The sequence below is a fragment of the Paenibacillus sp. JT22N15 genome (assembly GCF_059383755.1).
The window spans coordinates 57,672-104,975 of the sequence record NZ_JBXENV010000021.1; the positions used below are offsets into that span (position 1 = coordinate 57,672).

The following is a 47,304-nucleotide window of genomic DNA, read 5'->3' on the forward strand; positions in this document are numbered from 1 at the left end:
TGCCGATGCAGGCTGCTCGCTTGCAGCAGCTTCCGGCGCATTGACAGTAAAGCTGTAGTCGCCCTCAATCGCATGGCTGTCGGCGCCAATAATCGCCCATTTTACCGTGTATATCCCGTTCTCCAGCGCCGTTGGAACGGCACCGCTCATCGTTTTTCCATCTACAACGACTTCATCGGTGACGATTTGCTCGCCAGCCGCGTTCAAAAGCTTGAATGTGCTCAGCTTCTCAATGTCGGTATTAAACGAGAGGGAAATTTGAGCAGGTGACGCGGTTACCGTTTCGTCTACGGCAGGTGTAGATTGCTCGATTTTGGAATGGGCGAAAGCTGCACCCGGAATTAGCCAAATAACAGCCAGCATAATTAGAATGATTCGTTTCATGTTGTTCCTCCTTGTAAGCCAAAGCTTAATATGTTGTAGCAAGCTGTTAGCATTATATCAGATATAGGGGGGTGACATACGGCCTACCTTGCCGCAAATTATAGGCGACTTTATGAACTTTTGCAAAAAAACGCTAGGTCTATGCTGAATAATGTACGGACTACGACGAATACACATAATTACCGTCACTGAAAACGGCGAGAGATGGACGAGGGGGTGCGCCTACCGTCACCGGAGTATTTTCTGGGGCAGGGCAGGCGAAGCCGCATTGGGTGAAACGATTCAGGTTGTGCTGTTTGCAGGGTTATTGCTGGCTAACGGTTTTTTCGCCGCGGCGGAGGCAGCTATGCTGCGTTTACGTTCCGATCAGCTGCACAAGCTGCATGCCGGGCGCCGTTTATCAAGAAGAGCTGCTGTTTCTGCCGCCATGCTGCGCGAGCCTCGTATTTATTTAAATGCCTGCCAGCTTGGCCTAACCGTCGCATCGCTTGGAATGGGCTGGCTGGGTATTCCTGCATTCCGCCTGCTCTTTGGTTCATGGCTTGCTGGAGTGAATGGGCGAGTCCCAATCGCTCCAGCCGTAGTGGAAGCGGGCGCTGTAGCAGCCGCTTTGCTGCTGGCTGCTGTGCTGCACAGCGTCTGCGGCGGACTCGTTCCGAAGGCGCTGGCAGGACTTCGCGCAGAGCAGGTCGTTGCGGCTGCAGCCGCACCTTTATTTTATTTTCATAAAATGGTGTATCCGATGGCGCGGCTGCTGGACGTATTGTCCAGTTGGCTAGTTAAGGATGGCGATGTCCGGATGGGAGTCGGCTCCGTCCATGCGTACTCCAGTCAGGACATTCGGCTGCTGCTCAAGGAAAGCAAGCGTTGCGGACTCATTCATCATACGGAGCTGCTGCTTGTTGATAATATTTTCAAATTTACAGAAACGCATGCGAGAGAAATTATGATTCCCCGCCGGGAGGTCATCTGCTTGTATGCCCAGCTATCGCTTGAAGAAAATAAACAGATGGCGCTTGCCGAAATGCATACGCGGTATCCCGTCTGTGAAAGCGACAAGGACGATATTATCGGCTTTGTCCATATTAAAGATTTATGGAAGGATGCGCAGCATACGCTGACCGACATCCGTCAGATTTTACGCCCGATTATGACGGTGCCGGAGTCGATATTCATTCGGGAGCTGCTGGGCCAAATGCAGGAGAGCAAATCGCAAATTGCGATTTTAATAGATGAATATGGCGGGACTTCAGGCATCGTGACGCTGGAAGACATTATGGAGGAAATCGTCGGTGAAATTCAGGATGAGTTTGACGAGGAGCGGGCGATGATTGAGCCGCTTGGCGAAGGGAGCCACTCGATTAGCGGAATGATGCAAATTGAGGAGGTAAACAGCTGCCTCGGGACGAATATTAGCTTTGACAACTTTGATACGATTGGCGGCTGGATGTATTCCCAGTTGGAAAACCTGCCCCGCAAAGGCAACCGTGTAAAAGTAGCCGACCATTTCGAGCTCGTCATCGAGGAGACGGATCATTACCGCATTTCCCGTATTCGCGTGAGCCGGCTCGCTGCTTCCCCTTCAGACAAGGAAAATGAGGGGGTAAAGGGTGGCACTGGAAACGTTGATGGCAAAGGAAAGGGGACAGGAACTGGAACCTAAGGGCGCTGTACGTATAAAAAAAAGGAACCTCCTCCTCCGGGCGATGCCCATCGGTGGAAAGGTTCCTTGCCGTAGCTTATTGTCTTAATCTGAGTTTATTGCGTCGTGCTAATGTTGTTATGTCATATGCACCTAGCATCTAGCCATGCAAGCTGGAAATACTTAACGAGCGGCGAGGAATGCCGCTTCGTCGACTTCAATCTTCTCTACGATATCGATGGTTCCGCCTGCTAGGCAAACATCGCCATCATAGAGTACGACGGCTTGGCCAGGCGTAATTGCCTTTTGCGGCTGGTCAAACGCAATATGTGCCGTTCCGTCAGCGCCAGGTGTCACGGTAACGCCTTGGTCTGCTTGGCGATAGCGGAACTTGGCTGTGCAGCGAAAAGGACCTTCCGGCTGCTCTGGCGCAATCCAGTTCATGCCGCTGGCAATTAGCCCAGTCGAATACATGCTCGGATGCTGCTCGCCTTGCACCACATACAAAATGTTGCGCTCAAGGTCTTTGTCCGCAACAAACCATGGCTCGCCATTGCCGGAGCCGCCAATGCCAAGGCCTTGGCGCTGTCCAAGCGTATAATACATCAGGCCGTCATGCTTGCCTTTGACTTCACCGCTGCGAATGTCGACCATGTCGCCCCTCTGCGCTGGCAAATAGCCGCTCAGAAATTCCTTGAAGTTGCGCTCGCCGATGAAGCAGACGCCCGTGCTGTCTTTTTTCTTCGCGGTGTACAAGCCTGCCTCTTCAGCAAGCCGTCTTACCTCTGGCTTCGGGAGATGCCCAATCGGGAACATTGCCTTCGCGAGCTGCTTCTGGTTCAGCGCGCTGAGGAAATAAGTTTGGTCCTTGTTGCTGTCCACGCCGCGCAGCAGCTTCGTCTCGCCATCCGGCGTACGTTCTACGCGCGCGTAATGGCCTGTCGCCAAGTAGTCGGCGCCCAGCTCATTTGCTTTTTTGAGAAAATCGCCGAACTTGATTTCCCGGTTGCACATGACGTCGGGATTCGGCGTACGGCCGCGCTTGTATTCATCGAGAAAATAAGTGAATACTTTATCGAAATATTGCTTCTCAAAATTAACCGTATAATACGGAATGCCGATCTGGTCGCATACGCGGCGAACGTCTTCCGCGTCTTCCTCTGCTGTGCAGTGACCAAATTCATCGGTATCATCCCAGTTTTTCATGAAAATGCCGACAACATCATAACCTTCCTGCTTCAGCAGCAGTGCGGTTACAGAAGAGTCTACGCCACCGGACATGCCGACAACGACTCTAGTTTCTTGTTTGGATTTTGCCATTTGCTTACACCGCCTTGTATTCAAACTCTAAAACGAGTATCTCTCATTGTAGCATACATTTATCGCTGCACAAAAAACTTTTTTACGAAGAATGACAAGCTTTTCTCGCATGTTCCTTGTACTATATGCTAACATATAAGCTATATGGGAATACCATGATTTAAACTCGGTCATGGCTGCTTAAGGCAACACAACTAATGAAAACGAGGTGCCCTTTTATGAAAATATCAACCAAAGGCCGTTACGGCCTCACGATAATGATGGAGCTTGCAGGAAAATTTGGCGAAGGACCGATCTCTTTGAAAAGCATAGCGGAACGCAATAGCTTGTCCGAGCATTATTTGGAGCAGCTCGTTGCCCCGCTTCGCAACGCCGGACTTGTGAAAAGCATTCGCGGCGCCTATGGCGGCTACATTTTGTCCAAGGAGCCTGAGCATATTACAGCTGGAGATGTCATTCGCGTACTGGAAGGCCCGATTTCCCCAGTCGATTTCACCGAAGAGGATGACCCGGCGAAGCGTGATCTGTGGCTGCGTATTCGCGACAGCATCGCCTCCGTACTAGACTCGACTACGCTTAAGGACATGGTCAGCTTCCAGGATCCAGGCAAAGCAGACAGCTACATGTTCTACATTTAAATAGAAGGAGCTAGACAAGCTATGCACTATTTCGATCATGCCGCAACGACGCCAATGCATCCAGATGTCGCGCGCGCGATGCTGGAAGTGATGCAGGGTCCGGGAGGCAATGCATCGAGCATGCATGCCTTCGGACGCGCGGCGCGGCAGCATATTAACCGCTCTCGCGACCAGATCGCTGCCGCTATCGGCTGCAAGCCTGCTGAGCTAGTATTTACGTCCGGCGGCACGGAGAGCAACAATATGGCGATTAAAGGTGTTGTCCGCGCGCTGGCGCTGCAAGGCAAAAACCACATCATTACATCAGAAGCTGAGCATCATGCGGTGCTGCATCCCTGCGAAGCGCTTGAGCGCGAAGGCTTCGAGCTGACGCTGCTGCCCGTTGACGAGCATGGACAAGTATCGCTTGCTGATGTGGCTGCGGCTATAAAGCCAAATACGGCGCTTATTAGCATTATGCACGGCAATAATGAGGTAGGAAGTTTGCAGCCGATTGAAGACATCGGGCGCCTGGCACATGAGCGAGGCGTTATTTTTCATGTCGATGCTGTGCAAGCTTTGGGGACTTCCCATTATGAGCTGAATGAGCTGCCGGTCGATTTGATGAGCTTTTCCGCCCACAAAATCAATGGCCCGCAAGGGGTTGGCGCGTTATATATCGCTGCCGGCACCCCATTTGAGGCGACCTCGCAGGGCGGATCACAAGAGCGCAAGCGCCGTGCGGGTACTGAAAATGTCGCCGGCATTGCCGGTTTCGCTAAAGCTGTTGAAATTTGTGTGAACGAAGCGCAAAACAAGCAACATTTTCTAAACGAGCTTCGTATGGAATGGGTAGAGCTGCTTAGGAAAAATGTGGATATAAATATCGTCATCAATGGCGCGGCGGAGCAGATGCTTCCGCATATCGTCAACATCAGCTTTATCGGTGTCGATACCGAGACGATGCTGATGAATCTCGATATGGCAGGCATTGCAGCGGCAAGCGGATCGGCCTGCACATCAGGGGCGCTGGAGCGTTCCCACGTTTTGCGGGCGATGAAGCTGCCGGAGGAAAGGCTGGCTTCCGCCGTAAGATTCAGCTTCGGATTGGGGAATACTAAGGAGGAACTGGGTGCCGCAGCGCAAAAAGTTGCAACGATTGTGCAGCGCATCCGTAATAACGCCTAGGAGGCTTCCCCGGCCGTGATTAAACTACAGCAATTGATCGGTCTGCCCGTGCTGGTCATTCATTCCGGCAAGCGCGAAGGTACGATCAAGGATGCGATTTTTGACTCCCACTGGAACGTTACAGGTCTCGTGCTCGAAAGCAACGGCTGGTTCGCTAATGTCGTCAAGACGGTGAGCTGGAATGCGGTGCTGACATGCGGCGTAGACGCGATTATTATTTCCGACGAAGCAGCTGTGCAGAAAACAAAGCTTGAGCAGCTGGGCAGAACGTTTTGCACCAGTAAAGTACAGCTCAAGGGTATGCCTATGGTGACCATACACGGCGTGATGCTTGGACAAGTATCGGACGTTTATTTTCATCCATTTATGGGTACACCAATAGTAGGCTTTGAGCTTACGGACGGTTTTATATCGGATCTGATGGAAGGGCGCAAGTGGCTCAGAGCTCCCGAGGATTCAGATGCCGTGCTGCTCGGGGAAGACGCGATTATCGTTCCTGCTGTCAGTGAAGCAGAATTGGAGCCTGTCGCAGCTTCCAATTCGGAGAATAGGGAGAAATGAAAGATGATGAGATGTCCCAACTGCAATTCGAAAGATATAGGAAAAATAGGTTCCCATCAATTTTATTGCTGGGGCTGCTTCATTGAACTGACCGTCAACGGAGAGAAGATGTCCGTGTACCAAGTGGAGGAAGACGGGACGCTTAGTTCACTTGATGATCTGTTTTTTGAAGATGAAATGCCACAAATCCATGCAACCTAGTGTTATGCATGGTTGCATACTGACATACAATTAGAAGGGAACAGTCATTTGACTGTTCTCTTTTTTAATGAAATTGGAAGGGCGAGGAGGTGTTAAAGTGGCCGAAATAAATGAGGTGCAGGCACAAATAGCGAAGCTCGCAAGCGAAAATCCGCTAGATGCGCTTGCAGCGATTCAGGCGCTGAAAAACGAGGGCGGAAAAATCGTGCCCGAGCTGCTTGTGCAGCTGCGGGCTGCAAAAGATCCTGTGCGCACGATGCTGGTTATTGTGCTCGGCGAGCTAGGCCCGCTGTCTGGAGCTGCGGCTGAACAGGTTGCGGCGCTGCTTGATGAAGACAATGAGAAGCTGCGTATGGCCGCCGCATTGACCTTGGTTCGAATAGGGAGCGAAAGCGTTAAACCGCTCCAGCAGATCTGGACAGATAAGCAAAATCAAGAGAAGCCGAGCTTCTGGGCAGCATGGGCGTTGTCGATTATTAGTCCGGCTTTAGTGGATGACTCTGTGCTTGAAAGACTGGAGCAAGCACAAAAAAAGCCGGATACCCCGGTAGAGGCTTCCGCAGCAAAGGAAGCACTAGACTGGATATCGGCTAATCGCGTGGAGCCAGAATAAAGGAAGGCCGCTGGGTTGAGCCGCTTATTACCCTAGCTCATGCCCAGTGGCGAATAAATAAAGCACAAGGAACAGGTTTAGCGCTGTAATAACGCCGACGCATAGCCAGGCCAGCACTTTGACCCAAGGCTTGTTGGCGAACACGCCCATTTTGGTGCGGCTGCTTGTGAACAGCACGAGCGGAATAATGGCGAAGGGAAGCTGCAAGCTGAGAACGACCTGGCTCCACAGCAGCAGCTCTCCCGTTCCGCGCGTGCCGAACAGCCAAGTGACGATGAGGGCTGGAATGACAGCTAGCAAACGTGTCACAATACGGCGCAGCCAAGAGGGGATCGTAAATTTAATAAAACCCTCCATCACGATTTGCCCCGTTAAAGTTCCCGTAATCGTTGAGCTTTGGCCTGAAGCGAGCAAGGCAACGGCAAATAAGGTGCTGGCAATGCTGACGCCAAGCGTTGGGCTAAGCAGCTGATAGGCGCCTTCGATTTCTGTTACATTGAGGCCAGTTCCATAAAAGGCTGCGGCCCCTAAAATCAAAATGCTGGAATTAATCAGAAAAGCAATCGTAAGCGAAACGCCGGAATCCCATTGGGAATATTTAATCGCCTCCCGGCGCCCCGTTTCCGTCCGTTCATATTTTCTCGTCTGAATGATGGAGGAATGCAAATACAGATTATGCGGCATAACCGTTGCGCCAAGGATGCCAAGGGATACGAAAAGCATAGCTGGGCTGCTCACGATTTCAAACTTAGGTACATACCCGGAAAGCACCGCTGATATATCCGGCCGCGAAATAATGACCTCGAACACAAATACCCCGAATATCGTAGCCATCAGTACAATGATGAGCGATTCAATAAGCCTGAAGCCTTTCTTCTGCAAGAGCAGCAGCAAAAAAACATCTAGCGTCGTAATGAGAATGCCGCCGATTAAGGGCAGGCCGAAGAGCAAATTCAGCGCGATGGCGGAGCCGATAACCTCGGCCAGATCGGTCGCGATAATGGCAAGCTCGGCGAGCAGCCATAGGATGACAGCGCCCTTGATGCCGACGGAGTCGCGGGTCGCTTGGGCAAGATCGCGGCCGGTCACAATGCCGAGCCTTGCCGACAGGTTTTGCAGCAAAATCGCAATTAAATTAGCGATAAGAATAACGGCAAGCAGCGTATAGCCGAACCGTGCGCCGCCCGCAATGGACGTTGCCCAGTTGCCGGGGTCAATATATCCGACGGCGACCAGCATGCCGGGGCCAGCGAAGGCGAGAAATTTGCGAAAGCCGCTTGCATTTTTCGGTATATGAATAGAGGAATTCACTTCTTCAAGGCTGACACTTCCACTCGCGCGGAGCCAGCCAGACTTTTTATCCAGTTGATCGGACTGTGTGCTCATAAAAACCCTTCTTTCGTTAACACTCAGATGTTGGAGCTGTCTCATTTGTTTGTGATATGAAACAATATTGCGCCTGGGAAACATTTTTGTCAATGGAAAAGTGCTCAGGCCTGTCCCTGCTCAAAGCCCAATATGTCAATGATAAGAAAATTTTGTATGATGAAAAAACGACCTCTATTTAGCTTGCTCCCCGCTTCCAAGTGAGATTCTACAATGACCATGGATGATTTTCCCCGCTTGTACATATACTGTAGCAGATTGGCCTAGGGGCCTTTTTTGAAATATAAGAATTTATAAGCTTCACACTTATAAATGGACTTATATTTCTCGGACTGAAACGCGCAGCCGCCGTCAAAGGACGGCGACAGCCGTTTCACCTTGGTAAGCGAGCGGGGGTGAGGGAAAGTGGAACGGTTCACAAAAAGCCGTCTGTTTGTGTGGTTGGTCTATGTAATTCTAGGCTTGCTGGCGCTGTATTTGCTCATATTGGTCAAGCCGATGTTTATGAATATTTATTTTTTCCTCAAGGCGATACTTGCGCCATTTATCGTTGCCATGATTATTTCATACGTGCTGAACCCGGTAGTGACGATGCTGCATGAACGTAAAGTTCCGCGAACGATGGCGGTGCTGCTCATCTATACGGTATTTTTCACAGCGCTGACCGTCTTGCTTGTCAATGTCATTCCAATGCTTGCGATGCAGGTGCAGGAGCTCAACGAGCGGGTGCCGGACCTGACGATTAAGGCGCAAAATCTGGTGACCGACATTAACAATACGTCGTTTTTGCCGGACAGCCTGCGCGATGGCATGAACCAGTCGCTGCTCCATATGGAGCGGAAGCTGTCGGAAACGCTGATCCATTTTATCAACAATATTGGGTCGGTGCTGAATACGGTGTTTATTGCCTTTATTGTGCCGTTTCTGGCGTTTTACATTTTGAAGGATTTTGAGGTGTTTGAGCGGACGATCATTACATATGTACCCAAATCGCATCGCCAAAACACCGTTCGGCTGATGAAGGATATCGACTCGGCGCTCGGCAGCTACATACGCGGGCAGTTTCTGGTCTGCCTGATCGTCGGCGTGCTCGCCTATATCGGCTACACGATCATTGGAATGGAATATGCGCTGCTGCTTGCCGGCATTGTCGCCATTACGAACATTATTCCCTACTTGGGCCCGTTTCTGGGGGCGATTCCGGCAATTCTGATGGCCTCGACCATATCGGTCAAAATGATGATTCTCGTCGCCGTAATCAATACGCTGTGCCAAATTTTAGAGGGCAATATCATTTCCCCACAGGTGGTGGGAAGGACGCTGCATATGCATCCGCTGGCGATTATTTTCGCCCTGCTGGTCGGAGGAGAGGTCGCGGGCGTTGCGGGGATGATTCTCGCCGTTCCGATTTTCGCAGCGCTTAAGGTCATCGTCCAGCATATGTTTGCTTATTATGTGCGGCGAAAGATTATTTGACAGCAGGCCTTGCTGCCGATATACTCATTTTTAGTACAACTCAAGCGTAAACGGCTTTCGCCGTCCTTTGGAGGCAGAGCTTCCGTTTCGCGATGAAATATAAGCCCATTTATAAAAGTGAAACTTATAAATTCTTATATTTAAAGCAAAAATGACTTCGTCGTCCTTCTGGGACGAGCGAAGAGCTTTGTCGGAGAAATATAAGCCTATGTATAAGTGCAAAACTTATAAATTCTTATATTTTAAATGGAAATCGTTGATGAAAAAGAAGTAAGCTATAGACCGCCAATCAGAGATGAAGCTTCTTCGCCGTTAATCGGCGTTGGCTGCAAGAGCTTTTATGGCGAAGGATGGCTGAAAGCTGCTTTCGGAGTGTGAATGAACTTCACCGGGAGGACCCGTTATCGTCCATACGAGGAGATTGCTGCTGCAAGGCTGTGCCGCTAGAAATAGGGCAAGGCTTATGCCAACGATAACCAGGGTGGTACCGCGAGTTTTCGTCCCTGTCATAACTGACAGGGACTTTTTGATGTTTTAAAGCAGGTTTGGCCGCAAAATGCAGGGGCAAATTAATGAAACTTATTGGAGGCGTATCAACTATGAAGGCTAGTGAAATTCGGGCAAAATGGCTCGCTTTTTTTGAAAGCAAAGGACATACGATCGAGCCGAGCGCATCGCTCGTGCCGCACAACGATCCATCGCTGCTATGGATTAACGCAGGCATGGCGCCGCTGAAAGCTTATTTTGACGGACGGGTCATTCCGGAAAACCCGCGGATTACGAATTCGCAGAAATGCATTCGTACCAACGATATTGAAAATGTCGGCAAAACGCGCCGCCACCATACTTTTTTTGAAATGCTCGGCAATTTCTCCATCGGCGATTATTTCAAGGAAGAAGCGATTACGTGGGCATGGGAGTTTCTAACGGGCAAGGAGTGGATCGGCTTCGATCCAGAACGCCTGTCGGTTACGGTTTACCCAGAGGATGAGGAAGCATACGCGTTCTGGAACAAAAAAATCGGCCTGCCAGAGGAGCGCATCTACAAGCTGGATGAAAACTTCTGGGATATCGGCGAAGGCCCATGCGGACCATGTACGGAAATTTTCTATGACCGCGGCGACAAATACGGTGATTTGAACGATCCAGAATGCTGGCCGGGCGGCGAAAACGAGCGTTTCTTGGAAGTATGGAACCTCGTATTCTCGCAATTCAACCATAACAAGGATGGCAGCTATACGCCGCTTCCAAACAAAAACATCGATACAGGCGCGGGCCTGGAGCGTTTCGCTTCGATTTTGCAGGATGTCGATTCGAACTTTGATACCGACCTGTTCATGCCTATTATTGAGCGTACATGCGAGCTTGCTGGCGTAAAATATCATGTGAACGATGAGCATGATGTGGCGCTGAAAGTAATCGCTGACCACATTCGTACGGTTGCTTTCGCTGTTGGCGACGGCGTTATGCCTTCTAATGAAGGACGCGGCTATATTATTCGCCGTTTGCTTCGCAGAGCGGTTCGTTACGGAAAAACGATCGGCATCGACCGTCCATTCCTGCATGAGCTGACCGCTACTGTCGGGGAAGTGATGGGCGTGTACTACGACGAGGTTGTATCCAAACGCGAATTTATTGAGAAGGTTATTCGTACAGAGGAAGAACGTTTCCACGAAACGCTATCCGACGGTCTGGCATTGCTCACGACGCTTGTCGACACGGCGCGCGCAGCAGGCGGCAAGGAAATCGGCGGCGAGGATGCATTCCGCCTGTATGATACGTATGGCTTCCCGTTTGACCTGACGGAGGATTTTGCAGCGGAAAATGGCTTGACCGTTGACCGTGCAGGCTTCGACGCAGCTATGGAAGCGCAGCGTGAACGCGCGCGGGCAGCTCGCCAGGACACGGGCGGCATGAAGATTCAAGGCGGCGCACTCGGCGAATTCACGGTTAAAAGCGAATTTGTTGGCTATAATGAATTGGTAATTGAATCGACGATTACGGCGATCGTGCAAGAGGACGCGCTGATTGACAGCGCAGGCGAAGGCAGCGAAGTGTTTGTGCTGCTTGACCGTACCCCGTTCTATGCGGAGAGCGGCGGACAAATTGGCGACCGCGGCATTATTTCGGGCCAAGGCTTCTCGCTGCAAGTGAAAGACGTGACGAAAGCGCCGCATGGCCAAAGCGTGCATCATGCGCTCGTGGTATCGGGAACCGTTAAGACTGGCGAGAAAGTGCAGGCGGCTGTAGCGAAAGCGGTTCGTGAGGACGTCATTAAAAACCACACGGCAACCCATTTGCTGCATAAAGCGCTCAAGGAAGTGTTGGGCACTCATGTCAACCAGGCGGGTTCCCTTGTGGAAGCGGAGCGTCTGCGCTTTGACTTCTCCCATTTTGGCAGCATTACCGATGAGGAGCTTGTTGAAATCGAGCGCCGTGTAAATGAACAAATTTGGAACAGCACCGATGTGACCATTACGAACAAGTCGCTTGCAGAAGCGAAGGAAATGGGCGCAATGGCCTTGTTTGGTGAAAAATACGGCGATGTCGTCCGCGTCGTGCAAGTCGGCGACTACAGCCTTGAGCTTTGCGGCGGCTGTCACGTAGCCAGCACTTCGCAAATCGGCGTGTTCAAGCTGATCAGCGAAAGCGGCATTGGTTCCGGCGTGCGCCGGATTGAAGCTGTTACAGGCCGTCACGCTTACAGCTATACGGAAAGCCAGCTTGATTTGCTGGGGCAAGCAGCAGCATTGCTGAAATCGAGCAATGGGGATGTGCCTAAGCGTATCGAAGCGCTGCATGCGCAGGTGAAGGAGCTTGGCCGCGAGAACGAATCGCTGCAAGCTAAGCTGAGCCGGATCGAAGCAGGCTCGCTGGAGCAGCAAGCGAAGCAGATTGGCGAAATTACTGTGCTTAGCGCTCAAGTAAATGCGCCATCAATGGACGCGCTGCGCGGCATTTCTGATGAGCTGAAGCTGAAGCTGCCTTCCGCCGTCATTATTCTTGGCGCTGTTCAAGAGGATAAAGTCAGCCTCGTAGCGTCGGTATCGGCTGATTTGGTGAAGAAGGGTCTTCACGCTGGCAAAATTATTAAAGAAGCAGCAGCAGTGTGCGGCGGCAGCGGCGGTGGCCGTCCTGATATGGCGCAGGCTGGCGGCAAGGACGCTTCCAAATTGGAAGAAGCACTGAAACTTGCGGAAGAACTGGTTCTCGCCCAAGCAAATGTGATATGATAGGAATGTGTATCGATAGTAATCTCATTGAAATGTAGTTGGAAAGCGAGGTGCTGGCGATGAGTTCCATGGACAAAACGATGAAGTTTGATGTGTTGCCGGAAAGTTTGGAAACCTCCTCACAGGACATTTTGCTGTCTGTGCATGAGGCACTTCTGGAGAAAGAGTACAATCCGATTAATCAGATTGTAGGCTATTTGCTCTCCGGTGATCCCGCGTATATTCCGCGGCACAACAACGCCAGGAGCCTGATTCGCAAGAAGGAACGCGATGAACTCATTGAAGAGCTTGTCCGGTTTTATTTGAACAATAAGAAAACATAATAGTCAGGAGCCGGACAAGCAATGAGAACAATGGGACTCGATTACGGCGATCGCAACATTGGTGTTGCGGTAAGCGATCCTTTTGGCTGGACTGCGCAAGGGCTCGAGGTCGTGAAGAAGCGCCGTGACAATGGCGAATTGGATCGGCTTGCCGAATTGGCGCAGCAGTATGAGGTTAGTGAAATCGTCTTGGGACTACCGAAAAACATGAATAACACCATCGGTCCGCGAGGCGAAATTAGTATTGAATTCGCAGAGCAGCTTCGACAGAAACTACACTTGCCTGTTCACCTTTGGGACGAACGGTTGACTACTGTAGCCGCAGAGCGTACTCTCATAGAAGCGGATGTCAGCCGTAAGAAGCGAAAGCTGGTAGTGGACAAAATGGCGGCAACGCTCATTTTACAAAATTATCTCGATTCTAAGGGCTTGCGTTAACAGGAGCGAAAGCTATTTTGGCGCAATGCACAAAACGAAAAGGTGAGGGTAAAGATGACAAAGGATGATATGCAGTTCGAAGAGCCGGAAATTATTTATATTCCGGATGAAGACGGCAATGAAGAAGAATTCGAAGTCATCATGAAGTTTGAAGTGGATGGCTCTGATCAGAAATATATGATGGTCGTTCCGCTCGTTGGTGAGAGCGAAGAGGAAGATGAGGTCTACGCCTTCCGCTATGAGGAAGATGGCGACGATCTTAAGCTGTACACGATTGAAGATGAAGAAGAATGGAACATCGTGGAGGAGACGTTTAATACGCTTCTCGGCGAATTGGAGGAAGAAAATTAATGGATCAAGGCGAGGTACTGATCCCGCAGCCGCTTGAGCGGCTGCGGGAAGCCTTCGGTCCTCAAATCGAGCTGCTCGCGGGCGGCGGCGTTATGGAAACCTTCGTCATCAAGGCCGAGTTTAAGCTCGGCTCCTACGTTTATGCAGCGCTTCAGTCGGAAGCGATGAAGGGCGAGGATGAAGTGGAGCTTTTCCGCGTCATTGGCGAAGCTGGCCAAGAGCCGGAGCTGGAAACGATTGAGGATGACGAAGAATGGGAACTGGCGTCTGAAGCTTATGACGATTTGTTATTCGCTGGCGATGAGCGGCCTTAAGCAAGCTTTATTATACGTATACATCGAGAAAAGGAGCGGTGCACACCGCTCTTTTTCTCGACGTATTGGGGAATTAGGAGGAAAGCAGGTTGGACAACGCAAAGAGGCAGTCATCTAGGCCTAGCAAGGTTCGTATCGCTTTTTACGTATTTTTAAGCATTTTAGGCGTTATCACTACAGTGGTGGGCGGCGCATTTATTTATTTGTGGCTTCAATTAGAGCCAACTAAGACGGCAGAGGCCAAGCAGATTGTCATTCCGAACAACGCCTCAGCGAGCCAAATTTCCGATGTGCTTCAGGAGGAAGGGATTATTAAAAATGCCCTAATCTTTAAGTATTATTTGAAGCTGGAGAAAGAAGGCGGCAAATTCCAAGCAGGCACCTATTCGATGAATCCCGGCATGGATAAGGCAGATGTCATCGCTATGCTGAACAGCGGCAGCACCGTCAAGCAGGAGACGATCCGGTTTACGATTCCAGAGGGGCTTACGGTGCTGCAAATTGCCGATAAGCTGGCGGAAGAGAAGCTGATCGACAAGGATAAATTTTTGGAGCTGGCCGATAAGCAGCAAACGTGGACGAATGCGGAGGCGGTCAATGAAATTTCAGCTGACGCCAAGCTGCACCACCGGCTGGAAGGTTATTTGTTTCCAGAAACGTACGAAATGAAGAAGGGCAGCACGGAGCAGGAAATATTGAACCGTATGATTTCCGAGCTTGATGTCAAGCTTGACCAGCTTCCGAATGATTGGACGATTCAGCTGGAGAAACGCAAGCTGACGATTCATCAGCTGCTTACGATTGCATCTCTGGTCGAGCGCGAGGTGGTCGTTGACGAGGAGCGTCCAATCGTTGCGAGCGTTATTTATAATCGCCTGAACAAGCCAATGAAGCTTCAAATAGATGCAACGGTGCAATACGCACTCGATAAGCCGAAGGAACGCTTATATAATAAGGATCTCAAAGTTGACAGCCCTTATAACACCTATTTGGTAGATGGGCTCCCGCCGGGACCGATTGCGGCCCCAAGCCTTAGCTCGATTAAAGCGGCGCTTTATCCGCAGGAAACGGAATATTTTTTCTATGTAACCAAGAAAGATGGAACCGGACAGCATCTGTTTGCTAAAACCTTTAGCGAGCATAACAATAATATTGCCAACAGCAACAAGACTGCGCAGTCTAAGTAAGGAGTGTAAGGAACATGGCGGTAAAGCCTGAATTATTAACGACAGCTTCATCCTTAGAGGAGCTGGAGCGTCTGATTGCTGCCGGAGCTGATGCTTTCCTGATTGGAGAAGCACGTTACGGCATGCGCCTTGCTGGACAATTTGATCTGGAAATGATCAAGCAAGCGGTGAAGCTGGCGGCGCCTCATGGAGTTAACATTTATGTATCTGTCAATAATTTGATTCACAATCATGTCGTTGAATCGTTGCCTGGCTATTTGCAGGCACTGGCCGAAGCCGGAGTAAACGGCATTATGTTCGGTGACCCCGCTGTATTGATGGCTGCGCGGACTGCTGCTCCTAACATGCCGCTGCATTGGAATGCCGAGATGACGTCAACGAACTATGCGACTGCTGAATATTGGAGAAAGCGCGGCGCTACGCGGTTTGTGCTAGCCCGTGAGCTGAATATGGAGCAGGTTATTGAAATCAAAGAAAACTCGACAATGCCAATCGAGGTGCAGGTTCATGGCTTGACGAATATTTATCATTCCAAGCGCTCGCTCGTGAACAGCTATTTGGATCATCAGGATGACTCCGGCAAGCTTGGCAGCGCCAGCAAGGAGCAGGGGCTTTACGTGATGGAAGCCGAGCGTAAAGACGAGCGTTTCCCTATATATGAGGATGCCAATGGCACGCATATTTTGAGCTCGGATGATATTTGCATGCTGGAAAACTTGCATGAGCTGATGGAAATCGGCGTGGAGAGCTTGAAGATTGAAGGGCTGCTTAAGTCGGTGGAATATAACGAAATCGTAGTTCGGGCATATCGCGACGTTATTGATGCTTATATGGCTGATCCGGAAGGCTACCGTTTTGAGGATGAGTGGCTGGATCCGATTAAAGAAGCGCAAGATCCGCAGCGTGAGCTGAGCTTTGGTTTCTTTTATAAAGAACAGGTGTATTGAGGAATTGAGCAGGAGGTGCAGCTGCTATGACAGTCGCAGAAACAACATATTCAGGGGCAACGAGCCCGGTGAAAACCCGCTATCAGGGGAAGCGCCATAGGCTCGATCGTCCTGAGCTGCTTGCCCCGGCAGGCAATTTGGAAAAGCTGAAATTCGCCATTCATTATGGCGCTGACGCTGTATACATTGGCGGACAAAAATACGGCCTTCGTTCCAACGCAGGTAATTTCAGCTTTGAGGAAATGCGGGAAGGCGTTGAGTTTGCCAATCGCTATGGCGCAAAGGTGTTCGTTGCTACGAATATTTACGCGCATAATGAGGATATCGGCGGGCTTGAACAATATTTGCGCAATCTGGAGGAAGTCGGCATTTCAGCGATCATTGTAGCTGATCCGATTATTATTGAGACGGCTGCGCGAGTAGCCCCTAAGCTGGAAGCGCATCTGAGCACTCAGCAATCCACGCTCAACTGGCAGGCGGTACAGTTTTGGAAGGAAGAAGGACTGCCGCGCGTCGTTCTTGCCAGAGAAACGAGCTTTGAAGAAATCGCAGAAATTAAAAAGCATGTCGATATCGAAATTGAAGCTTTTATTCATGGCGCGATGTGTTCTTCCTTTTCCGGCCGATGTGTACTGAGCAATCACTTTACCGATCGGGACTCCAACCGTGGGGGCTGCTCGCAGTCATGCCGCTGGAAATACGATTTGTTCGTTGATGATGTGCCAATGTATTCCGAAGGCGAAGATCAATTCACAATGGGTTCTAAAGACCTGTGCATGATAGAATATTTGCCGGAGCTGATTGATGTTGGCGTAGACAGCTTCAAGATTGAAGGTCGCATGAAGAGCATTCACTATGTTGCTACGGTTGTGAATGTGTATCGTCAAGCGATTGACTCCTATTTTGAGGACCCGGAAAATTTCGTGCTGAAGCAGGAATGGCTGGATGAAATTTTCAAAGCGGCGAATCGTCCGCTTAACACAGGATTTTTTCTCGATACACCGGGTGCAGAGGATCATATTTATGAGCCGGAAGATAAGCCAGCTCCTTATGATTTTGCAGGGGTTGTTCTGGAATACAACGAAGAGACTGGAGTTGCGGTTGTAGAGCAGCGGAATCACTTCAAACTGGGACAGGAAGTTGAGTTTGTAGGACCCGGCGGACGCTTCTTCAAACAGACGATTACGCAGATGACCGATGACAAGGGGCAGGAGCTGGATGCCGCAAGACACCCGCTTCAGCGCATCCACATCAAGACGCTGGCACCTGTTGAACCGATGGATATGCTGCGTAAACTAATGATAAAAAAATAACTAGGACCAGGACACTGTTTTCGATTTTTGAAAATAGTGTTTTTTTTATTATTTATTAATTATTTGTGAGATGAAAACCGATATATAGAATTAGGGGCTACATAAGAAAAGAGAGCACAAGGATTCATTGACAACATATTGAACGCTTCTAGAGACCTAGTCCGTAACAAATAAAAAAGGCGGTGTCATCATTGAAAAAAAATGAGGACAAAACTCAGTCGAAGAAAATTACGAGGGAAAAAGCAGAATCAGGAAAATCTATGAAAGCCCTTTCTGGATTTTGGAGCGGCTCTAAACCGATTATGAAAAAAATCATCTCTAAGACAGGCAAATACGGGAAAAGCTCATCCAAGCAGCTTTTATCGCTGTCCAAGGAAATGAAGCTGAACCAGGTTAATAAATCGGTAGGTACGAAGCTGTTTTTAATTATATTTGCCAGCATCGTAGCCTGCGTTCTGGCAGTAGGACTAATTGCATATTCCCAAACGAAAACGATTGTCGAGCGCAAAGTTTCCGGGGCTAGCTTTCAGACCGTCAGCCAGGTAACGACGAACTTGAACATTATTTTGGACAACTATGAAGAAATGACGATGCAAATTTTGATTAACAAAGACTTACATACGTTGATTGGTAAAATGCGTGATGGCGAGGACGATTATACCCGGTTTGAAGCAAGCCGTGAGCTGTCGAACAAAATGCAGGATTACGTGCTTGGAAATGCTAGCATTAAGGCACTCTATTTGCTGCCGTTGGATGACAAGCTGCCAGTCGTAACAGCAGGAAATGCATCTTCTGTTGCTTCCGATGCGATGAAGAAGGAAGAATGGTTCGGCAAGGTGCAGGAATCGAACGGCAAGGCGCTATGGATTGCGACTCAGCCGAAAGGCTTTGGCGGTGCGAACGGAGCGCCAACGGTTGGCATCAGCCGTCTTTTGAAGGATAGCACGCTTAATGAAGTTTCCTATATGCTGCTGATTGAAATTAATTTGGCAAGTATTCAGGAAAGATTCAAAGAAGTATCCTTGGGACCTGGCAGCGAGCTTTCAATTGTAGATGGTCAAAATAACTATATTGCGGCTCCTAATAATGAACTCATTGGTCAGCCGGCTCCAGTAGCTCTTCCAACGGAAGGCGACGCTGCAATAGAAGGCTCGAAAAAACTGAATACTAGCGATGGCGAATCCATGCTGACAGTCTATAAAACATTTGATTCCGTTGATTGGAAGCTGCTGGGCCTCATTCCGGTAGATACGTTGGTAGAGGATGCAAAAGTCATTCGCAATATGACCATTATTACTGCAATTGTAGCTGTATTCCTTGCGATTGCGATTGGCTTCCTCGTAATTAAAACGATTGCACAGCCACTAACGAACTTGCGCAATTTGATGAACGAGGGACAACGGGGCAATTTGACGGTTCGTTCTGCTATTCGCAAACGTTCCGATGAAATCGGCGAGCTGAGTGACAGCTTCAACGATATGATGACGCAAATTACCAATTTGGCGAAGCAGGCTACGCAATCTGCGGATACTGTGCTGCATACGGCAGGCGAGCTGACGGATGTATCACGGAAGACCGCGATCTCTTCACGGGAAATATCAGTCGCAACCGAAGAAATCGCAAATGGCGCTTCAAGCCTTGCTGTTGAGGCAGAGCGCGGCAGCGATTTGAGCGGCAATATTTCGACGCAGATGGAAACGGTGAAGCAGGCGAATGCGGAAATTGTGCGTGCAGCTGGTGAGGTAGAGAAGGCGAGTGAGCGCGGAGCGGCCTACATGGGCGAGCTGAGCCATAAGACTGGACAGACCGAGCAAATGACCCGCTCTATGGTGGAGAAGGTAGACAGCCTTAAAGACAGCACAGGCTCTATCGTTAAAATTTTGGATGTATTGAACAATTTGACGAAGCAAACAAATATTTTGTCCTTGAATGCGGCGATTGAAGCGGCGCGGGCAGGCGCAGCGGGCAAAGGCTTTATGGTTGTAGCTGATGAAATCCGCAAGCTGGCTGATCAATCCCGTCAATCGATTGATGTCGTAGGACAAATCACGGAAAAAATCCAAGAGGAAATTGACAATACGGTTAGCGTATTGTCGGATGCCTATCCTTTATTCCAGGAGCAAATCGTTTCTGTGAAGCAAGCGACAGATATTTTCGTAGGTGTACAGGAGCAGATGGTGCAGTTTGTACACAAGCTGGATTCAGTAACGGACTCCATCGGGGAGCTGGACAAGTCGCAGGAGGTATTGTCCGAGGCGATGACGAATGTCAGCGCAGTAGCAGAGCAGTCTTCGGCGACATCGGAAGAGGTAGCTTCCCTCAGCAGCGAGCAGCTTAGCATTAGTGACGGTCTCGTCAGCTTGTCGGAAGAGCTGGGCAGCGTATCGCGCGAGCTGAAAGATTCGCTCGCGAAATTCAAAATCGAATAGCAAGCTGTATATTAAGCCGTTTGAACGGGGTGCTTTCCCGTTCAAACGGCTTTTTTTAAAATATAAGAATTTATAAGTTTCACACGTATAAATAAGCTTATATTTCTCGGAATGAAACGCGCCGCACTGTCAAAGGACGGCGGCAGCCGTTTCACCTTGAACCATGGTGAAAAATGCGAAACGGAATGAAAAGGTTGTGCTGGAGAAGCGTAAGCGTACGTTTTTGCCCTTGCATTTCTACATATAGAGGCTTATTTGAAGAAATGCGAGGGGTAATGGCGATCGGAAGCCAAGCTTTTCATGCAGGGAAGCCCGTTTTCACCCTAATACACATATTTGCGCTGGGCCCAATAACTGAAAAGGAAAATAGAGGCCTCGGTCAGCAGTTTGGCGATAACAAGGGGAATAATCAGCGTTTCATTATAAAAATATAGCAAGCCATAATTTAAGAGCAGCACAAGGATGACCAGCGAAAAATATTTAGGCAGCGACTGATGGAGCTTGGATACTTTGCCGCCCGTGAACACGTACTTTCGGTTCATTGTATAGTTGAAGATGGAGCTGCATAATCTTGCTGCAACGACAGATAAGAATAGATTGTGGCTAATACTTTGAATAAGAAATAATAGCGTGAAGTCTAGCAGCGCCGACAGCAGGGATGACGTGCTGAACATTATAATCGGCAAATAAATGCGGAAAGAGTCGATCAGCGGACGAAAATGGGAGGATTTATTATGATCCAAATATACGGTGTCGATAAATTCCTCGGTAATTTTATATCCATCCCGATGGGCGGTCAGCAGCATGTTCATTTCATATTCGAACCGTTCGCCGGGAATCTGGCATAGCCAGTCCAGCATTGCAAGTGAAAAGCCGCGCAAGCCGGTTTGCGTATCATAAATTTTAGTGCCCGTAGTGAGGGAGAAGACTGACCGAGTGACCGAGTTGCCAAAGCGGCTGCGCAGTGGAATGGTTCCGCTGAAACGACGGCTGCCCAGCACAATGCCTGGCGTTGTCTGGCTGAGCAGCTTTTCGAAAATCCGCTTAATGTCATGGGGCAAATGCTGCCCATCACTATCCGCACAGACGACATGGCCCGGCAAACCGGCTTCTTGGATATAGCCGAACCCTGTTTTCAAGGCGCGTCCTTTCCCGAGGTTGACCTCGTGGGTTATAACGGTACAGCCGGACGCTTCAGCCGCTTCGAAAATTTCGCGGTAGCTGGGTCCGCTCCCGTCATCGACAATGACGATGGGCTCAAGCTGGAACGCATGCAGCTGCTGGATCAAATCAAGCAGCCGATGATCAGGCTCGTAGGACGGAATTAATATAGTCATAATGATTACTCCTCTCCAATGTAAAGGATGTCGCTGACGCCACGCTCCTGGTTTTTGCCAAGCGGATTATTGACAACTCTGCCCATAAAATACATCGTCGATGAACCGCCGCCATCTAAGTTGTACGCTTCTGTAGCTCCAAGACCCGCCATGACGTCAGCAAGCTCGGTCAGTGTCATTCCGCGGCTGTATCCTTCCTTCCGCCCGTCTACTACGACAAACACATAATGGTTCGGGGCAATCATGCCGATCGCAGTTCTTGGATTCGCATTTTGAATGGAGCGGTTGCCAAAATTGGTATCGATTTTAACATTGCTGAAATCACTAGTGATTTTGCCATCTTGAATCAGGATCGGCCCGAATGACAGCGTATTGATGACACCTTCTGCAAGCAGGTCAGAGGAAGAAGTTTCTGTTTCGTCATAGGTTTGGATCGTTCCGTCATCCAGCAGTGCCAGCGCATCCCGCACCGGTTCATCGCGATATACGGTGCCGTTGCGAATAATAACTCCGTCGTCACGGAAGCCATAATAATCGCCGTTGATTGCAAAAATAGCATGATTGCTGGAAGCGATGACCGATGTATCCTCCACAATATTCGTTCCAAAGCTGTTATCGGCGAATGCGGAGCGCAGACTGCTGGCAGCTTTAACGGTGACATCTGCGACATAATACGTAATCAGGTCTGAGCCAGAGCCGGTCTGCACTTGGTTGATTTTGATTTGGATATCGTCACTGGTGTAATTCCAGTCATCTGAAGTGGCTTGAACATCAGTAGTTGCGGCCGTTTCGTTTGAGCTGGTGGATGCGGCTGTATTGTCTGTTACGACGACTTCAACGTGCTTGATCAAATAACGGTCTGCGAGACCATATGTCAATGAGCCAAGGCCTAAGAGCGTTACGATCGTTGCAATCAGCCATATCCGTTTCTTCTTTTTGGTTGCCTTCTTGTGCGTCTTCATAATAGAAGCATCACCTCTTCTTGTAAGTTCTTGATGGCTATCATACTTGGGCTACCTTAAATGAAACTGAACTATTTTTTTGGCAGCTGGAGCAGGGGCAGAAGGGCTTAAGGAATGGGAGATGCTGATTATGCGTTGGTATTAAGGCCATACTGAAAGGAAAAGGGGGCTGCGGTAATGGTCAGGCGACGTGCAGCAATTGTAGCAATATTTTTAACGGTTATAATGGCAGGTTATTTGATCCGGTTGGCGACGCTGCAATTGGTGCCAAGCGTGGCGCAGCCCGCTGTACAGACAATTGGCCAGCATACCGACTGGAAGCATAAGGCAGCCATTCAGCGGCAGCGAAATTTGGTGCTCGATTCAGGACGCGGCGATTTTATTGATCGTTATGGAAGCGCCATTACAGGGGAAAGCTATTCTGCATTGGCGTTGTTTCCAGTGGAGAGCAAGGCCCGGGGAGATGCGGCAGAGCTGCGCAAGCTGGCGAAGCTATTGCATGTGTCCTACGAACAATTAGTGAAAAAATGGGATACGCTGAAGGGTGCCGATTTTTGGCGGGAGGACGGACAGAAAGCGCCTTTGAGCTTGTCCGCGAGCCAACTGGCTGGACTTTCGCAGCTCCATATTAATGGAGCCAAGGTGCTCCCTTATCACAATCGGTATTTGCCGCAGTTTAATGCCAGACAAGCTATTGGCTTTATAAGCCAGCACCCGGAATGGCTGGAGCAGGCCTATGGGGCGGATCTGGCGTCAGGCAAGCGCAAGCTGACAGATGAAATCGGTGGGGCTGGACTTGAAAAATCGCTGGATACGCTGCTCAGAGGCAACGGACCCACGTCGGTATCTTTTTTTCTCGATGGAAAGCGCCATCCGCTGCAGGGGCTGGGTCTGCGGGTTTTTCAGCCGGATAGCGAATATTATCCACTGAAGGTAAAGACGACGCTGGATTTAAAGCTCCAGCAGCAGCTTGAGCTTTATGCGGATGCAAATGGCTTGAAAGCAGGAGCGATCGTCGTGCTGGATGCGCAAAATGCAGATATCGTCAGCATGGTATCTCGGCCGCAGATGAACCCGCAGCAGCTGGATCGCAATGAGGCAACCGATTGGTCGAATCATGCGCTCCAAGCGGTTGCTCCGGGTTCGATTTTTAAGCTCGTAACGGAAGCGGCGGCGCTTGAGGCTGGTGTTGTCGACGAAAAAGAAGTGTTCACATGCAGCGGGAAGTATGGAAAATATGGTTTAACGTGCTGGAAGCAAGACGGCCACGGAAGCTTGACGCTTGAGGAAGGATTAGCCCAGTCCTGCAACATCGTGTTTGCAACGCTTGCTGAGCGGCTGAGCGGCTATGAGCTGTATCAGACCGCGGCGGCGCTTGGCATTGGTGCACCGGCTGGCTGGCATGCCGAATCAGCATTTGGCCCGTTTGCCGGGCGTTTGCGGCTGCTTGGCGAGGAGGAAGGCGGACAGTTATTTGCTGCGAGCATTTGGCAGCAATTGCAGGACAAGCCTACCCTTGACGTAGACGGGGGCATTATGGCTCAAAGCGGTATCGGCCAACGGGATGTCAGGATGACGCCGCTGCAGGCGGCGAATTTGGTCGTGACGATTTTGCATGGCGGTCAGCGGCTGGAGCCGCGAATCGTGAGTGAAATCCGTTATGCGAACGGGCAGCTGATGGTGGAGCTGAAGCCCCTGCAGGCCAAGCAGGCAGGGACGCAGATACATCCGAGAACCGCAGGCATGCTGCTGGAAGGGATGAAGGCGGTCACTGAGCGTGGAACGGGCCGCTCTATTCGCGATGGTCTATGGCCCGTTGCCGGGAAGTCCGGTACGGCACAGACGCTGCTCAGCGGGAAGGAGCGCGTCCACCAGTGGTTCATCGGCTACGGACCGACAAATACGCCGCGATACGCCGTCGCCGTGCTTGCTGAGAACCGAAGTCCTGGTACAAGCAATCAGGCGACGAAGCTGTTTCGCGGCGTCATGGATATTATAGCGAAGCGGTAAAGCGAATTTAAACGCTTGGAGGAACTGGCGGGCTGCCTGGGCCTCCAGCATCTGGAGGCGGCACCTGGTTGTCGAATTCGCCTTGCGGCGCTCTGATCCAGCGATGGAAGAAGCCTTGGTCATATAAGGTTTTGAGCAAAATAATGAGCACGGGCGATAAGATGACACCAGCAATGCCGAACAGCTTGAGCGAAATAATCATAAACGCCAGCATCGTAAATGCAGATACGCCGAGCGTATCTCCGGTAATTTTTGGCTCCAACAGCTGTCTCGCCAGTACGACGACGAGATACAATACGGACAGCCATACCGCAAGCGAGGTGTGCCCCACGATAAACAAATAAATAACCCAAGGAATGAAGATTGTACCTACGCCAAGCAGCGGCAGCACATCAAAAATAGCGGAGATGACGGCGACGACAAGGGCATTTTTGACACCGAGCAGCAGCAGGGCGATGAAGATGACGAAAAACGTAATCGTAATCATCTTGGTTTGTGCCTTCAGATAGCCGGTAATGCCTTTCAATACATTTTCACGCAAAAAGAAAAAGGCTTTCTTAAACGTTTTTGGCGTTTTATCCGCCGCTGTTTTTTTCCAGTCATTAATTTCAATACTAAGGAAATAAGCTAATATAATACCGACCAGAAAGTTAAACATAAAGCTGGAAAATGAGGAGACGTAGCCAACAGTTCCGGCAAACAGCGTTTTGACCAAATTCGGCACATATTCGGCAGCACCCTGGATGTATTCCGTAATTTGCGTGACGAGCTCAGGCGGGAGGGCCTGAATTTTATTTTGCACCTGTGAAGTGCGAAGCTCCACCTGTTCCTTGAGAATGGTCTCATATTCCGGCAGCTTGTCCAGAAACTCGGAGCCCTGCTTCGAAATAATGTAACCGAGCCCGGAGAAGGCGGAAAGAATAAGAATGGAAAACAATAAAATCGATATGCCTGAAGCGATGGATTTCTTAATGCCGATCTTGTTCAGCCTGCGTGCCAGCGGCTCAATGCACATAAAAATAACAAAGGAGAAAATGATAGGTGTAGCCAATCGATAAAAATGACTAAAGGCAAGCATAATTAAATAAACCGTTAGTGCGATTAGTGCAATGTCGAATGCGGTTCGCCAATATTTTTTATAAAACGGTAGCATAACTGAAAACCTCTCTTTTCCAATTTCGTATATCTCGCTTTGATTGTACTATAATTTTAATTTTGCTGCCTATTTTTTGATGCCTTATGATACAATTAAAGTTATCGTTGTTGGATTATCGCCGATTCCATGCAGCAAAAATTTTAATAACGGTGGGGAAACATATATGGAGAACTTGGTTGTCTGGACTCTTTATTTTTTCTCGTTCTACGCTTTCCTCCCTGCTTTTATCAGTCGTACTTTCGGATTTCGGGTTTTTAAGAAAGGCCTGGTAAAGAAGGAAATTGCCCTTACCTTTGACGATGGCCCGGATGCTGTCTATACGCCAAAGCTGCTCGAGTTGCTGGCTCGCTATGATGCGAAAGCGACTTTTTTCATTGTTGGCGCACATGGCGAAGCGCACCCGGAGCTGTTACGCAAAATACATGAGGAAGGTCATACGCTTGGCATACACAATTTTGTTCATCGAACAAATTGGTTTATGCGGCCAAGGTCCGTCAAGCGTCAGATCGAGCGTACATGCGAAATAATACGAGAGGCAACGGGGAGCCGTTCCAATTATTATCGGCCTCCTTGGGGCATTATCAATGTGTTTGATTTTGCTGGCATTGGACATTTGCAAATTGTATTATGGTCGTCGATGTTCGGCGATTGGAACAAGAGGCTGGGCGCTGAGCGGCTTAAGCGAAAAATGCTAAAGAAGCTCCGCCCTGGCGAAGTGCTGCTGCTCCATGATTGCGGGCAAACGCCTGGAGCCCATCACGAGGCTCCTGCTCATATGCTGGTCGCCCTTGAAGCTTATTTGCAGGAAGGCCGCAAGCAAGGTTTTCGTTTTGTTGCGATTGAAGAAATGATTAAGCTGACAGAACGGGCGAAGGAGCGCCAGCTGTCTTGGTGGAAAAAATCACTTATAACGCTGTGGCTGCAGTATGAGCGAGTATTCCATTTCCTGTTTCAGCTTAAGCAGGTAGGGGAGGATTCACCACCGGCGTTCCATTATCGTACGATTGCTTACAGCGGTCAACCGATTGAGCTTGCAGATGGCCAGCGTTTAAACAAGGGAGACCGCGTTGTGGAGCTGCATTTTGACAACCGCAAGCTGTCTGGCATTGCCGCAGAAGCGGCAACGCCACTTGCCGCTGGAATTCGGATGCTGCGAGAAGTCGAAGCTGCATTGCCTATGCTTGCCAGCCAATTAGCGCATGATCCAGCGGCAGTGGAGGCGAAGGCGCTGTATGGCATTACGATGATTCATCAGGGAGCCGATCGGTTTGGCTTTGAGGTGTTCCCTTTGCCTAACGGTCTATTTGCTCGCACGACCCGAATTTATTTGCGGCTGCTCATGCGCGTGTTGACGAAGAAGCAACGAAATAAGAAAAGCAAACAGCGCAGAAAAGCGCTTGATCCTTGTTTGCTGCTCATGCCAATGAGCAAAATGCAAGCTTATCAAAATATGCATGCAGCACTGCTGCGCGTCAGCTCCGGGCAAGAGGCGAACTTGCATAAGACGCAAACTGCAGCAGTGGATTCTGTTTCTGTGGATGGCAGCACCTCTGCCATATAATTGAGCTCCGGCGTCTGTTTACAGGCAGCCGGAGTTTTCAAATAGAGAAAAAGGTGCGTTTGGTGGACTGCGTTGGTAGGTATAGTAACGACCACTTAATTATAGAGGAGGCTATCCCAGCATGGGGGGAACCGACATCTGATGAATATTTAATTCAACAGATTGCAAGGCAAGATGCATCCGCGCTTGAGCAGTTGTACGATCGTTATGAACGTCCCGTCTATTCATTCGTTTATCGCATGTTGAAGGATGCTATGGCGTCGGAGGAAGTGGTGCAAGAGCTGTTTGTGCGGATATGGAATGCGGCTTCACGGGTTGAAGCCGAGGAGGCATTCGGAAAGATCAGCACCTGGATTTTTGCAATCGCGCGCAACCTTGCAATCGATTGGATTAGAAAGCAAGAAAGACGCCCACAGCAGGTTCAGGGAGAGATGATCCTGGAGCGAACCGTCGATCCGCTTATAACGGAACAGGTCGTTGAGGACCGCATGCTAGGGGAAAAAATGAAAGAAGCCATTGGACAGCTGAATGATGACCAGAAACAGGTTGTTGAATGGATCTATTATATGGGCTATACGCAGCAAGAGGTAGCGGACAAGCATCAAATTCCGCTTGGTACCGTTAAAAGCAGAGTCAGGCTGGCGCTACGCCAGCTTCGCAAACGGTTTGAACATACATGGAAGGAGGGAGTGCGGCAATGATTAAACCTAATGATTCACTTTGTGATGACGTGGAGATGTATGCAATTGGTGGCCTCGATGCAAAAGCAGCACAGCAATTTGAACATCATTTGTCGCATTGCCAGCAATGCAAGAGGACGTTGGAAGAGTTGCAGCCTATAATCACTCGTCTGCCCCTTGCAGTTGATTCGGTAGAACCCCCAGCCGGTATGAAGCAGCGTATTCTGGCTGCTGTGCTGCAATCTGAGCCAGCGACAGACCCTACCCCTTCGCGGGCAACAGCAGTGGTCGCGGAGAATGAACCGTCGCTCGGTCAAACGCAGCAGCATACAGCGGAAACACAGGCACAATTGCGAAAACGTTGGATTGTTCGTGTTATGACCGGTGTCGCGGCTTCGTTTGTTATTCTTTCGGGCTTTTTATTGCAGCAGGTTAACCACCTAAGAAATGAAACGGCTGATTTATCGAGCCAACTGGAGCAGCTGCAGCAGATTGCGGCGGCGGAAAGTCCAACTGCTGCTTCACAGGTGAACGGTGTCGTTTCGCTTAAGCCGGCGGAAGCAGGCATTGTAGCCGAGGGGCGGGCGACGATTAGCGTCGACAGCAAAGGGATGCATTTGATCATTCAGGTTGAGCAGCTGCCTAAGCTTCAAGGCGATGAAGCGTTCCAGGTTTGGCTGCTTAAAGATGGCAAGCCGGTTAATGCGGGAACGTTTCTGCCGAATGAAGGGGTAGGGGCGCTTTATTTTACCTTTAATCCGGATGAATATGATCAAATTGCTATTACGCAGGAGCCGGATGCGAACGGGGTAGAGCCTAGAGGCTCGATGGTGCTTGCAGGAGTTTTGAGCCAAAGCGAGACGTCGAGCTCCTAATTGCAAGCTGGCCAGCTAGAGTAGCTCATTTTAAGCGGCAAATCGGCGTGACCATACAAAAAAAGCATGCTCGTTCGCAGTTAATGCGGATAAGCGTGCTTTTTCGTTATTCATTTATATAAGGGTAAAAAGAAAAGCAGCGCCGAAGCGCTGCTTGCTTTTAACTACATTTTCATTACGCCGCCACGGCTGGCGTTTGTAACGAGGTGGGAATAACGCGCGAGATAACCGCGTTTGATTTTTGGTTCGAAGCCCGGCCATGCAGCACGGCGTTTCTCGAACTCCTCGTCGCTGATCAATACGTTCATGCCACGGTTGTTCATATCCAGCTCAACGATATCGCCGTCTTGTACGAAAGCGATTGGTCCGCCTTCAGCCGCTTCCGGTGAAACGTGGCCGATACTGATGCCGCGGGATGCGCCGGAGAAGCGGCCATCGGTTACGAGACCGACTTTAGCGCCAAGGCCCATGCCAGCGATTTGCGAAGTAGGAGCGAGCATTTCTGGCATGCCAGGGCCGCCTTTAGGTCCTTCATAACGAATGATGACAACATGTCCTTCTTTAACTTTGCCGTTAGCGATGCCAGCAAGAGCTTCATCCTGGGAATCAAAGCAAATAGCAGGACCTTTATGATAGCCGTTAACCGATTTGTCGATCGCGCCGACTTTGATGATTGCGCCGCCTGGAGCAAGGTTGCCGAACAATACAGCAAGTCCGCCACGCTCACTATGCGGATTATCAATGGTTCGAATAACGTCGGTATTTTGAATTTCACAGCCCTCTACGTTTTCGCGCAGCGTCTTGCCCGTTACAGTGATGCAATCGCCATGCAGAGTGCCTTCTTTTTTGAACATTTCATTTAGTACAGCACTAACGCCGCCAGCAAGATGCACATCTTCGATGTGGTAATCGGAAGCCGGAGCGATTTTAGCCAAATGCGGCACACGCTCTGCGATTTCATTGATGCGCTCGATTGGGTAGTCAATGCCTGCTTCATGTGCAAGTGCCAGCGTATGAAGAACGGTATTTGTGGAACCGCCCATTGCCATATCAAGGGCAAAAGCATTATCGATCGTATCTTTCGTTACGATATCGCGAGGCTTGATGCCAAGCTCAATCAGCTTCATCAGTTGAGTAGCCGATTGCTTAACAAATTCCCTGCGCTCAGGTGCTACGGCAAGAATCGTGCCGTTGCCTGGAAGCGCGAGGCCAAGGCCTTCAGCAAGACAGTTCATCGAGTTGGCTGTGAACATGCCTGAGCATGAGCCGCAAGTCGGACAGCCGAACTGTTCAAGCTCCAGCAAGCCCTTATCATCGATGATGCCTGCTTGGTAAGCGCCAACGCCTTCAAAAACGCTGGAGAGCGAGATCGAGCGGCCGTCGGATGTTTTACCTGCTTTCATCGGTCCGCCGCTGACGAACAGCGTCGGGATGTTGACGCGAAGCGCGCCCATCATCATGCCCGGTGTAATTTTGTCGCAGTTTGGAATGCAGACCATGCCGTCGAACCAGTGCGCATTTACAACGGTTTCTACGGAGTCGGCAATAATTTCGCGGCTCGCCAGCGAGTAGCGCATGCCGATGTGTCCCATAGCGATTCCATCATCAACGCCAATCGTGTTGAATTCAAAAGGAACGCCGCCAGCATCGCGAATCGCTTGTTTAACCAGCTTGCCGAATTCCTGCAAATGAACGTGACCAGGTACAATATCAATATAGGAATTACAAACAGCAATAAAGGGCTTGTCGAAATCTTCCTCCGCTACTCCCGCTGCACGCAGCAAACTGCGGTGGGGTGCACGGTCAAATCCTTTTTTTATCATGTCTGAACGCATCTTCTTAGGTGCCATTAAAATTCCCTCCTGTATGAAAAGTCGATACCTTTGAGTTTAACACAGAGGACAAGCATTGGCTAGTAATGTTGATGGACTTATATGCTTTAAACGGCTTCTGGCTTGGCTATCAAGGAAAAACAAGCTATAGTAGTAGGAAAAGTATAATTATCGTGGTTTTCATATGGCTAGAAAAAAATTTTTCATTAGGCCGTGAAGAAATCCAGTATCGTGAGGGATATAGATGAAACAGGAAAATTCGGAAAAAAGAATAAAAAAAATGCGCGAGATGGATGAGGCTTTTCGCCAGCTCAGACGGCTAATCCATGCGGAGTGGAATCGTTTTAATGTGAAAGGGCTGGGCATGACGGATGCAAAGATGGTTTTGCTTTTGTCCGAGCATGGGCCGCAGAAAGCGTCAGTTATGGCGGAATTGCTGCAAATTACGAGCGGTGCGGTCACGGGTATCGCCGATCGTTTAATTAATTTTGGCTATATTGACCGTGAACGCAGCGAAGAGGACCGCCGTATTGTGCTGCTCACCATAACGGATGAAGGACGGCAGTTGGTTGATGGCATTATGCGCGTCCGCGAAGATCTCATGCTCAGGCTGTATGAAGGGTTTTCGCTGGAGGATATGGACATTACGGTGAGCATGTTCACGAGAATGAGTGAAAATTTGGAGCGCAAGCGCGAGGACAGCAGCGACGCTTAAAACCCGCCGAAAGGCTGGGCTGTCACCTGCTTGCAGATCATTTTCAACAACGTTCACATCAAAAAAAGGGATTCGCTTCGTTTTCACGAAGGAATCCCTTTTTATCACTAGAAGATTGGCCTTATGCTTATAGACCTTCGCCATTCAAGTAGTTATGGAATGGCTTGTCTACCCAGAACGTATAGGATTTAATGTTGACAGCTGGATCGAGCTTGCGGAAGCCCTCTACGATATTTTTCGACTGATCATTCAGCGAGAAGGACTGGGCATAATAATAGCCGGTGCCCGTAATTTTATTGTTCGTAATGACCTCGTATTCATCAAGCTTGGTTGAAGAATAGTAAAGAGGCTGGAACCATGAGCCATAAATCAGGCCCGGCTGATCGGCTTTGTCTTTTTTCGCATATTGCAAAATTATAGGCTGGAAGCGGGCTTTATCCGCTGCATTGTTGAATTCAAAGGCGATATCGAATTCCTTCGCATACGTAATATAATTGCCATTCTCGATTTGAACCACTTTATAGTTTTCAGTGTCCTTTGTTGGCGGCTCGCCCCATTCCTTCATGAAGACGTAGGCGGATGTTTTTGGCTCAAGCTGAACTTTGGCGTCAATGCCTTCGCTGCGCAGCAGACCGATAAGCTGGATGACATGCTTGAGGTCGCTGTGTCCATAAGTAAGGGATAGCGATGGCGTGAAGTTGGCGTCAAAACGCGCATCCTTCAAGTTGTAGCCCGTTACCAAATTATTTTTGAGCGCCGTATCTACAATCGTTTGCAGCTCTGGTGCTTGAATAATATTGGACGTTTTGAAAGCATCATTCAATTGGGCGTAAATCGTGCTATCGTTGATGTTTCCGATGAAGTGCTTGTATTCCCCTTTAAAGGAAAGAATTTGCACGATTAGCGTTTCGGCAAGCTGCGGCGTCAGCCCTTTGCCTTTGATTGCATTGTACTGGGAGGCTGGCAGCAAGCCCGTATCTACGGCTGCGGCAAGCTCCTGCGATGCTGCTGTTCCTAGTGAGGAAGCCGGAATGTTCAGCTTCTTCAGACCAGCTGTTATTTTCGCTTGCGGGTATGTATGGGCAAGCTCCTGCAATCCCGCTGCTTTAACCGCGATATACAAAGCGGAAGCTGCTGTCAATTTTTGCTCAGCGTTTACGGTTGTTGAAGTAAGAATGCCTTGTTTATGTAGGGCAGCTGCTGCAGCATAATAAGGGCTGGTCTCAGCCAAATCGGTGAAGGCAGGAAGCTCTTCCGGCTGCTCCAGCTTAAGCGCATCAGCTACCGCTTTAATGAACTGTCCTTTTGTAATCGTGCTGGTGGTGAAAGCTATGCCAAACTTTTCTTTAAGGAACAGCTTGGCTTCTGATGAAGCAGCAGTGGTTGCTGTGCTTGTTGCTGTTGTAGTAGAAGCAGCTGCATAAATAGGAACAGCGGATGATAAAGCAATGGATAGGGCCAGAGAAGCGGACAATAAGGATCTGGTTAGTGCAGGATATTTTGTACTCATAAATTCCCTCCGGTATTGGATAATATTTTCCAAATCATATTAAATGACTCGGAATAGTACGATTATACTAGCATTGTTACAATTTTGTGTCAACATCGTATTTTTATAACTAACTTTCATGAAAATCATGTAGAATAAACAAGAGTTTTGTCGAAAATTCGCTATTGACAAAATCCGATAAGCTTACTAGGATAAAGAGAAAAATACTAGTTATTTTAAGGGAGAGAAACGTACACAGATGAAAAAGACACTGGCGTTAACATTTTCAATATTGATGGTTGTCGTTTTACTGGCGGCTTGCGGCTCGAATGGAACAAACAACAGCAGCACCGGCACAAATACTGGCACGGCTACAAATGCTGGAACAGCAACAGCTTCTCCTGAAAATGCAAAGCAAAAGCGCGTAGCGCTCGTGCTTCCTGAGCAAATCGGCGTTAACCCGTTTTTCGCATCGATGGATGAAGGCTTCAAAAGAGCCGGTGAAGAGTTTAATGTAGAAGTAAAAACGATTGAGTCGACAGACCCTGCAGCATTCGAGCAAAACCTGCGCGCAGCGGTAGCTGACAATTACGATCTGATTATTACAGCAACTTTCCAAGCGGAGGATGCCCTTAATAAAGTAGCTCCAGAAAATCCGGACAAGCCATTCGCGATTATCGATACAGTCGTGGATCAGCCGAACGTACGCAGCGTCGTATTCCGTGAGCAGGAAGCTGCTTACTTGCTAGGCGCAGCTGCTGGCCTCTCCACTAAAACGAATGTAGTTGGCGCAGTAGTAGCAATGGATACACCACTGCTTAAGAAATACACATATGGTTTTGAACAAGGACTTAACAGCACAAACCCAGATGCAAAATTCTTGGTTAACTATGTAGGTAATTTCAACGATTCGGCAAAAGGCAAGGAGCTTGCGTTGCTGCAATATTCCCAAGGCGCAGATTTCGTAGCGGGCATGTCGGCTGTTGGCGATCTTGGCGTATTTGAAGCAGCGAAGGAAAAAGGCTTGTACGCTTCCGGTCAAGATATCGACCGTACGGAGCTTGATCCTGAGCATATCGTCCTTTCCCAATTGAAAGGCACAGATGCAGTAGCCTACGAAACGGTTAAAGCATTTGCAAATGACCAATTCGACTTTACTGCAACTGATTACGGCTTGAAGGAAAAAGGTGTAGGCCTTACATTCGTTACACAAGACAGCAAATCAGCACTTAGCCCATTTGTTGGCGAAGATACGGTAACAAAAGTGAAAGCCATTGCCGATGATATTATTTCAGGCAAAATCGTCGTAGAGCTTCCAGCGGCGAAATAAGAAGATGCACCGGCTGCCAGCGGGCAGCCGGTTTGCTTGTTTTTGAAATATAGGAAAGTATATGATTTCGCCATACTTTCTCTATATTTCTCGGACTGAAACGCCGCGCGCCGTCAAAGGACGGCTTTCGGCCGTTTCACCTTGGTTTATTGTGAGAGGAGAGCTGCCCGCATGCTGCTGCAAATGAATAAGATTACAAAATCCTACGGAGCGCTTAAAGCCAATAGCGAAGTGGATTTTTCGCTGCGTAAAGGGGAAATTCATGCGCTAGTCGGAGAAAATGGCGCTGGAAAAACGACATTGATGCGCATTTTGTACGGCATGGAGACGCCGACTTCAGGCAGCATCGTTGTAGATGGCAAGCAGGTGGCGTTTCATAGTCCATCGGATGCCATCAGCAGTAAAATCGGAATGGTGCATCAGCATTTTATGCTCTTTCCGACGTTCACTATTTCTGAAAATATCGTCATTGGCCGCGAGCCTGCCAAGGCAGCACGCTTTGACCGCAAGCAAGCGGCACTGATAACAGAGCAATTGGGCGCTTCTTATGGCATGCCGGTTGATCCGTGGAAAAAGGTAGAGGATTGCTCGCTAGGCTTGCAGCAGCGTGTAGAAATATTGAAGGTGCTGCATCAGGGAGCAGAAATCATTATTTTGGATGAGCCGACGGCAGTGCTGACTCCTCTTGAGGTCAAGGAGCTGCTGGTTGCGATCAAGCGGCTGGCGGCACAAGGCAAAAGCTTCATTCTGATCAGCCATAAGCTGCAGGAAATTATGGATGTAGCTGACCGCATTACGGTGCTGCGTGACGGCAAGCTTAGCGGTACGGTCAATGTTGCGGATACGAGCATTGAAGAGCTGTCCCGGATGATGGTTGGCCGCGAGCTGCTGGATTTGCAGAAGGAAGCCCCGGCTAGTGGCGAGAAGGTGCTGGAAGCGGTGCAGCTAACGATAAAAGACGAGCATGGGAAGCCGAAGCTTGATCAAGTGAGCCTCAGCGTTCACGCTGGAGAAATTGTGGGCATCGCCGGTATTTCTGGCAATGGGCAATCGGAGCTGCTGCAGGCGATTTCAGGACTTGCCCCTGTCGATTCTGGCAAAACTCTGCTGCGGGGCAAAGATGTTACGGGCGAGTCTGTACGCAGTATTCGTGAGCAAGGGCTTGCTCATATACCAGAGGACCGCTATCAATGGGGCGTGGCGAAGGATGCGACGGTGCTGGAAAATGGCCTTATGGGCCACGCCAGCCGCTATCAGCGCGGAGGCGTATTGCGCGGCGCGGCGATTCGCCAGCTCGTAAGCGGCTGGGTCGAGCGTTTTGGCATCAAGACAGGCTCGATTCATACGAAGGCGCAGTATTTATCGGGAGGCAATTTGCAGAAGCTGATTGTGGCTCGCGAGCTTGCCCAGGAAACACCATTTCTAATTGCAGCGGAGCCTACCCGTGGCGTCGATATCGGCGCGATGGAAATTATTCATGGCGAGCTGTTGAAGCGGCGGGCTGCTGGCGGGGCGATTTTGCTCGTGTCATCTGAGCTGACGGAAATACTAAAGCTGTCCGACCGCGTGCTCGTTATGAATGAAGGCCGAATCGTCGGCGAATTGCCGGGCTTAACGGCTACGGAAGAAGAAATTAGTCTGTTAATGGCGGGAGGATAAACGGGTGGACAAGCTTAAAGGAATACTGGGGGCGTTAATGCAGCCGCTTCTCGCCATCGTTGTCGGTCTCGGAGCGGGCGCCATCGCTATCGCGATTGTTGGCGGTTCTATAACCGAGACATATGCCGAGATGTGGAAGGGCGCTTTCGGCAGTTTTTATTTTTTCACCAATACATTAAGCCGCGCTACACCTATTATGTTGATAGGGCTTGGAGTGGCGCTCGCCTTCCGCGCAGGCTTTTTCAATATGGGCTCCGAAGGACAAATGGTACTCGGCGCGCTAAGCGCCGCAGTGACCGCGATTTATTTGCCGGGGCCAGCTTGGCTTAAGCTTGTCGCAGCGCTGCTGGCCGGCGTCATTTCTGGCGGGCTATGGTCCGCTTTTGCCGGATGGCTGGATGCCCGGTTTCGCATGAACTTATTGATTACGACCTTATTGCTCAATTATATAGCGTCCTTATTTGCCGGCTATGTCGTTTCCTACCCATTGATGGACAGATCCGGCTCCGCAGCAATGGCGCAGACGGTTATGGTAGATAAAAGCGTGTGGCTGCCAAAGCTGTTTCAAGGGATGAGCCTGCATGCAGGGTTTTTGTTTGCGCTCATTGGGGCTATAGCGCTTGCCTGGTTTATGCGCTATATGGTTAAAGGCTATGAAATTCGCATGATGGGCGGAAATCCGTTATTCGCAAGCTATGGCGGCGTTAATCGCGGAAGGCTGATGCTGTACAGCATGTTCGTCAGCGGCGGTTTTGCTGGTCTTGCCGGAGCCGAAGAGGTGCTGGGCACGCAATACCGTTATTTGGATGGCGCACTTACCTCTCCGGGGTATGCCTGGTCAGGTATTATGGCGACGCTGCTAGCCGGATCGAATCCGCTAGGCACGGCGCTCGCTGCCATATTGCTGGCTGCGCTGCAAACTGGCGGCATGGGCGTCGAGCGCAATACCGATGTGCCGCTGGAAGTATCAAGCATTATTCAGGCCGTACTTATTTTGTTTATTTCCGCAAAGTTTACTTATTCGTTCTTTAAGAAAAAGAAGAAGGCGGGGGCTTAAGGTGGATCAGCTGTTTGATGTTTCCCTGTTCGCTTCGACACTCCGCATGATTACGCCGATTTTGCTTGCAGCGCTCGGCGGTGCGTTATGCGCGCGGGTCGGCCTGTTTAACGTCGGTTTGGAAGGGCTCATTCTTATTGGCGCCTTCTCGGCGATTGTCGGCAACCATTTGACGGGCAACGTGTGGCTTGCAGTATTGTTCGCTATCGTCTGCGTGCTCGTGTTCTCCTTATTGCTTGCTTATATGGCCATTCATTTGAAGGCGAACGTCATTGTCGTCGGGATTTCGCTTAACTTTCTCGCGCTGGGGCTGACGACGTTTTCCTTGCGGGCGATTTTTGATGTCAAAGGCGCTTATTACGATAAAAGCATGGTCGGCCTGCCCAAGTGGGATATTCCGCTGATCAAGGATATTCCTTGGGTCGGGGATGTCGTATCCGGCCATTCGCCGCTCGTCTATTTATCGATCGTTCTCGTCGCTTGTTTGCAGTATTATTTATTTAAAACCGTATCCGGCTTCCGCTTGCTTGCCGCGGGACAAAATCCGGTTGCCGCAAGAAGCCTCGGCATCAAGGTGACGCATATCCAATATGGAGCTGTGCTGATGTGCGGCGTTTTATGCGGGCTTGCCGGAGCGCAGCTGTCGCTTGGTCAAGTTACGATGTTTACCGAAGGCATGACGGCTGGCCGCGGCTTTATCGCGTTAGTTGCGACGATGCTCGGTCAGTCTAATCCGCTTGGCGTTGCGGGAGCAAGCTTGTTGTTTGGCTTTATGGATGCGCTCAGCACCCGGCTGCAGGGCTATGCGCTGCCGGTCCATTTTACGATGATGCTGCCATATGTGGTAACGATAATAGCAATGTTTTTCTTCAAGGATAAAAGCTATTTGGCGGAAGCGCGCAAGGCGAACGAAAGCTCGCGCTAGGTTCCTTGCTGCAAGCCGCATAATTGAAGGAGGTTTAAGTGAGCATGATCAGTAAAGCTGAACGTTTGAAAAAAGCGCCGGTTCGGCATATTGAAGTGGCCGCAGAAATCGCCCACCGGGTTCCGCCTGGACAAGCGCTGACGGATCGTTTTCCGATTTTGCATGAGAATGAAGTGCCTGAGTATAATATGGCGGAATGGACGCTGACAATTAGCGGTGCCGTAGAGAAGGAAATGGTGTTTTCCTATGAGCAGCTGATGGCGATGCCGCAAACGACGCAAGTAAACGATATTCATTGCGTGACCCGCTGGTCGAAGCTGGATACGGAGTGGAAAGGCGTCAAATTCAAGGATTTGCTGCCGCTGCTTCGCGTGTTGCCGGAAGCCAAATATGTGATGATTTATGCCGATCAGGATTATGAGACGAACTTGCCGCTTGAAGATTTATTGCGGGAGGATGTGCTGCTCGCTCATAGCTATGATGGCGAGCAGCTGACGCCGAAGCATGGCTGGCCGCTGCGCCTCTTGGTGCCGCATTTGTATTTCTGGAAAAGCGCGAAATGGATTCGCGGCTTTGAATTTATGACGGAAGACCGCCCAGGCTTCTGGGAGCGCAACGGCTTCCACAATTACGCTGATCCGTTCGAGGAGCAGCGTTTCTCGGGAGAAGATATAGACTTGCCTGAAGATGAATGGCATAAAAAGGAGTGGGATTAGCTTGCTGCTGCCGATTTTACAAGTGAATACAGAAGATTTGCCCGCTATTGCTATCGTTTGCGGCGATCCGAAACGCTCGGAGACGATTGCAAGGCATTTGGAAGAAAAGCGCGAGCTGGCATTCAGCCGCGAATACCGCAGCTTCGTCGGAACCTACAAAGGAGTGCGCCTTGCGGTAGTCAGCCATGGTGTAGGCTCGCCGGGAGCGGCGGTATGCTTTGAGGAGCTGATCAAGGGCGGTGTTACGACGCTGATCCGCGTCGGGACAGCGGGCTCTTATTCGGCCGATTATCCGGCCGGCAGCCTAGTTGTCAGCACGGCTGCGGTTCGCGCAGACGGCTTGACGCGGCAGCTGGTGCCGGATGGGTTTCCAGCGGTTGCCGATCATGAAGTAAGCAGCGCCCTTTATGCGGCAGCTGTGGCGGAAGGCGGCATCGTGAAAAAAGGGATTACCGTCACGCTGGATGCTTTCTTTACAGGTGTGGTGGACATTCCGCATAAGCAGTACAAGCAGGCTGGCGCGCTTGCGGTCGAGATGGAAATTGCCGCACTCTACATTATTGCCACGCTGCGCGGGGCACGCGCTGGGGCGATTCTAGCTTTGGACGGCTATGCCGATGCAGATTTGGCCCAAGAATATGATCCGCATACGAACGTTGTAGCGGAAGCAATCGAACGGGAAATCGCTGCTGCTTTGAACGCAGCAGTGAAACTGGCAAGCGCATAAATGGAGAGGGAGTGAAGGAGAAATGGAACAGAAGGTATTTGCCTTTTTGATGTTTTCGGGACAAGCTGACGAGGCGATGAAGCTATATGTTTCCACGTTCGAGGATGCTGACATTGTAAGCGCAAAGTATTATCCGCAAAGCGAGCCTGGCGCTAAGCCTAAGGTGCTGCACGCTATTTTCTCGATAAAAGGCCAGCAGGTGATGTGCATTGACAATCAGCTCAGCGATTCGCATCCCCATGCCTTTACTCCCGCGCTTTCCTTATTCGTAAATTGCGACAGCGAGGCGGAAATCAACGAGGTTTTCGCGAAGCTGGCGGAGGAAGGCAAAGTATTAATGCCATTGTCGCCATCGCCGGTCAGCACGTTGTTCGGCTGGCTGGAGGATAAATATGGCGTATCGTGGCAGTTGAACTTGCCTGCCCGCTAATAGGCGTTCTTAATAGGCGTTCATACGAAAGACCGCGCTCCCTTATGAGGGGAGAGCGGTCTTTTTTGCGTGTATATCGGATTAACGTCGTGCTCCTGCTTGAGGCAGCGGTTTGTAGTCGGTAAGCGGAGCTAGCCATACCAGACCCGTTCCTCTGTATACGTTAACGAGACCTTCCCCCGAAGCAGCGGAGCCTAGAAGTGATTTTCCTGATTTTTCTACAGTGAAATCAAGGGAGCTCGACCACATCAAAGCAAAGTTGCCGTCTACCTTAAGCACATCATTTTGCAGCTCGACGACAACCGCTTCTTCTGAAGGGATCGGCGCTTCTATAGCGAGCACGCCTTTTCCTCTAACGCTTAAATTAAACAGCCCTTCGCCGCCAAGCGCAGCCGAGGAGAGCGTCTTGCGTGCGCTTACGCTTAGTTCGAGGGTCGAGTGGCAGGCTAAAAATAGACCGTCCTCGATGACGATATGGTCGTTGTCCACGTCAATGAGCCACAAATAGCGATAGGTCGGCTCCAGCATAATCGTGCCCGTCCCTTTGTATACCGGTTTGACGGCGGACGTGCCGGTTACTGCGCCAGCGACTAAATTTCGCATTAGTCCACCAACGCCTTTAATGCCGGAATTCATTTCAATATTTCCGATCATATACTGCATAGCACCGGCGCTCATCATAATATCATTGTTGCTGAGCTCAATCATCAGCTGTTTTTTGCGCATATTGCTTTGATTCATAAAATAGTTCGCTTGTGCTTCCATCGCATTCGTGGAGCTGAGATCCTCTTTGTATTCCAAAATGCTGAATCCGCCCATTTGATCTTGAATGAAGACGTTTTTGTTTTCTTTTACATTATTTAATTTAAAAGCCATTGACGTATCTTCCTCCTGTTGCACGCATTATATTGGATGATGAAGGTAAAGTATTTCCAGTCTCCCATATATTCGACAAAAAGCCTCGTTTTCCTTGTTGTAGTCCAATGTCTTCCCTTGTTCAGCGGCCCGAAGCTGTGCTATAGTACGAGAGGTATCAAAATATAAAGTCTGGAGTGAACGCCGAACACGGCGCATCACGACAGGAGAGGTTCGCGAACTCCCTCTATAAAAAACTAAGGAAAATGGAATGGCAAGATGAATTCCGTTTTTTAAAATATAAGAAGGTATAAGTTTCACCTTTATACACTCTTATATTTCATCGCGAAACGGCAGCTTTGCCGCCAGAGGATGGCTTTCAGCCGTTTCACCTTGTTTTATGGGCAAAATGTTCGAAGGATCTCTCTGCATGCTCCGGCTCTAGCCGGCATTGAAGAGAGGAGAATGAAAGATGACAGCAACACAAGAAATGCAAGCAGTACAAGAAGTGACACAAAATCAAACAGCATCAGGCGGACAAGCGGCGAAAAAAGCCGTCGTCGTATTTAGCGGAGGGCAGGACAGCACGACCTGTTTATTTTGGGCGCTTAAGCGTTATGACGTTGTGGAGGCTGTGACGTTCAATTATGGACAGCGCCACAAGCTGGAGCTAGACTCTGCTGCACAAATTGCAGAGGAGCTTGGCGTCAAGCATCATGTGCTGGATATGTCACTGCTTAATCAGCTGGCGCCAAATGCGCTGACGAGGGACGATATTGCCATTGAACAAACAGAAGGCGGCCTGCCGACGACATTCGTAGATGGCCGTAATTTGCTGTTTCTATCGTTCGCAGCGATACTTGCCAAGCAGATTGGCGCACATACGGTCGTAACCGGCGTATGTGAGACGGATTTCAGCGGCTATCCCGATTGCCGCGACATCTTTATTAAATCAACGAATGTGACGCTTAATCTCGCGATGGACTACCCGTTCGTCATTGAGACCCCTCTAATGTGGCTGAATAAAGCGCAAACGTGGCAGCTAGCCGATGAGCTGGGCGCCTTTGATTTCGTCAGAAACAAGACGCTGACCTGCTACAATGGCATCATCGCAGATGGCTGCGGCGAATGCCCGGCATGCAAGCTCAGATCGCAGGGCCTCCGGCAATATTTGTCTTCCCGCAAGGAGGAGATGGCCGAGTGATTCAGCAAATTTACCCTTCTGCAACACATCCCTTCAGCTATGAGCTGAACAAAGACATGCATTTTGCCGCCGCGCACAGCATTCCTAGCGCCGAGGCGGGCAAATGTGCTCAAATTCATGGGCATACGTATTTCGCCAATGTGACGATCGCTGGCGATGAGCTGGATGCTTCCGGCTTTCTTGTTAATTTTGCTCTCATTAAGCGGCTTATTCATGACCGCTTTGACCATACGTATTTAAATGATGACAACGAGCATTTCCATGCGCAAAGCGCGGAGTATTTTCCGACAACGGAAGTCGTTGCGCGCACCATCTATGAAATTACGCAAAATCATTTGGATCAGCTGGCGAACAAGCCGCGCTGTGTTCAAGTGTTTTTGCGCGAAACCCCAACAAGCTACGTCATTTACCGCCCCAAAAAGACGGAGCAGCCGCTAGCGGCTACACAAATTCAAGATAAGGCTGCTGCTCCCGATGCTTAAGCAGGCCGAAGCGCGTATCCCGGTTATGGAAATTTTCGGGCCGACTGTGCAAGGGGAAGGCATGGTTATCGGGCAAAAAACGATGTTTGTCCGCACAGCCGGCTGTGACTACAGCTGCGCTTGGTGCGATTCTGCCTTTACTTGGGACGGCACAGGCAAGGATGAGATCCGCATGCTCACCGCAGCGGAAGTCATGTCGGAGCTGCACGCCGTCGGCGGAGAAGCGTTCTCGCATGTGACGCTGTCCGGCGGCAATCCGGCGCTGCTTCGCCATGCGGGCGAGCTGGTGCAGGGGCTGCATGCCGCAGGCATTCAGGTTGCGCTGGAAACGCAGGGCAGCAAGTGGCAGGACTGGCTGCTCGACATTGACGAGCTGACGTTGTCGCCCAAGCCGCCCAGCTCCGGCATGGTCACCAACTGGGACATGCTGGACCAGATCGTAAGCCGGCTGTCGGAGGCGGCACGCAGCTTTAGCCTGAAGGTCGTCGTATTTGACGACGCTGATTTGGCGTATGCCGCAAGTGTCCACGCGCGGTATCCGGGAGTGCTTTTTTTCGTCCAAGCGGGCAATGATGACCTTGCCGAAGGCGACAATGGCAAGCTGCGCGACAAGCTCGTGGAACGGTATGAATGGCTGATCGAGCGCGTGATGGTGCGCAGCGATATGAATCAGGTGAGGGTGCTGCCGCAGCTGCACGCCTGGGTGTGGGGCAACAAACGGGGCGTTTAGCCAAGCGGAGTAACGCTTTATTTAAATATAGGAAAGGATATGGTCTTTCCATCCATTCTCTATATTTCTACGCGAAACGAAAGCTTTGCCGCCAGAGGATGGCGACAGGCGTTTACGCTTGTTCACTGTGCATAGATAGATGGGTTTATAAATAGAAGGTTTGCAATGAGGGATAAGAGAAGGAGCGAACAACGAATGAGTGGAAGAAAAGAAGAAGAGCTGCAGGGGATTAGCCTGCTTGGTAATCAGGGAACGAATTATACGTTCGAATATTCCCCTGACATTTTGGAGACCTTTGACAACAAGCATCCGTACCGAGATTATTTTGTGAAGTTTAACTGCCCGGAGTTTACGAGCCTTTGCCCGATGACGGGTCAGCCGGATTTTGCCACGATATATATTTCCTATGTTCCCGATGTGTTAATGGTAGAAAGCAAGTCGCTCAAGCTGTACTTATTCAGCTTCCGCAATCACGGAGATTTCCACGAGGACTGTGTGAACATTATTATGAACGATCTGATCAAGCTGATGGACCCCCGCTATATTGAGGTCTGGGGCAAGTTCACGCCGCGCGGCGGCATTTCTATCGACCCTTATTGCAATTATGGGAAGCCGGGCACAAAATACGAGCAAATGGCGGAAAACCGCCTGATGAACCATGACTTATACCCGGAAAAAATAGATAACCGCTAGTAGGGATAGTTGTCTCGCAAGGCTTTAACACAAGCAAGGCCTGACCCATTCTCGGATATTATAGTAGACCATGAGAAAAGGAGATGCCTTGAATGTCTTGCGATCCGTTTTGTCCAACTGTCCGGGTATTTGTTCCGCCTGTAACGGTAGTAAACGACGTCTTTCATCCGCAAATCGTTGAGGTTGTGCATCAAATCAACGTCGTAAACCGCTATCATTGCGTTCCATGTGAAAAACATTTGTACGAATACAAGTATTCCGACGTAGATGCGACTAAAGATTCCTGCCACAAAAGCCGCCGCAGCCGTGGAAGTCGCGGTAGTCGTAGTAGTCGCGGAAGCCGTGGCCACAGCTACATGTTGAAAGCGAAAGCTTCTAAGAAAAGTGTAAAAAAAGCAAAAGGCTAAAAAGCGAGCAGCTTAATATTTTGCATAAGCCGAAAATGCAGAAAAACCCGAATCTTCATAGAAGATGCCGGGTTTTTCTTTTATGAATAAAGGACGAACAGCCTAATATATACATGATTTAGTCTGGAGTAGGGTTTTAAAGGGGGCTATAGGGGCAGTTCATCTATTTAGTCCTACGATATCGCTTTAGGAGGGGTTTCATGCAGCAATCGTTTTACCGTAAAGACGTTAAAAAAAAACAGTTATCCCTATTACTGGTACTTGTGTTTAGTATTTCGCTCCTGTTTCCCGCAGAGGTGATGGGAGCAAAGGCAGAGACGACAGGAAGCTTGCTACCCACAGCGAATAAGGAACGAGCAACATTATCATCCAGCTCTAAGCAAATGGATCTCAGTGAAAAGCAAAATGCTTCCTTGCAGCTAGATCCGGTTTCGGATCTAAACCTTACACCCTATATATTTTCGCCTAATTGGGATTTTAATAAAGATTATGCTGACGTCACTTATAAAATAAATACGGCCTTGTCTTATTTTTCACTAGATGTGTACACAGCTGAAGGTAGTACCTATACATGGAAAGGCAAAATTATGGAGGAGGCAAACGGAACGAGCCCAGGCAGCTATAGAGTAACATTCTCAGGGATGGTAACGAAGGGTTCGGATTACATTGAATTAGGTCAAGGCCACTATGTCATTATTCCACGGATAGGTTTGGAAGAGACAGACTTGCTGATGAATCAGCTTGCGGAATGTATTATTGATTGGAGTGAGCCTGTTTCCGAATTGAATAATCCAGCTATAACAGTAGCAAATGGTCTAGGTACTATACGTGGAAGAGTGATTAGCGATTTGTTGGTTGATATATTGGGCGATTATTCTGGCATTACTGTAGTAGCCATTCCTTATTCTCGCGATGCGAGGTATTCTGGAATCTTTACTGATGATGGGCAATTCAGCATTGAGGTACCTATTCAATACGGAACGAATGGATTTGAAATTGTTATCTACGATGCCGCGTTGAATGGCTTTGAATACCCGAAATATTATGTGGAATATCAAGAAGAGGAAGAGGTGCCTTCACCTGAGATATCTGCTGTTGCTTCTAAATCAAATGTGGTAACGGGGGAAGCTTTTGACGTTTCCATAGATTTTGCACAGGTCAACGATTTATATGCAGCTCAATTCAGCTTGACGTATGACAGCGAGTTGCTTAAAGGAACAGTTGAACCAAGTGTTACACTGACGAATTATCAGGATCAGGAAAATGCGGGCACAGCGCTTATAACGAGTGAGAAAACCATTGACCTCGGAAATGGACATGCGCGAACCGACTATGTAGTATCATTGGCAGGCGATATTAACGGATACAGTGGTGCAGGTACCTTTGCGAAGTTCCATTTTTCAAGCGGTACGGTAGGTGCATTTGATTTTGAACTGTCCAATTTGAGAGCATTAAACAGCTATTCAGAAGCGTTTGTCTATGAAACTGTGACAAATACTACTGTAATAGTAACGAGCGCGCCAGGAGAGCAGAAGCATACCCTTTCTGGCAAGATAGCCGCTGAAGCTTTCGGCAGCGCTGTAGATTACAGCAGCATTTGGTACAATGGCTCAGATGGCGTTCATAAAGTTGTAGTAGAAGCTATTGACACGAATGGCTCTGTTGCAGCCATCTCCGAGGTGCAAGCTAATGGAGGCTACACGCTGCACGTTCCTAAAGGAAAGTATAAAATACGCGTTGTTGTTCCTGGACATATAGCGGTTGAGGCCACTACTCAGGTTAACGGTGATATGACATATAATGTGGGCCCTCTGGAGGCGGGTGATGTAAATGGAAATGGGGAAATAGATTTAGCAGATTTGCAGCTTGCAGCGAAGTATTTCGGCAAATCTAAAGGAAGCGGCTGGCAAAATGTAAAAGCGAGCAGCACTGACATTAACCGCGATAATACAGTTGACCTTCTGGATATTTCATTCATTGTGTTGAATTATAAAATGTAAAATAGCATTTGGAGTAGAAGGGGGCCCTTGCTGCCCTCTTCTCTATTTATATACAAGTCTATACAAAGCTAATTTACTGGAAGCAGCACGTCTTTCAATTTGCGGGCAATAGGATTAAGCAGTTGATTTGGTTAAATTAAAAGCATTAGCAGATTCATTAGATTTTTCTAAATCAAATTTGTATGGAGTGGTTATGATGTCAGTTTAAGAATTAAACAAGACATTGTGTCCTGATTTTATAAGTGCAAGGTAGGCTTCACAAAGATATATTTGAACAAATGTTATAAGATTAAAATCTTTTTTCAAAAAACACTTGCAATAACATAGGAACCCATGGTATATTCTAATTCCGGCCGAGAGATAAACGGTTCGGACAGAGAAACACAGCAAGAGAAATTGTTCTTTGAAAACTGAACAACGAGTGAAACTGCCACATTAACTTAGTTAATGTAAAGCGATACAAAAAAGTAATGAGCAAGTCAAACCAAATGCTCTTTTCCCTTCGATCTTGATCGAAAGAAAAGACATCCTAAATGGAGAGTTTGATCCTGGCTCAGGACGAACGCTGGCGGCGTGCCTAATACATGCAAGTCGAGCGGACTTGATGGAGTGCTTGCACTCCTGATAGTTAGCGGCGGACGGGTGAGTAACACGTAGGTAACCTGCCCGTAAGACTGGGATAACATTCGGAAACGAATGCTAATACCGGATACACAACTTGGTCGCATGATCGGAGTTGGGAAAGACGGAGCAATCTGTCACTTACGGATGGACCTGCGGCGCATTAGCTAGTTGGTGAGGTAACGGCTCACCAAGGCGACGATGCGTAGCCGACCTGAGAGGGTGATCGGCCACACTGGGACTGAGACACGGCCCAGACTCCTACGGGAGGCAGCAGTAGGGAATCTTCCGCAATGGACGAAAGTCTGACGGAGCAACGCCGCGTGAGTGATGAAGGTTTTCGGATCGTAAAGCTCTGTTGCCAGGGAAGAACGCTAAGGAGAGTAACTGCTCTTTAGGTGACGGTACCTGAGAAGAAAGCCCCGGCTAACTACGTGCCAGCAGCCGCGGTAATACGTAGGGGGCAAGCGTTGTCCGGAATTATTGGGCGTAAAGCGCGCGCAGGCGGCCTTGTAAGTCTGTTGTTTCAGGCACAAGCTCAACTTGTGTTCGCAATGGAAACTGCAAAGCTTGAGTGCAGAAGAGGAAAGTGGAATTCCACGTGTAGCGGTGAAATGCGTAGAGATGTGGAGGAACACCAGTGGCGAAGGCGACTTTCTGGGCTGTAACTGACGCTGAGGCGCGAAAGCGTGGGGAGCAAACAGGATTAGATACCCTGGTAGTCCACGCCGTAAACGATGAATGCTAGGTGTTAGGGGTTTCGATACCCTTGGTGCCGAAGTTAACACATTAAGCATTCCGCCTGGGGAGTACGGTCGCAAGACTGAAACTCAAAGGAATTGACGGGGACCCGCACAAGCAGTGGAGTATGTGGTTTAATTCGAAGCAACGCGAAGAACCTTACCAGGTCTTGACATCCCTCTGAATC

The 47,304-nt window shown here is 49.5% G+C and carries 43 protein-coding genes, 1 rRNA gene and 1 riboswitch (1 of these 45 cut by a window edge); of the genes, 35 read left to right on the forward strand and 9 right to left on the reverse strand.

Annotation, left to right across the window (positions count from 1 at the left end; translation table 11 throughout):
* Nucleotides 1-384: the 5' portion of a copper resistance CopC family protein gene (locus AC50X8_RS29615; protein WP_494883147.1), read on the reverse strand. 219 nt of this gene lie to the left of the window's left edge; the window shows 384 of its 603 coding nt (coding positions 1-384); its start codon is at nt 382-384; its stop codon lies off the left edge, out of view.
* Between the two features lie 268 nt (nt 385-652).
* Here AC50X8_RS29615 and AC50X8_RS29620 point away from each other — a divergent pair, with 268 nt between their 5' ends.
* A complete protein-coding gene (locus AC50X8_RS29620) occupies nt 653-2,047 on the forward strand; it encodes a hemolysin family protein (RefSeq protein ID WP_494883149.1) in 1,395 nt (464 codons plus the stop codon).
* 162 nt (nt 2,048-2,209) lie between these two features.
* On the opposite strand, the gene mnmA is transcribed toward AC50X8_RS29620, so the two are convergent.
* Nucleotides 2,210-3,346, reverse strand: coding sequence for a tRNA 2-thiouridine(34) synthase MnmA (gene mnmA / locus AC50X8_RS29625; RefSeq protein ID WP_494883151.1), 1,137 nt, complete (start codon nt 3,344-3,346; stop codon nt 2,210-2,212).
* 218 nt (nt 3,347-3,564) lie between these two features.
* Here mnmA and cymR point away from each other — a divergent pair, with 218 nt between their 5' ends.
* The 5 genes from cymR (at nt 3,565) to AC50X8_RS29650 (ending at nt 6,526) form a co-directional block, all read left to right on the forward strand.
* The gene (gene cymR / locus AC50X8_RS29630; protein ID WP_056040023.1) at nt 3,565-3,984 is read left to right on the forward strand and encodes a cysteine metabolism transcriptional regulator CymR; all 420 of its coding nucleotides are present in this window, start codon (nt 3,565-3,567) and stop codon (nt 3,982-3,984) included.
* 21 nt (nt 3,985-4,005) lie between these two features.
* Nucleotides 4,006-5,151 carry a cysteine desulfurase family protein gene (locus AC50X8_RS29635; protein WP_494883153.1) on the forward strand — a complete coding sequence of 382 codons (1,146 nt, stop codon included), beginning with the start codon at nt 4,006-4,008 and terminating at the stop codon, nt 5,149-5,151.
* Nucleotides 5,152-5,166: 15 nt separating this feature from the next.
* The gene (locus tag AC50X8_RS29640) at nt 5,167-5,712 is read left to right on the forward strand and encodes a PRC-barrel domain-containing protein (protein WP_494883155.1); all 546 of its coding nucleotides are present in this window, start codon (nt 5,167-5,169) and stop codon (nt 5,710-5,712) included.
* Between the two features lie 3 nt (nt 5,713-5,715).
* Nucleotides 5,716-5,913, forward strand: coding sequence for a YrzR-like zinc ribbon domain (locus tag AC50X8_RS29645; RefSeq protein WP_046234401.1), 198 nt, complete (start codon nt 5,716-5,718; stop codon nt 5,911-5,913).
* Nucleotides 5,914-6,010: 97 nt separating this feature from the next.
* Nucleotides 6,011-6,526: a HEAT repeat domain-containing protein gene (locus AC50X8_RS29650; protein WP_056040030.1), complete on the forward strand. Its 516-nt coding sequence runs from the start codon at nt 6,011-6,013 to the stop codon at nt 6,524-6,526.
* A gap of 27 nt (nt 6,527-6,553) precedes the next feature.
* On the opposite strand, the gene AC50X8_RS29655 is transcribed toward AC50X8_RS29650, so the two are convergent.
* Nucleotides 6,554-7,912 (reverse strand): Nramp family divalent metal transporter, encoded by a 1,359-nt coding sequence (locus tag AC50X8_RS29655; protein WP_099521232.1) that lies wholly within the window; start codon nt 7,910-7,912, stop codon nt 6,554-6,556.
* Nucleotides 7,913-8,317: 405 nt separating this feature from the next.
* Between AC50X8_RS29655 and AC50X8_RS29660 the strand changes: the two genes are divergently transcribed.
* The 10 genes from AC50X8_RS29660 (at nt 8,318) to AC50X8_RS29705 (ending at nt 19,923) form a co-directional block, all read left to right on the forward strand.
* The gene (locus AC50X8_RS29660) at nt 8,318-9,388 is read left to right on the forward strand and encodes an AI-2E family transporter (protein ID WP_056040033.1); all 1,071 of its coding nucleotides are present in this window, start codon (nt 8,318-8,320) and stop codon (nt 9,386-9,388) included.
* A gap of 599 nt (nt 9,389-9,987) precedes the next feature.
* Nucleotides 9,988-12,621: an alanine--tRNA ligase gene (gene alaS / locus AC50X8_RS29665; protein WP_099521230.1), complete on the forward strand. Its 2,634-nt coding sequence runs from the start codon at nt 9,988-9,990 to the stop codon at nt 12,619-12,621.
* Nucleotides 12,622-12,680: 59 nt separating this feature from the next.
* Nucleotides 12,681-12,944 carry an IreB family regulatory phosphoprotein gene (locus tag AC50X8_RS29670; RefSeq protein ID WP_056040153.1) on the forward strand — a complete coding sequence of 88 codons (264 nt, stop codon included), beginning with the start codon at nt 12,681-12,683 and terminating at the stop codon, nt 12,942-12,944.
* A gap of 21 nt (nt 12,945-12,965) precedes the next feature.
* The gene (gene ruvX, locus AC50X8_RS29675; protein WP_056040037.1) at nt 12,966-13,382 is read left to right on the forward strand and encodes a Holliday junction resolvase RuvX; all 417 of its coding nucleotides are present in this window, start codon (nt 12,966-12,968) and stop codon (nt 13,380-13,382) included.
* Between the two features lie 54 nt (nt 13,383-13,436).
* Nucleotides 13,437-13,733: a DUF1292 domain-containing protein gene (locus AC50X8_RS29680; protein ID WP_046234390.1), complete on the forward strand. Its 297-nt coding sequence runs from the start codon at nt 13,437-13,439 to the stop codon at nt 13,731-13,733.
* Nucleotides 13,733-14,047 carry a DUF1292 domain-containing protein gene (locus AC50X8_RS29685; RefSeq protein ID WP_056040039.1) on the forward strand — a complete coding sequence of 105 codons (315 nt, stop codon included), beginning with the start codon at nt 13,733-13,735 and terminating at the stop codon, nt 14,045-14,047. The genes AC50X8_RS29680 and AC50X8_RS29685 overlap by 1 nt, the downstream gene beginning before the upstream one ends.
* Before the next feature lie 89 nt (nt 14,048-14,136).
* Nucleotides 14,137-15,234 carry an endolytic transglycosylase MltG gene (mltG, locus tag AC50X8_RS29690; RefSeq protein WP_081418980.1) on the forward strand — a complete coding sequence of 366 codons (1,098 nt, stop codon included), beginning with the start codon at nt 14,137-14,139 and terminating at the stop codon, nt 15,232-15,234.
* Nucleotides 15,235-15,248: 14 nt separating this feature from the next.
* Entirely contained in the window at nt 15,249-16,181 is a 933-nt protein-coding gene (locus tag AC50X8_RS29695; RefSeq protein ID WP_056040040.1) for a peptidase U32 family protein, read from the forward strand.
* Nucleotides 16,182-16,207: 26 nt separating this feature from the next.
* Complete coding sequence (locus AC50X8_RS29700; RefSeq protein WP_056040043.1) at nt 16,208-17,494, forward strand: peptidase U32 family protein; 1,287 nt, start codon at nt 16,208-16,210, stop codon at nt 17,492-17,494.
* A gap of 377 nt (nt 17,495-17,871) precedes the next feature.
* On the forward strand, nt 17,872-19,923 hold the full coding sequence (locus AC50X8_RS29705; protein WP_200931662.1) for a methyl-accepting chemotaxis protein: 2,052 nt from the start codon (nt 17,872-17,874) through the stop codon (nt 19,921-19,923).
* Nucleotides 19,924-20,246: 323 nt separating this feature from the next.
* Here AC50X8_RS29705 and AC50X8_RS29710 read toward each other — a convergent pair whose 3' ends face one another.
* Together AC50X8_RS29710 and AC50X8_RS29715 are read right to left on the reverse strand one after the other, a co-directional pair.
* Complete coding sequence (locus tag AC50X8_RS29710) at nt 20,247-21,260, reverse strand: GtrA family protein (protein ID WP_056040044.1); 1,014 nt, start codon at nt 21,258-21,260, stop codon at nt 20,247-20,249.
* 5 nt (nt 21,261-21,265) lie between these two features.
* A complete protein-coding gene (locus AC50X8_RS29715) occupies nt 21,266-22,222 on the reverse strand; it encodes a phosphodiester glycosidase family protein (RefSeq protein WP_056040051.1) in 957 nt (318 codons plus the stop codon).
* 177 nt (nt 22,223-22,399) lie between these two features.
* Here AC50X8_RS29715 and AC50X8_RS29720 point away from each other — a divergent pair, with 177 nt between their 5' ends.
* Nucleotides 22,400-24,232 (forward strand): peptidoglycan D,D-transpeptidase FtsI family protein, encoded by a 1,833-nt coding sequence (locus AC50X8_RS29720; RefSeq protein ID WP_494883157.1) that lies wholly within the window; start codon nt 22,400-22,402, stop codon nt 24,230-24,232.
* Nucleotides 24,233-24,239: 7 nt separating this feature from the next.
* Here AC50X8_RS29720 and ytvI read toward each other — a convergent pair whose 3' ends face one another.
* Entirely contained in the window at nt 24,240-25,385 is a 1,146-nt protein-coding gene (ytvI, locus tag AC50X8_RS29725; RefSeq protein ID WP_056040055.1) for a sporulation integral membrane protein YtvI, read from the reverse strand.
* A gap of 166 nt (nt 25,386-25,551) precedes the next feature.
* Here ytvI and AC50X8_RS29730 point away from each other — a divergent pair, with 166 nt between their 5' ends.
* The 3 genes from AC50X8_RS29730 to AC50X8_RS29740 all read left to right on the forward strand — a co-directional run bounded on the left by AC50X8_RS29730 (nt 25,552) and on the right by AC50X8_RS29740 (nt 28,504).
* A complete protein-coding gene (locus tag AC50X8_RS29730) occupies nt 25,552-26,949 on the forward strand; it encodes a polysaccharide deacetylase family protein (RefSeq protein WP_494865671.1) in 1,398 nt (465 codons plus the stop codon).
* Nucleotides 26,950-27,011: 62 nt separating this feature from the next.
* Nucleotides 27,012-27,650 (forward strand): RNA polymerase sigma factor, encoded by a 639-nt coding sequence (locus AC50X8_RS29735; RefSeq protein ID WP_494883159.1) that lies wholly within the window; start codon nt 27,012-27,014, stop codon nt 27,648-27,650.
* Nucleotides 27,647-28,504 (forward strand): anti-sigma factor domain-containing protein, encoded by an 858-nt coding sequence (locus tag AC50X8_RS29740; protein WP_494883161.1) that lies wholly within the window; start codon nt 27,647-27,649, stop codon nt 28,502-28,504. The genes AC50X8_RS29735 and AC50X8_RS29740 overlap by 4 nt, the downstream gene beginning before the upstream one ends.
* Before the next feature lie 164 nt (nt 28,505-28,668).
* Here AC50X8_RS29740 and ilvD read toward each other — a convergent pair whose 3' ends face one another.
* Nucleotides 28,669-30,354, reverse strand: coding sequence for a dihydroxy-acid dehydratase (gene ilvD, locus AC50X8_RS29745; protein WP_056040057.1), 1,686 nt, complete (start codon nt 30,352-30,354; stop codon nt 28,669-28,671).
* 226 nt (nt 30,355-30,580) lie between these two features.
* Between ilvD and AC50X8_RS29750 the strand changes: the two genes are divergently transcribed.
* Nucleotides 30,581-31,051 (forward strand): MarR family winged helix-turn-helix transcriptional regulator, encoded by a 471-nt coding sequence (locus AC50X8_RS29750; RefSeq protein WP_099521220.1) that lies wholly within the window; start codon nt 30,581-30,583, stop codon nt 31,049-31,051.
* A 127-nt stretch (nt 31,052-31,178) separates the two neighbouring features.
* On the opposite strand, the gene AC50X8_RS29755 is transcribed toward AC50X8_RS29750, so the two are convergent.
* Nucleotides 31,179-32,561 (reverse strand): hypothetical protein, encoded by a 1,383-nt coding sequence (locus AC50X8_RS29755; protein WP_056040060.1) that lies wholly within the window; start codon nt 32,559-32,561, stop codon nt 31,179-31,181.
* 238 nt (nt 32,562-32,799) lie between these two features.
* On the opposite strand from AC50X8_RS29755, the gene AC50X8_RS29760 reads away from it, so the two are divergent.
* The 7 genes from AC50X8_RS29760 (at nt 32,800) to AC50X8_RS29790 (ending at nt 39,384) form a co-directional block, all read left to right on the forward strand.
* On the forward strand, nt 32,800-33,870 hold the full coding sequence (locus tag AC50X8_RS29760) for a BMP family lipoprotein (protein ID WP_494883164.1): 1,071 nt from the start codon (nt 32,800-32,802) through the stop codon (nt 33,868-33,870).
* A gap of 171 nt (nt 33,871-34,041) precedes the next feature.
* The gene (locus AC50X8_RS29765; RefSeq protein WP_056040062.1) at nt 34,042-35,529 is read left to right on the forward strand and encodes an ABC transporter ATP-binding protein; all 1,488 of its coding nucleotides are present in this window, start codon (nt 34,042-34,044) and stop codon (nt 35,527-35,529) included.
* A 37-nt stretch (nt 35,530-35,566) separates the two neighbouring features.
* Nucleotides 35,567-36,586: an ABC transporter permease gene (locus AC50X8_RS29770; protein WP_494883175.1), complete on the forward strand. Its 1,020-nt coding sequence runs from the start codon at nt 35,567-35,569 to the stop codon at nt 36,584-36,586.
* Between the two features lies 1 nt (nt 36,587).
* Complete coding sequence (locus AC50X8_RS29775) at nt 36,588-37,511, forward strand: ABC transporter permease (protein ID WP_056040066.1); 924 nt, start codon at nt 36,588-36,590, stop codon at nt 37,509-37,511.
* 44 nt (nt 37,512-37,555) lie between these two features.
* Entirely contained in the window at nt 37,556-38,227 is a 672-nt protein-coding gene (locus AC50X8_RS29780) for a sulfite oxidase-like oxidoreductase (RefSeq protein ID WP_056040067.1), read from the forward strand.
* A gap of 1 nt (nt 38,228) precedes the next feature.
* Entirely contained in the window at nt 38,229-38,954 is a 726-nt protein-coding gene (locus AC50X8_RS29785; protein ID WP_494865661.1) for a nucleoside phosphorylase, read from the forward strand.
* A 22-nt stretch (nt 38,955-38,976) separates the two neighbouring features.
* The gene (locus AC50X8_RS29790; protein ID WP_056040071.1) at nt 38,977-39,384 is read left to right on the forward strand and encodes a VOC family protein; all 408 of its coding nucleotides are present in this window, start codon (nt 38,977-38,979) and stop codon (nt 39,382-39,384) included.
* An 81-nt stretch (nt 39,385-39,465) separates the two neighbouring features.
* On the opposite strand, the gene AC50X8_RS29795 is transcribed toward AC50X8_RS29790, so the two are convergent.
* A complete protein-coding gene (locus tag AC50X8_RS29795) occupies nt 39,466-40,260 on the reverse strand; it encodes an AIM24 family protein (RefSeq protein ID WP_494883166.1) in 795 nt (264 codons plus the stop codon).
* Between the two features lie 202 nt (nt 40,261-40,462).
* Nucleotides 40,463-40,506, forward strand: a riboswitch (PreQ1 riboswitch).
* Nucleotides 40,507-40,729: 223 nt separating this feature from the next.
* On the opposite strand from AC50X8_RS29795, the gene queC reads away from it, so the two are divergent.
* The 7 genes from queC to AC50X8_RS29830 form a co-directional block, all read left to right on the forward strand.
* The gene (queC, locus tag AC50X8_RS29800) at nt 40,730-41,443 is read left to right on the forward strand and encodes a 7-cyano-7-deazaguanine synthase QueC (RefSeq protein WP_494883177.1); all 714 of its coding nucleotides are present in this window, start codon (nt 40,730-40,732) and stop codon (nt 41,441-41,443) included.
* Nucleotides 41,440-41,925: a 6-pyruvoyl trahydropterin synthase family protein gene (locus tag AC50X8_RS29805; RefSeq protein ID WP_056040074.1), complete on the forward strand. Its 486-nt coding sequence runs from the start codon at nt 41,440-41,442 to the stop codon at nt 41,923-41,925. The genes queC and AC50X8_RS29805 overlap by 4 nt, the downstream gene beginning before the upstream one ends.
* Nucleotides 41,918-42,655 (forward strand): 7-carboxy-7-deazaguanine synthase QueE, encoded by a 738-nt coding sequence (gene queE, locus AC50X8_RS29810; RefSeq protein WP_056040076.1) that lies wholly within the window; start codon nt 41,918-41,920, stop codon nt 42,653-42,655. Before AC50X8_RS29805 ends, queE begins: the two co-directional genes overlap by 8 nt.
* Before the next feature lie 195 nt (nt 42,656-42,850).
* Nucleotides 42,851-43,348, forward strand: coding sequence for a preQ(1) synthase (gene queF, locus AC50X8_RS29815; RefSeq protein ID WP_056040078.1), 498 nt, complete (start codon nt 42,851-42,853; stop codon nt 43,346-43,348).
* 92 nt (nt 43,349-43,440) lie between these two features.
* The gene (locus tag AC50X8_RS29820; RefSeq protein ID WP_081418982.1) at nt 43,441-43,755 is read left to right on the forward strand and encodes a hypothetical protein; all 315 of its coding nucleotides are present in this window, start codon (nt 43,441-43,443) and stop codon (nt 43,753-43,755) included.
* A gap of 200 nt (nt 43,756-43,955) precedes the next feature.
* On the forward strand, nt 43,956-45,755 hold the full coding sequence (locus AC50X8_RS29825; RefSeq protein ID WP_494883169.1) for a dockerin type I domain-containing protein: 1,800 nt from the start codon (nt 43,956-43,958) through the stop codon (nt 45,753-45,755).
* Nucleotides 45,756-46,285: 530 nt separating this feature from the next.
* Nucleotides 46,286-47,304: ribosomal RNA gene (locus AC50X8_RS29830) — 16S ribosomal RNA — on the forward strand; the annotation flags it as partial.

Excerpts from the sequence above, each read along its gene's own strand:
- ytvI (WP_056040055.1), bottom strand. The coding sequence starts at position 25,385 with ATGCTACCGTTTTATAAAAAATATTGGCGAACCGCATTCGACATTGCA.
- AC50X8_RS29750 (WP_099521220.1), top strand. The coding sequence starts at position 30,581 with ATGAAACAGGAAAATTCGGAAAAAAGAATAAAAAAAATGCGCGAGATG.
- AC50X8_RS29655 (WP_099521232.1), bottom strand. The coding sequence starts at position 7,912 with ATGAGCACACAGTCCGATCAACTGGATAAAAAGTCTGGCTGGCTCCGC.
- AC50X8_RS29680 (WP_046234390.1), top strand. The coding sequence starts at position 13,437 with ATGACAAAGGATGATATGCAGTTCGAAGAGCCGGAAATTATTTATATT.
- AC50X8_RS29790 (WP_056040071.1), top strand. The coding sequence starts at position 38,977 with ATGGAACAGAAGGTATTTGCCTTTTTGATGTTTTCGGGACAAGCTGAC.
- AC50X8_RS29710 (WP_056040044.1), bottom strand. The coding sequence starts at position 21,260 with ATGACTATATTAATTCCGTCCTACGAGCCTGATCATCGGCTGCTTGAT.
- AC50X8_RS29715 (WP_056040051.1), bottom strand. The coding sequence starts at position 22,222 with ATGAAGACGCACAAGAAGGCAACCAAAAAGAAGAAACGGATATGGCTG.
- ilvD (WP_056040057.1), bottom strand. The coding sequence starts at position 30,354 with ATGGCACCTAAGAAGATGCGTTCAGACATGATAAAAAAAGGATTTGAC.
- AC50X8_RS29700 (WP_056040043.1), top strand. The coding sequence starts at position 16,208 with ATGACAGTCGCAGAAACAACATATTCAGGGGCAACGAGCCCGGTGAAA.
- AC50X8_RS29795 (WP_494883166.1), bottom strand. The coding sequence starts at position 40,260 with ATGGCTTTTAAATTAAATAATGTAAAAGAAAACAAAAACGTCTTCATT.
- AC50X8_RS29645 (WP_046234401.1), top strand. The coding sequence starts at position 5,716 with ATGATGAGATGTCCCAACTGCAATTCGAAAGATATAGGAAAAATAGGT.
- AC50X8_RS29820 (WP_081418982.1), top strand. The coding sequence starts at position 43,441 with ATGTCTTGCGATCCGTTTTGTCCAACTGTCCGGGTATTTGTTCCGCCT.
- queE (WP_056040076.1), top strand. The coding sequence starts at position 41,918 with ATGCTTAAGCAGGCCGAAGCGCGTATCCCGGTTATGGAAATTTTCGGG.
- alaS (WP_099521230.1), top strand. The coding sequence starts at position 9,988 with ATGAAGGCTAGTGAAATTCGGGCAAAATGGCTCGCTTTTTTTGAAAGC.
- AC50X8_RS29730 (WP_494865671.1), top strand. The coding sequence starts at position 25,552 with ATGGAGAACTTGGTTGTCTGGACTCTTTATTTTTTCTCGTTCTACGCT.
- AC50X8_RS29670 (WP_056040153.1), top strand. The coding sequence starts at position 12,681 with ATGAGTTCCATGGACAAAACGATGAAGTTTGATGTGTTGCCGGAAAGT.
- ruvX (WP_056040037.1), top strand. The coding sequence starts at position 12,966 with ATGAGAACAATGGGACTCGATTACGGCGATCGCAACATTGGTGTTGCG.
- AC50X8_RS29760 (WP_494883164.1), top strand. The coding sequence starts at position 32,800 with ATGAAAAAGACACTGGCGTTAACATTTTCAATATTGATGGTTGTCGTT.
- AC50X8_RS29685 (WP_056040039.1), top strand. The coding sequence starts at position 13,733 with ATGGATCAAGGCGAGGTACTGATCCCGCAGCCGCTTGAGCGGCTGCGG.
- AC50X8_RS29720 (WP_494883157.1), top strand. The coding sequence starts at position 22,400 with ATGGTCAGGCGACGTGCAGCAATTGTAGCAATATTTTTAACGGTTATA.
- mnmA (WP_494883151.1), bottom strand. The coding sequence starts at position 3,346 with ATGGCAAAATCCAAACAAGAAACTAGAGTCGTTGTCGGCATGTCCGGT.
- AC50X8_RS29635 (WP_494883153.1), top strand. The coding sequence starts at position 4,006 with ATGCACTATTTCGATCATGCCGCAACGACGCCAATGCATCCAGATGTC.
- AC50X8_RS29780 (WP_056040067.1), top strand. The coding sequence starts at position 37,556 with ATGATCAGTAAAGCTGAACGTTTGAAAAAAGCGCCGGTTCGGCATATT.
- AC50X8_RS29770 (WP_494883175.1), top strand. The coding sequence starts at position 35,567 with ATGCAGCCGCTTCTCGCCATCGTTGTCGGTCTCGGAGCGGGCGCCATC.
- AC50X8_RS29695 (WP_056040040.1), top strand. The coding sequence starts at position 15,249 with ATGGCGGTAAAGCCTGAATTATTAACGACAGCTTCATCCTTAGAGGAG.
- cymR (WP_056040023.1), top strand. The coding sequence starts at position 3,565 with ATGAAAATATCAACCAAAGGCCGTTACGGCCTCACGATAATGATGGAG.
- AC50X8_RS29740 (WP_494883161.1), top strand. The coding sequence starts at position 27,647 with ATGATTAAACCTAATGATTCACTTTGTGATGACGTGGAGATGTATGCA.
- queC (WP_494883177.1), top strand. The coding sequence starts at position 40,730 with ATGCAAGCAGTACAAGAAGTGACACAAAATCAAACAGCATCAGGCGGA.
- AC50X8_RS29705 (WP_200931662.1), top strand. The coding sequence starts at position 17,872 with ATGAAGCTGAACCAGGTTAATAAATCGGTAGGTACGAAGCTGTTTTTA.
- AC50X8_RS29825 (WP_494883169.1), top strand. The coding sequence starts at position 43,956 with ATGCAGCAATCGTTTTACCGTAAAGACGTTAAAAAAAAACAGTTATCC.
- queF (WP_056040078.1), top strand. The coding sequence starts at position 42,851 with ATGAGTGGAAGAAAAGAAGAAGAGCTGCAGGGGATTAGCCTGCTTGGT.
- AC50X8_RS29765 (WP_056040062.1), top strand. The coding sequence starts at position 34,042 with ATGCTGCTGCAAATGAATAAGATTACAAAATCCTACGGAGCGCTTAAA.
- AC50X8_RS29755 (WP_056040060.1), bottom strand. The coding sequence starts at position 32,561 with ATGAGTACAAAATATCCTGCACTAACCAGATCCTTATTGTCCGCTTCT.